This window comes from Amycolatopsis sp. NPDC043889, from assembly GCF_056435645.1.
In genome coordinates this window covers 225615-281048 of the sequence record NZ_JBWKEC010000005.1, presented here as the reverse complement: position 1 = coordinate 281048, position 55434 = coordinate 225615, and the positions used below count along the sequence as shown (strand labels likewise).

Genomic DNA, 55434 nt, shown 5'->3' with positions numbered 1-55434 from the left:
ACCCCGGCACCGTGGGGGACAACGCGTTGGACGAGATGCTCGCCGAACTCGACGCGATGATCGGCCTTCCCGGGGTCAAGGAAGAGGTCCGCTCGCTGGTCGACGAGTTGCAGGTCAACGAATGGCGCCGCCGGGCCGGGCTGCCCGTCGGCGCGGCCGGGCACCATCTGATCTTCGCGGGCGCGCCCGGCACCGGGAAGACGACGGTCGCGCGGATCTACGGCAAACTCTTGAAGGCGCTGGGAGTCCTGCCGGTCGGCCAGTTCCGGGAGGTGTCCCGCCGGGATCTCGTCGGGCAGTACATCGGGCACACCGCGGAGAAGACCGCGACGGTGTTCGAGGAGGCCAAGGGCGGCGTCCTGTTCATCGACGAGGCGTACACGCTGACGCGGCTCGCCGGCTCCGGCGGCGATTTCGGCCAGGAGGCGATCGACACCCTGGTCCCGTTGATGGAGGAACATCGCGACGAAGTGGCCGTGATCGTGGCCGGATACACCGGCGAGATGGTCGACTTCCTCGCCGCCAACCCCGGTCTCGCGTCCCGTTTCGGCAAGACGATCGAGTTCGAGAACTACAGTCCCGACGAACTGCTCGCCATCTTCGGGCGGATGGCGTCCGCCGGCGACTACGAAGTCGATCCCGCCGCCGGCCCGGTGCTCACCGGCCACTTCCGCCGCGTCTCCGGCGACGTCAACTTCGGCAACGCCCGGGACGCACGCCTGCTGTTCGAGAAGGCGCGTACGGCTCAGTCACAACGGTTGCGGCTGCTGGGCCGGATGCCCGCGATCGAAGAACTGCGCGGGTTGCACGTGGCCGACGTGGAGGCCGCGATCACGCGATAACGTTCTCGTGTGCGGGTGCTGGTGACCGAGGACGACGAGAACTTGCGGGTGGCGCTGGAATTCGCGCTGCGCGGGGACGGGTTCGCGGTGGACACCGCCGCCGACCTGCCCGGCGCGGACGAGGCGCTGATGGTGAACGCCTACGACTGCGCGGTGTTCGACCGGATGCTGCCTTCGGGCGACGCGCTGGCCTATGTGCGCAACCGGCGCGGCGCCGGATGGCCGATGCCCGTGCTGTTCCTGACCGCGCGCGACAGCGTCGCCGACCGGATCGACGGGTTGCGCGTCGGCGGCGGTGACTACCTGGTCAAACCCTTCGCGATGCCGGAACTGATCGCGCGGGTGCGCAGCCTGTGCCGCCGCGACATGGCCGGGCAGGCGGTGGTCCTGCGGTGCGCCGACGTCGAACTCGACACCGGCAGGCATCAGATCTCCCGTGCGGGCGTGCTGCTCACCGTGACGCGCAAGGAGTATCTCGTCATGGAGCGGCTGATGGCCGCGACCGGGCGGCCGGTCTCGCGGCGGGAACTGATCCGGTACGCGTGGGACGAGATGGCGGATCCGGCGTCCAACGTGCTGGACGTCGTGATCGCGCGGCTGCGGCGGAAGCTCAAGGACCCGCCGCTGATCCACACCGTGCGGGGGTCTGGTTACCGGATGGCGCCGCTTTAGCCCCTCTCGGGGATGAACCGCCCCAGAACGAGACCATCGACACTCCGTCCGTCCCGGATGTGCCATGCTCGACAGCGCACGAGGCGGCGAAACCGAGAGGTGACGAGGGTGTCCATCTGGGCAGGCGTGATCAATTTCGTCCGGGCGCGGTACGAGGTGCTCGAAGAGCGGGACGACTGGCTCCGGTTCCGGGTCGACATCGGCGACGGCCGCGGCCAGCAGGTGTCCTTGCACCACTTGCCCGACCACGACGGCGCGGAGTGGGTGGAGATCTCGTCTCCGGTCGGCTGGGCCGACAAGATCGATCTGCGGCGCCTGCTCGAACTGGCAGGCGGGGATTCGGTCGGCGGCGCGGCGGTGGTGGACGGTGTCGCGCTGCTCAAGCACACGATCCCGCTGGTCGACCTGAACCTGGTCAACGAGTTCGAACACCCGCTGAAGGCTCTCGTCACGCGTGCCGACACCTTCGAACACGAGCTCACCAAGGCCGACGAGTTCTGATCCGGCCCTTCCTTTCGGGACGGGAACAGTGAAGGCCCCCTGCGCCGCAGGGGGCCTTCACTCGTCTTGAGCTCAGAGACGCTCCTGCAGCGCGTCCGCGGCGGCGAGGAGGTCCGCGGCCCAGCGCGCCCCCGGTTTACGCCCTATACGTTCGATGGGCCCGGAAACCGACACCGCGGCGACGACGGTGCCCGTCGAATCCCGTACGGGCGCCGAGACGCTCGCCACACCGGGTTCCCGTTCCGCCACGCTCTGGGCCCAGCCGCGGCGGCGGACTTCGAGCAGGGTGCGCTCGCCGTACACCGCCTCGGTGAGGATCGTGCGCTGTGTGTGCGGATCCGACCACGCGGCGAGCACCTTCGCGCCGGAGCCCGCGGTCATCGGCAGCCGTGAACCGATCGGCACCGTGTCACGGAGTCCGCTCGGCGGTTCCGCGGTCGAGACGCAGACGCGCTGGACGCCGTCGCGGCGGTACAGCTGAACGCTTTCGCCGGTGATGTCGCGCAATTTCGGCAGCACCGAACTCGCCGCGTCGAGCAGCGGGTCGGTCGAACCGCCCGCCAGTTCCGCGAGCGCGGTACCCGGACGCCAGCGCCCGTCGGGGCCGCGGCGCAACAGGCGATGCACTTCGAGGCCGACCGCGAGCCGATGCGCCGTCGCGCGCGGCAAACCGGTCCGCGTGCACAGTTCCGCCAGGCCACAAGGATCTTCGGCCACGGCCTGAAGCACGGCCACGGCCTTGTCGAGTACTCCGATACCGCTATGCTGTCCCACAAGCCGATACTATCTTCCCGAAGTTTGAGATGTCCAGATGGTGGGAAGTACCGATTTCACCGCATGTGAGGAGCCGGAAATGCCCCGGACACTGGCCGAGAAAGTGTGGGAGTCGCACCTGGTGCGGCGAGGCGAGGGGGCCGAGCCCGACCTGCTCTACATCGATCTCCACCTGCTGCACGAGGTCACCAGCCCGCAGGCGTTCGACGGACTCCGTCTGGCGGGCCGGAAACTGCGCCGCCCCGACCTCACCATCGCGACCGAGGACCACAACGTCCCGACGATCGACATCGAGCTGCCGATCGCGGATCCCGTGTCCCGCACCCAGGTCGACACCCTTCGTGCCAACTGCAAGGAGTTCGGCGTCCGGCTGCACCCGATGGGCGACGCCGAGCAGGGCATCGTGCACGTCATCGGCCCGCAGCTGGGCCTGACGCAGCCCGGGATGACCGTGGTGTGCGGCGACAGTCACACCTCGACGCACGGTGCCTTCGGCGCCATGGCGTTCGGCATCGGCACCTCCGAGGTCGAACACGTGATGGCGACCCAGACCCTGCCGCTCCGTCCATTCAAGACGATGGCGATCACGGTCGACGGGGCCCTGCGCCCCGGTGTCACGGCGAAGGACATCATCCTCGCGGTGATCGCGAAGATCGGCACCGGCGGCGGGCAGGGCTACGTCCTCGAGTACCGCGGCGAGGCCATCGAAAAGCTGTCGATGGAAGCCCGGATGACGGTGTGCAACATGTCCATCGAAGCGGGCGCGCGCGCCGGGCTCATCGCGCCGGACGAGACGACGTTCGCGTATCTGAAGGGCCGTCCGCACGCGCCGCGGGGCGCCGATTGGGACGCCGCCGTCGAAAACTGGCGCGAACTGCGCACGGACGAGGACGCCGTCTTCGACGCCGAGGTGCGCCTGAACGCCGACGAGCTCACGCCTTTCGTGACCTGGGGCACGAACCCTGGCCAGGGGCTCCCGCTGGGCGCCGAGGTGCCCGACCCGGAGCGGATCGGCGACGAGAACGAGCGCATCGCCGCTGAAAAGGCCCTGTCCTATATGGACCTGAAGCCGGGCACGCCGCTGCGCGAGATCGCGGTGGACACCGTCTTCCTCGGCTCGTGCACGAACGGCCGGATCGAGGATCTGAGGGCCGCCGCGGACGTCCTGCGCGGGCACAAGGTCGCCGATTCGGTCCGGATGCTCGTCGTCCCCGGCTCGATGCGCGTCCGCCAGGCGGCGGAAGCCGAAGGGCTGGACCGGGTCTTCACCGAAGCGGGCGCGGAATGGCGGCAGGCCGGCTGCTCGATGTGCCTCGGCATGAACCCGGATCAGCTCAAGCCGGGCGAGCGGAGCGCGTCGACCTCGAACCGCAACTTCGAAGGCAGGCAGGGCAAGGGCGGCCGGACGCACCTGGTCTCGCCGCTCGTGGCGGCCGCCACGGCCGTGCGGGGCACGCTGTCCAGCCCCGAAGACCTGCAGCCCGCCGCCGCCCGCTGACGGCGCTGACGGCACTGACATCGCTGACATCCGCGAAGGAGTTCCCAACATGGACGCGTTCACCCACCACACCGGCGTCGGGGTCCCGCTGCGCAGGTCCAACGTGGACACTGACCAGATCATCCCGGCGGTCTACCTCAAGCGCGTGAGCCGCACCGGCTTCGAGGACGGGCTCTTCGCCGCCTGGCGTTCCGACGAGTCGTTCATCCTCAACCAAGAGCCCTTCAAGAACGGGTCGGTCCTGGTCGCGGGCCCGGACTTCGGCACCGGTTCCTCCCGCGAGCACGCGGTGTGGGCCTTGATGGACTACGGATTCCGGGTCGTGATCTCCTCCCGGTTCGCGGACATCTTCCGCGGCAACTCGGGCAAGCAGGGCCTTGTCGCCGCTCAGGTCGAGCAGGCGGACGTCGAACTGCTGTGGAAGCTGCTCGAAAACGAGCCCGGGACGGAGGTCACGGTGGACCTCGAGTCGAAGACGGTACGAGCCAAGGACTTCACCGCGCCCTTCCAGATCGACGACTACACCCGCTGGCGGCTCCTCGAAGGGCTCGACGACATCGCCCTGACACTCCGCCACGCGGAGGAGATCGACACTTTCGAGACCCGGCGCCCCTCCTGGAAGCCGGTGACCCTCCCGGCGGCCTCCTCCTAAGGCGGTCCGAAGGGGGCGGATTCCCTTGCTGAGCAGGGAATCCGCACCCCGGCCGGGGTCCTCCACGTCAGCCCCGAAACCACACCGAACGGCACCTCGAGAGGCCCTGAAGGGGTCCCTCGGGAGGCGGAACAGCCCCCGAGACAAGGGAAATTTCCGCGCGTCGTTTGGAATTTGTGCTGCATTGGTAATACCGTGTGCGCTAAGTCGGCCGACGGGGCCGTGTACAAGTAGTTCTTCTTGGAGGACTGGAATGGCCAACAAGGCCCAGCTGATCGAGGCGCTGTCGGAGCGCCTGGGCGACAAGAAGGTCGCGTCGGAGGCCGTCGATGGCCTTGTCGACATCATCATCCGGACGGTCAACAAGGGCGAGAAGGTGAACATCACCGGCTTCGGTGTGTTCGAGAAGCGCGCCCGCGCCGCCCGCACCGCGCGGAACCCGCGCACCGGTGAGACCGTTCGCGTCAAGAAGACCAACGTGCCCGCGTTCCGCGCCGGCACGACCTTCAAGGACGTCATCAGTGGTTCGAAGAAGCTGCCGAAGGCCACCGCTGTGAAGCGCGCGACCGCCGGCACCTCCACTCGCGCCACCGCCACCCGCGCGACGACGACCCGGACGGCCGCCAGCCGCCCGGCCGCGACGCGTTCCACGACCACGCGGACCCGCGCCGCCGCCACGACGACGCGTGCCGCCGCGAAGCCGGCCGCCAAGGCGACCGCGACCAAGGCGGCGGCCAAGACGACCGCCACCAAGGCCGCGCCGAAGACCGCCGCCAAGGCCACGACTCGCGCCACCACGGCCAAGAAGGCGACCGCCACCAAGGCCGCCGCGAAGCCGGCCGCCAAGGCGACCGCCGCCAAGGCTCCCGCGAAGAAGGCTCCGGCCAAGCGGACTTCGGCTGCCGCGAAGAAGAAGTAAGCTCTCTCCTCACGAGTGAGCCAACGGCAGGGCCCCGCGCACGGCGCGGGGCCCTGCCGCATTTCCGGCCGGTATGCCGTGCGACCGCCTGGTTTCCCCCGACGCGCTCGCGCAGGACGTCTTGGGGAATCATGTCCCGGAACGGATCCGCGGTGGCCCAGCGGCGGATGTGACGCGATTCTCGTGCCGTGGGCGAGTCGCGGAAAAGAATCCGCTTCGCCCGGTCACTCCGATGGACGCATCACCGCGGTTTCCCGGCGCCGCCCTCCACAGTGGAGCGACGATCGACATCGCGCGAGACACAGCCGGAGTAGGGCACGTCACCCACGTGGGGGAGCGTGCGCAAAGACGAAACTCGCGTGATCAGGGACGTAACTCGCGTGATCGGAAGCCGAACTCGCGAGTTACGGCTCCAGACACGCGAGTTACGGCTCCAGACACGCGAGTTACGGCTCCAAACACGCGAGTTCGGCGATAAGCGCTGGCGAAACGTCAGGGATGTGCGGGAGCGGGCGTGGGCAAAGGCGACGCGAAGTAGTCCGCCGCCACCAGCATCGGTCCGTCCTGTTCGGTCGGGGGCCGGAACGACAGCACCCAGAACGAACCCTTCTTCGACGGGACCACACCGCCACGAGCGGCGGTCAGGTCGACGCCGTCGCGGTCGGCCAGCGCGCTGACGACGTCCGGGATCACCCCGCCCTGACTGGAGATCACCGGCGTCCCGCCGTCACCGGCGATGGCCAGCAGCCGCGCGACACCGAGCACCGGGTCCGGCCAGTAGCCCTCTTCCGACAGCAGCGGCTCGTGCCGGATCTCGACTCCGAGGTCTTCGGCGAGCCCGTTCACCGTCTGGACACAGCGAAGCCGCGGCGCCGAGAGCACTCTGCCGGGCGCGTAGAGCCGCAGCAGCGACCGCAGCGCTTCGGCCTGGCGCTGGCCCGCGTCCGACAGCGGCCGCAGGTCGTCGTCGCCGTTCCACTCGTCGCGTTTACCCGCTTTGGCGTGCCGCACCAGGATCACCGTGGTGAGTTCGGGCGGCAGCGCGGAGAACTCGCGCAGCACCCTGACGTCCTCGTGCCGCGTCAGCAGTTTCTCCGCCGCCTCCGCGTCGAGCCAGCGCAGCTCGTCGACTTCCTCGTTCGGCGCGAAAGCGCCGGAAACGGCGTGCGCGGAGAAGTAGTCGACCGTTTTCGGCACTCCCGCGACGGTGTATTCGGTCCGGACCAGATAGCGGCCGAGGACCGCCTCGAATCCGGTCTCCTCTTCGATCTCCCGGACCGCCGCGCCCGCGATGGTCTCGCCCGGATCCAGCTTTCCCTTCGGCAGCGACCAATCGTCGTAGCGCGGCCGGTGGACCAGCGCGACCTCGATCCGGTCCCCGTCACGCCGCCAGAGAACGGCTCCTGCCGCTCGGATGACCCCGCTCATCCCGCCGCCCCGTGTCGCTTCGCCAGCTCGACCTGGTGGTCGCGGACGTCGTCACCGGAGGCGGGGAACGGGCTCCACTCGCCGGTCGAGTTCAGCACCCAGCACCGGGTCGAGGGATGCAACGCGGATTCGAAGATGTAGTCCAGTTGCGCCGTCAGCTTCGGATCCTTGACCCGCACCAGCGCCTCGATCCGGCGGTCCAGGTTGCGGTGCATCATGTCCGCGCTGCCGATCCACCGCGTGCCGCCCGCGAGGAAGGTGAAGACGCGCGAGTGTTCCAGGAAGCGGCCGAGGATGGACCGCACGTGGATGTTCTCGCTCAGTCCCTCCACACCCGGTTTCAGCGAGCAGATCCCGCGCACCACGATGTCGACCGGCACCCCGGCCTGTGAGGCGTGGTACAGCGCGTCGATCACCTGCTCGTCGACGAGCGAGTTGCACTTGATCCGGATCCCGGCGGTCTGGCCGGCGCGGGCGAGTTCGATCTCCTCGCCGATCGCGCGCACGATGCCGCGGCGGATCCCGTGCGGCGACGTGAGGATGTTGCGGTAGGTGTCCTGGCGGGAGTACCCGGTCAGCACGTTGAACAGATCCGTCAGATCCGCGCCGATCGTCGGGTCGGCGGTCAGGATGCCGAGGTCCTCGTACAGGCGCGCGGTCTTCGGGTTGTAGTTACCGGTGCCGATATGGCAGTAGCGGCGGATGGTCGAACCCTCCTGGCGCACCACCATCGACACCTTGCAGTGCGTCTTCAGCCCGACGAGCCCGTAGACCACGTGCACGCCCGCGCGTTCCAGTGTGCGGGCCCAGGTGATGTTGGCCTGTTCGTCGAACCGTGCCTTGATCTCGACCAGCGCGACGACCTGTTTGCCGGCCTCGGCGGCGTCGATCAGCGCGTCGACGATCGGGGAGTCGCCGGAGGTTCGGTACAGCGTCTGCTTGATCGCCAGCACCTTGTCGTCCGCGGCGGCCTGTTCGATGAACCGCTGGACGCTGGTGGAGAACGAGTCGTACGGGTGGTGCACTAGGACGTCGCCCTCGCGCAACGTCGCGAACACCGACTTCGGCGTCTCGCGCTCACCGAACGCCGGATGCGTGGCGGGAACGAAAGGGCGGTCCTTGAGTTCCTTCCGGTCGACACCGGACAACTGGTGCAGACAGGTGAGATCCAGCAGACCGGGGACCTCGACGACGTCGCGCGGGTCGACCTCCAGTTCGCGCAGCAGCAGTTCGAGCATGTGCTCGCTCATGTCCTGCGCCACTTCGAGCCGCACCGGCGGGCCGAACCGGCGCTGGGCCAGTTCGCGTTCCAGCGCCTGGAGAAGATCCTCGTCCCGGTCCTCTTCGACCTCGAAGTCCGCGTTGCGGGTGACCCGGAACGCGTGGTGCTCGGTGACCTCCATCCCGGTGAACAGCTCGCCGAGATGGGCGGCGATCAGTTCCTCCAGCGGAAGGAACGTCGCGGTGCGGCTCTCCCGCGGCTGCTGCTCGATCCGCATGAGGCGCGGCACGTTGCTCGGCACCTTGACCCGCGCGAACCGCTCCGTGCCGGCTTCGGGGTCCCGGACGGTGATGGCCAGGTTGAGCGAAAGGCCGGAGATGTAGGGGAACGGGTGCGCGGGATCCACGGCCAGCGGTGTGAGCACCGGGAAGATCTGCTCGCTGAAGTAGTTGGACAGCCGGAGCTGATCGGCGCCGGCCAGGTCGTTCCAGCCGACGATGCGGATGTCTTCGGCCGCCAGTTGCGGCCGCAGATGCAGTTCGAAGGCGTTCGTGTGCCGCTCGACCAGGTCCTGGTTGCGTTTGGCGATGTAGGCCAGCTGCTCGCGCGGGGTGAGCCCGTCCGCGCTGCGGACCGGCAGCCCGGTCTCGTCGCGGCGCTTCAGCCCGGCGACCCGCACCATGTAGAACTCGTCCAAATTGGACGCGAAGATCGCCAGGAACTTGGCGCGTTCGAGCAGCGGCTGCGACTCGTCCTCGGCCAGCGCGAGCACGCGCGCGTTGAAGTCCTGCCATGACAGCTCACGGTTGAAGTACCGGTCGTCGGGCAGGGTTTCGACCGCGGTGGGCGCCGACGTCACCGCGGGAGGCGCGGCGGGCAGCGCGCGGAACTCCTGGGCGGGACGGCTCGCCGAACCACCACGCGTCGCGCGCGGGGAGGTCTTCGCGGCGGGAGAGGCCTTCCTCGCCCTGGCGGGTTTCGCCGTGCCGTTGTCCGGTTCCGGTTTCGCGGCGGAGGTCTTCCGCTTCCTTGCCGAGTTCGGGGTGCCGCCGTCATTTGTGCTCACGGGCTTCATTGTTCACCACTCGGGGCGATTATGTGCGCCGCGCGCGGGTCGCCAGGGTGAACTCTCGTCACATCACCACGCAGGGTATTCCCAACAGCGTTGAAGTGCGCTTTCCGACACCCAGGGTGCGAACGTGAGCGAGATCATCCGCGGTGTCCACGTCCGCCCTGAGCGATTCCGCGGCGATCGTGAGCGGGGTCGCACCGGACGCGGTGTGCGCCCGCGCGGAACCCGCGCCGAACCGGGGTGCCAGCGCGCGGCCCGCCCCCGCGAGCAACAGGGTCGTACCCGTTCCCTGCCGGTCCGCGACGAACGCTCGTTGCCCGGCGGCTTCGGCGAGGGCGGCGGTGAGGTCTTCGGTCCGCAGCGCGGGCAGGTCGGCCTGCAGCGCGCCGACGAGACCGGACGGCGAGTCCCGGCGGAGCAGCTCTTCGCCGTGGCGCAGGGCCGCGTTCAATCCGCCGCGCGACGGTTCGGTGACGATCTCGACGCCCAGCTCGGTGAGATCCGCCACCGACGCCGGGTCGGCGGCGACCACCAGCACCCGCCGGACCCCGTCCGCCGAGGTCGCCGCGGACAGCGTGTCGTAGGCCAGCGCCAGCACCAGTTCGGGGTGCCACTCGGGCACGACCGCGCCGCGAAGCCGGGACTTGCCCTCGGCGGGGCGTTTCATCGGCACTATCAGGTCAAAGCCCACACAGTCCACATCTCACTTCTTACCCGACCCTCCCTGGACCGCGCTCGGATGCGCGCGGCAGGATCAGTGGCCTGGGACGACACGTGTGACTTCGAGGAGGACGAATTGGCCCGGCGTGAGAAGGGCGGCATCTGGGTGGGCATCGCCGCCGCACTGTTCTACCCGGCGACGGCCATCGGCAAGCGGGTCTACCGCAACGCCGAGCGGATCCCCCGCGAAGGCGGCGCGCTGCTCCTGCTCAACCACGTGTCCCACATGGACCCGGCGGTGGACGCGGTGTTCGTGCACCGCCAGAAGCGGGTGCCGCGGTTCCTCGGCAAGGAGAGCCTGACCAGGGCGCCGGTCTTCGGCAAGATCTTCGTCGGCGCCGGGCAGATCCCGGTCTCCCGCGGTTCGGCCGCCGCCGGCGACAGCCTCAAGGCCGCCCACCAGGCGTTGCGTGACGGCAAGGTCGTCGTGATCTACCCGGAGGGGACGATCACCAAGGATCCGGACGGCTGGCCGAAGAAGCCGTTCACCGGGGCCGCGCGGCTCGCGCTGGAGACCGACGTGCCGGTGATCCCGATCGCCCGCTGGGGCACGAACCACATCTTCAACGGCTACACGAAGAAGTTCACGCCTTTCCCGCGCAAGAAGATCACGCACCTGGTCGGCGAGCCGATGGATCTTTCCGCCTACAAGAACGGTTCGACCCGCAGCGCGTCCAAGCTGCGCGAGGTCACCGAGCTGATGATGACCGAGATCACCGCGCTGCTCGCGGAGATCCGCCAGGAGGAACCGCCCGCGAAGAAGCCGGAGGACGACGCCTGATGGCCGAGGTCCAGCGGGTGACCGTGCTCGGCGCCGGATCGTGGGGGACGGCGTTCGCGAAGGTGCTCGGCGACGCCGGACGGGACGTGACCATCTGGGCCCGTCGGCCCGAGGTCGCGACCGACATCCGGGAACGGCACCGCAATTCGTCCTATTTACCCGATATCGAACTGCCGGAGCGGATCACCGCGACGGCGGATCCGGTCGAGGCCCTCGCCGGGGCGCAGGCCGTGGTGCTCGCGGTGCCGAGCCAGACGTTGCGGACCAATCTGTCGGAGTGGTCCGGTCTGCTGCCGTCCGACGCGATCCTGGTGAGCCTCGCGAAGGGCGTCGAACTGGGCACGCTCAAGCGGATGAGCGAGGTCATCGCCGAGATCGCCCGCGTCGACGCCGGGCAGATCGTGGTCGTGTCCGGGCCGAACCTGGCGAAGGAGATCGCGCTGGGGCAGCCGGCGGCGGCGGTGCTGGCCTGCACCGACCACGACAACGCCAAGGCGATCCAGCGGGCGAGCTTCAACCAGTACTTCCGTCCGTACACCAACACCGACGTCGTCGGCTGCGAGCTGGGCGGGGCGTGCAAGAACGTCATCGCGCTCAGTTGCGGGATGGCGGCCGGGCTCGGGCTCGGCGCGAACACCGTGGCCACCCTGATCACCCGCGGGCTGGCCGAGATGGCCCGGCTCGGCGCGAAACTGGGTGCCGACCCGCTGACCTTCGCCGGGCTCGCCGGCGTCGGCGACCTGGTGGCGACCTGCTCGTCGCCGTTGTCGCGCAACCGGACCTTCGGCGAGCGGCTCGGCCGGGGCGAGACGCTGGAGCAGGCGCTCGCGGCCACCGGCGGTCAGGTCGCCGAGGGCGTCAAATCGTGCACGTCGATCCGGGAACTCGCGATGGGGCTCGGTGTCGACATGCCGATCACCGACGCGATGCACCGCGTGTGCCATGAAGGGGTCGACCCGCGGCGCGCGGGAGCCGAGCTGCTCGGACGGTCGCAGAAGCACGAGTGGTCCTGAGGCGCGGTCCACGGAGTGGGATCGGTTGACCGGCGGGCTCCGCGCTGGTTCGCTGAGCGCATGTTCGCACGTGGGATGACTGTGTCGCGGGACCGCTCGGGTCTTGGCGTGGTCGCGTGTCGCTGTTGTCGGTGAACCCCGCCCCGGCCCAGCTCGACTCCTTCTTCCTTCTGCGAGGACCTCTCCATGTTCGCCGTCCCGGACAACACGCTCGTCGTTCCCGAAAACCCCGCCCTGCGCCACCCGGTGCGCGTCGCGCTCGAATTCGCCGCGGACCGTGACCGCTGGCGGCACCTGCTGCGTTACGACCCCGAGGAGCGTTTTTCCGCGCTCGTCGACGCGGACGAACTGCAGGAGATCTGGCTGATGAGCTGGCTGCCCGGCCAGCGCACCGACCTGCACGACCACGAATTCGCCGCGGGCGCGTTCACCGTGGTCAGCGGCAAGCTGAGCGAGACCGTCGCCCGGCGCGCCGTCGACGGGCGGGCCGTCACCGAGCTGCACTCGCTGTCGGAAGGCCAGTCTCGCGTCTTCGGTCCCGGCTACGTCCACGAAGTGCGCAACGACGGCCCGGATCCCGCCGTCAGCGTGCACGTCTACCGGCACCGGCCCCGCGCCATGCGGCCGTACCACCTGGACCCCGTCTCCGGCCCGGTCCGGGACTGACACCTCCCGCATTTAGTCCTCTGAATGCGTTCCTTGCGCGTGCAACTACCGCATTCAGAGGACGAAATGCCGGGTCAGGCGAGGTCGCCCCGGAGCCGGAATTCGGCCTCGACGCGGTCTCGTGAAGCGCCGGTGGCGAGCAGGGTGTGCAGCAGGAGCCGGGATTTGCGCGGGTCCAGCCAGCCGGCCATGGTCACGCCCATCGCGATCAGATCCGATTCGGAACCGCGGAAGCCGTAGGTGCCGCGGAACGTCGGCCCGGCGCCGGTGCGGCCGGCGACCACGATCGGCACCTCGGGCAGGACCCGCTCGATCACGTCGGCGGACCCCGCCGAAACGTGCCCGGCGCCGTTCGCGGCGAGCACCACGCCCTTCACTCCGGCCTTGACCAGCGTTTCCAGGAGTTCGCCGGTGTCCTCGACACCGCTCTCGACGATCGGCACCAGCCCGGAGAAGTCCGCGTTCTCCAGCGGCAACGCCGCCGGGCGGGCGGCGACCGGATGGAAGTAGTGCACCAAGCCCTCGCTGAGCAGCGCGAGCGGCCCGGCGGGATTCGAGGAGAACGCCTCGACATGGCTCGAATGCGCCTTGCGCACCCAGCGCGCGGCGTGGACGTCGTCGTTGAACGCGACCAGCGAGCCGCGGCCCCGGCTGCGGGGATCGGCGGCGACGGTCAACGCGGCAAGCAGGTTCCCCGCGCCGTCGGCGCTGGGCAGGCTGGGGTTGCGCATCGCGCCGGTGATCACGATCGGCGCCTCGGAAGCCCATGTCAGTTCGAAGAAGTACGCGGTCTCTTCGAGCGTGTCCGTGCCCTGAACCACGACGACACCTTCGGCGCCCTCGTCGACGGCCTTGGCCGCCCAGTCCCTTGTCCTGAGCAGGGTCGCGAAATCCATCGACGCGCTGGAAATCCCCGCGAGCGTCTCCGCGCGGACGTCTATCTCGAGGTTCTCGCCCAGGTCGCCGAGCAGGTCGGCGGCGGTGAGCCGGGGGACGGCGTGGTCCTCGCCGTCGCCGGGGACCATCGAGATGGTGCCGCCCAGGGCGGCGACGGCGACCAGGGGCCGTTTCTCAGGGGAGACGCTCATGAGGACATTCTTCCAAAGTCTCGTGAGTGGTAAGGACGGTTCTAACCGTCCTTACCACTCACGACCCCAATGCTCACCGCCGCCCCTTCACTGCTTCGATCGTGAAACTGGCCGCCAGCCGCCGCGGATCCTCGGTCAGCCGCCATTCCTCGGTCGCCTCGTTCAGGGTCATGAACCCGGGCAGCGCGTTCCACGGCACGCTGTCGTGTTCCACCAGCCGCGTCAGGGTCAGCCCCGCGTCGAGCAGCGAAGTGACGATCTCGCCGAGCCCGTGGTTCCATTCGTGCGTCCGGTTGTGCTGGAACGAGACGTCGGTGTCCACATAGGTCCCCGGTTCGTCGAACACCAGCGGTTCGGCCTGCTCGAAGTACGGGTAGCGCGGCGTGATGAGCGGTTGTGTCTCGTCGAGGGTGCCCAGCATCGGGTGCATGTCGCGGATGAACAGCCGCCCGCCCGGCCGCAGCAACGCGCCGACGACCTGTCCCCAGCGGGCGATGTCCGGCAGCCAGCAGAGCGCGCCGATCCCCGTGTAGACGAGGTCGAACTCCCCGGCGCCCAGCACATCGGCGGCACTGTACACATCGGATTCGTGGTAGTCGATCCCGGCGCCGGTCTCGGCGGCAAGGCGTCGCGCGATCTCCAGCGCGGGCGCGGAAAAGTCGAGGCCGGTCATCCGTGCGCCGAGGCGGGAAAGGGAAAGCGTGTCCGTGCCGATATGGCACTGCAGGTGCACTCCCCGGGCGCCGGAGACGTCGCCGAGCAGCGGCCGGTCGAAGGTGACCACGCCGCTGAGATGCGTGGGGTCCGCGACGAACTTCTCGTAGCCGTAGTCCGCCGAAGCGGCGTGCGCCGGAGCGCGTTCGTCCCAGTTCGCCCGGTTGACGGTCAGATAGTCCGTCACGAGGTGGCGGCCTTTTCGGCGGCGCTGCGCAGGACGCAGAATTCGTTGCCCTCGGGGTCGGCGAGGACGGCCCAGCCCGTGCCGTCCGGGTTGCGGCGGTCGTGGAGGAGGGTCGCGCCGAGTTTCAGCAGGCGCTCCACCTCCTCGTCGCGCGGGATGTCCGGCTGGAGGCAGAGGTGGATCCGGTTCTTCACCGTCTTCGGCTCCGGGACCTGCCCGAAGAACAGGGTGACACCGTTGTCCATCTCGATGATCGCTTCGGGATCGCCCGGCACGTCGTCGTCGGCCATCGGTTTGCCGACGACGCCGCTCCAGAAGCGGCCCAGTTCGTAGGCGTCGGCGCAGTCGAAGAAGAAGTTCTGTACGACAGAGGTCATGACGCCGCAGTCTGCCTGAGCCCCCGAAGCCCGGCCAACGGTTTAAACCGGCGGTGAGCCGACACGCCGTTCAAGCGAGCCGAAGCCCCGGCGACCGGTGCACCTGCCGCTCCGCGTCTATGACCAGCACCTGGCACCCCGGTTGCGAGGCGACCCAGGCGATCCCCTCGGTCCCCATCGCGAAAGCGGCCGTGGCGAGGGAATCCGCGGTGACGAGGTCGTCGGCCGCGACCGTGACGCTCAGCAGGCCGACGGGCGGGCGCCCGGTCCTGCCGTCCAGGATGTGCGCGCCGCGTTCGTATTCCGCCGAGGTCGCGACCGCGCCACCGGACGATTCGACCACGGCACAGACCGCGCCGGGCCGTTCGGGATGCCGGATGCCGACCCGCCAGGCGCGGCCGGGTTCCGGTTCGCCGGCGGTGACCACGTCCCCGCCCGCGTTGATACAGAACACGTGCAGGCCCTCGGCCAGTAACAGGGACGCCGCCCGCTGCACCGCCCAGCCCTTCACCACCGCGTTCGGATCGAGCCGCCGCCCGGGGAGCCGGGCGGTGAACGCCCCGCCGGACAACCGTTCGTAGTGATCGCACAGCGACAGGACTTCCAGGAAGTCGTCGCTCAGTTCCGAAGGCGCGAGTTCGCCGCGGTCGTAGCGGCAGACCTCGCTGTCGGCTTTGAACGGACTGAACCGGGCGTCGACCTCCCGCAGCCAGCCGAAAACTCCGTCGATCGCGTGGTCGACGAGGTCACCGCCCGCCCGGACGTCGACCGAGACCGGCAGCCCCATCACCTGTTCGACGTGGTTCATCTGGCGTCCAGCGCCGCCTGCAGCGATTTGACGTACGACTCGCTCGTCGACGTGGCCCCGGAGACGGTGTCGATGTCGGCGCTCTGCGCGGTCAGCGTCTCCTCCTGCAGGATCGGGATCGCGGCGACCCCGCGGCCGCTGGTCGGCCGTTGCAGCAGGCGGACTTCGGAGATCCTGTCCTCGGCCGAGATCACCAGCCGCACCTGGACGGTGCCGTACCGGTTGCTCTCCACCGAACCGTCGACGGTGCGCTCGGCACCTTCGGACGCCCCACCGTCCGAAGTAGACATAGCGGACGGCACGGGCGCGGCGACGGCCACGGTCTCCGAGCCGAGCGGACCGGGTTCGTACAGCCAGACACCGAGGAAGCCGGCGGCCGAAAGGGCGACCGTGGCGGCGACGATGGTCTTCTTCATGATCGGGACTCCCTGACTCAGGCGGCGAGGCTGAAGCGTTCGGCGTGGACCTGCTGGGACGGCACCCGCAGCTGCCGCAGGCTGCGCAGCGTCGCCGAGGTCATTCCGGGCGGGCCACAGACGAAGACGTCCCGGTCGGTGATGTCCGGGACCATCCGCCGCAGGTTGGGTGCACCGAGGACCGGACCGGCCTGATCGGACGGTCCACTGAGGACCCGGACGACCGCGCCGCGCGCCCGCGCCAGCCCGATCAGCTCGGGCAGGAGGACGGCGTCGCGTTCGTCGCGGACGCGGTAGAGCACCACGACGTGTCCGGAGATCTCCTCCAGCAGCGCGCGGATCGGGGTGATCCCGACGCCGCCCGCGACGAGCAACGCGTCCGGTTTCTGTTGGTGCATCGTGGTGAACGCGCCGTACGGCCCTTCGGCGAACACCCGGGTGCCGACCTTCAGCGACCGCAGGGACGCGCTGCCGTCACCGGCGGCTTTCGCGGTCAGCCGCAGGGTACGGCCGTCCGGCGCGGCCGAGAGCGAGAACGGATTCGCCTGCCACCAGCGATCCCGGGTCATGAAGCGCCACAGGAAGAACTGGCCCGCCCGCGCGGGCATCTTGTCGAGGTGCTTGCCGGAGATGTACACCGAGACGACGTCGCGCGATTCGGGGACGACGGCGACGACCTTCAACCGGTGACGCAGGTTACGCGCCAGCGGCAGCACCACCCGGCCGGCGACGACGGAACCGAGCGCGACGCCCCACACCGCCCACCAGTAGGCCTGAGCCCCCGGCGACGACGCGAACGATCCGCCCAGCGCGATCTGATGGCTGAACGCCAGCACGACCGCGGCGTAGGTGTAGAGGTGAAGGAAATGCCAGGTCTCGTACGCCAGACGGCGGCGGGCGAACCGGGCGGAAATGGCGCCGACGAGGAGGATCAGCGCGAACGCGACGACCGCGCGCAGAATCCCCTCCAGTTTGGTCACCATCGTGACGAACTCGTCGGCCACGCCGTTGTCCTCCACCTGCGCGTAGCCGAAGACGATGAAGACGAAGTGGGCGAGCAGCGTCCACAACAGGCTGAACCCGGTCCAGCGGTGCCAGCCGGTGAGCCGGTCCATGCCGAGACGGCGGTCGAGCCACGGCAGCCGGGCGACCAGCAGCAGCTGGAACGCCATCGCCAGCGCCCCGTACAGCCCGGCGAGCCTGCCGATGCTGATCAGCACGTTGTCCGACGGCCCGGCGGCGAAGAAGAGCATGGTCACGGTGGCCACGTTGGCCCCGAGGAAGAGGAAGAGCCCGGCGCGTGCGGCGATCCTGGGACGGATCGCCGGGCGCGGTCTCACGGCGGTCTGCGTCATGATGGTCACACGTGGTTCCTTCCGGTCCGGTTCAAGTGCAGAGCCTGCTGTGCCAACCTGTGACCTTTCTTGGCGGAACCTGTCGGCTTCCTGTCGTGTGCGCTCCCGCCTCGCCCTCGCGCGCGCGTTCACGGAGGATGGCCTTGTGAACACCGAGAACCCCGTCCGCCTGCTGGTGGTGGACGACGAGCCGCATATCGCCGACCTGGTGGCCACCGTCGCCCGCTACGAGGGCTGGCAGGCCGTCACCGCCGGATCGGGGGAGGCCGCGCTCGAGCGTGCCGCCGAATTCGGGCCCGACATCGTCGTACTCGACCTGATGCTGCCCGGGATCGACGGGTTCACCGTGCTGGACAAGCTCCGCGAGTCCGGGACGGCGGTGCCCGTGGTCTTCCTCACCGCGAAGGACGCGACCGCGGACCGGGTCGCCGGGCTCACCCGCGGCGGCGACGACTACCTCGTGAAGCCGTTCTCCGTCGAGGAACTGATGGCACGGCTGCGCGCCGTTCTGCGGCGGAGCACCAACCAGGCCAAGGCCGCGATGCTGCGGGTCGGTGACCTGACCCTGAACGAGGACACCCGCGAGGTCGCCCGCGGCGGCAAACCCGCCGAGCTGACCCCGACCGAGTACGAACTGCTGCGCTACCTCATGCGGCGTTCGCCTTCGGTGCTGACCAAGGCGCAGATCCTCGACCACGTCTGGGAATACGATTTCGGCGGCCGGTCCAATGTGGTCGAACTCGTCATCTCGCATCTGCGCCGCAAACTCGACGCGGGGAACGAGCCGTTGATCCACACCGTGCGCGGTGTCGGCTACGTCGTCCGGCAGGCGGCGAGATGAAAATACTGCGCCGGTGGTTCGACGCCTGGCGCCGGTCGAGGCTCGGCACGCGGCTGGCGCTCGGGCTCGGCGCGCTGGCGCTGGTCGTGTTCGCCGTCGTCGGGACCGTGATGGTCGGCATCATGAAGGGCTACCTGAACGACCGGCTCGACGAACAGCTCGCCAAGACCCAGATCAGCCAGGTGCCGTCGCTGCGCACCACGCACGGCGGGAAACCGCAGCAGACCTACGGCTGGTTCTCCGCTGTTTTCGCCGTGCGGGACGGTGACGCGCTGCCGCAGGCGGGCGGCTCCCTGCCGCCGGACACGAAGGCGCTCGAAAAGGTCGCCGAGGACGCGACGCGGACCGAGGTCCTGCGCACCGTCTACATCGAGGACAAGGGCACCTACCGCGTCCGGGCCTGCCCGATCGAACCGGCGCAGAACATCGTGCTGGTCAGCGCCGCGCCGCAGGCCGATCTGGACCGGACGGTCAGCCAGCTGATCATGGTCGAGGTCGTCGCGTTCCTGCTGGCGCTGGCGGTGCTGGTGATCGCGGGACGGCTGGTGCTGCGGCGGGGGCTGCGGCCGCTGAGCGACATGGCCGGGACCGCGCACGACATCGCTTCGCACGACCTCACCACGAACGCCGATCTCCCGGTGCGCGCGCAGGCGAGCGGCGGCGGTGCCGAGGTCGAGGAACTGCGGACGGCGTTCAACGTGATGCTGGCGCACCTCGATTCCTCACTGGTAGCGCGCCGGGAGGCGAACGAGCGGCTCCGGCGGTTCATCGCCGACGCCTCCCACGAACTGCGCACGCCGCTGACGTCGATCCGGGGCTACGCCGAGCTTTTCCGCTACGCCGCGGCGAACGAACCCGCCGAACGCGACGCACACCTGTCGAAGATCCGGGAGGAGACGCAGCGGATGAGCGTGCTCGTCGACGACCTTCTGCTCCTCGCGCGCCTCGACGCGCCGGAGACGGAGGCGCCGCTGCGGCTGGTCGACGTCGACGTCGCCGAGCTGATCACCGACGCGGGGGAGGCCTTCGCCGCCGGCCGCCCGGAACATCCGCTGAGCGTGGGTGCGCTCCCGGAAGGTGTTGTCCTGCAAGCGGATCCGGTGCGGCTACGGCAGGTGCTGGACAATCTGCTCGCCAACGCCGCGGTGCACACGCCGCCAGGGACGCCGGTGACGCTGTCGGCTTCGGCTTCGGCTTCGGACTCGGAGGTCGTCCTGCGGGTGAGCGACGCCGGGCCCGGGATCCCGCCGGAGGCGCGGGAGCGGATCTTCGACCGGTTCTACCGGGTCGACACCGCCCGCACGCGCGGCAACGGCGGGACCGGGCTCGGGCTTTCGGTGGTGCTGTCGCTGGTTTCGGCGCACGGCGGGACGATCGAGGTCGAGAGCGTGCCGGGGGCGACGACGTTCACCGTGCGGCTGCCGCGCCACCGCTCGTGACCCCCTCTCGCGCGTGCAATGAAGGACGCTTTCCTTGCGAAATCTGCCATGAAAGCGTCCTTCATTGCAGGCTGGCGGCGGCTACCCGACCCGCCGCTTCACGTGGTCCGGCACCGTCCAGTCACTGACGAGATCCGCCGACGGCTCCGGTGCCCCGAACACGGTCCGCACCGGCAGTACCCCCGCCCACGAGAGATCGGCCGCGACCTCGTCCTCGGGATCGTCGGGCCCCTCGCCGCGCATCTTCACCGAAGCCTCGGTGAGGTCCAGCTCCAGCACCGAAACGGACGCGAACTCCTTCGCGTTGATGTCCCTCGCGTGCTCCCACGAACCGGGCGCGAGGTGGTCGGTCAGCACGTGGAGGCCGTGCATCTTGCGTTCGCGATCGGTCACCGCGGCCGCCTTGCCCAGGATGACCGCGCTGCGGTAGTTCATCGAGTGGTTGTTGACCGAGCGCGCGTAGACGATGCCGTCGAGCAGGGTCACCGTGACACACACCTCGACGCCGTCGGAGTCGCGCATGCTCCTCGCGCCGGTCGATCCGTGCAGGTAGAGCGTGTCGCCGTCGCGTCCGTAGCCGGTCGGGATGACCAGCGGGACGCCGTCGCGCACCACGCCGAGGTGGCAGATCAGGGCTTCGTCGAGCACCGAGTACAGCGCCGAGCGGTCGGTGAGGGCGCGGTTCTTCTTGCGGCCGAGGGTGGTCCGGTCGGTAGGTGAGAGCGGGGTGGACATGCGAGTAGTCTCACCCCGAGAGTGGCCTGTAATAATGTCCAATTCTCCTATACTTGTGAAGGCCACTTCGGGAAAGTGTGGAGAACACCATGTCCGACACCGCTCTGCCGGTCAGTCTCGACCGCGATTCGCTCGTCCCGCTCGCGGTCCAGCTGGCCGACGCGTTGCGCGCGGCCGCGGGCGACGGACATCTGCGCGGCGGCGACAGGCTGCCCTCGACCAGGGCGCTCGCGAGCCGTCTCGGCGTCAGCCGCACGGTGACGTCGGCGGCGTACGAACAGCTTCACGCGGAGGGCTGGATCGCCGGCCGCCACGGCTCCGGCACGTACGTCACCACCACACCGCCCGCGGACAGGCCGTCGAAAGGGCCGGCGCCGGGCGCACCGGCCGCGCCCCCGACGCTGGTCGACCTCACCCCGGGCGTCCCCTGGGCCGACGGCATCGAGAAAGCCGCCTGGCGCCGCGCGTGGCGGGCCGCCGCCGACCCCCGCCCGACCTATCGCGAGGACAGGGCAGGTCTGCCCGCGTACCGGGACGCCGTGTCCGAGCATCTGCTGCGGCACCGCGGCCTCGCGGCCGGAACGGTGCTCGCGACCGGTGGGACGACGGCCGCGGTGATCGAACTCGCGGGCGCGGTGCTCTCGCGCGGCGACCGGGTCGCGATCGAGGAGCCGGCTTACCAGCGCGCGGTGCAGGCGTTCCGGCGGGCGGGGATGGCGGTCGTGCCCGTCCCGGTCGACGAGGAGGGGCTGCGCCCGGACGCCGTTCCCGCCGACGTTCGCGCGGTGTACTGCTCGCCCGCGCACCAGTATCCGCTCGGCAGCCGGATGAGCGCGTCCCGCCGCGTCGACCTGGTCGAACTCGCGCGCGACAACGGCATGCTGGTGATCGAGGACGACTACGACGGCGAGCTGCGGTTCGACGTCGCGCCGCTGCCGCTGCTGGCCGCGCTCGCGCCCGACGTCGTCGCGCATCTCGGGACCACGAGCAAGATCCTCACACCGGCGCTGGGCGCGGGCTGGATGGTCGCGCCGTCCCAGGTCGCGGCCGCGGTGCTGGAGTACCGCGAAGCGACCGGGACGCGTCCTTCGCCCGCGGGACAGCGGGTGCTCGCCGAACTGGCGCGGCACGGCGATCTGGGGCGGCATCTGCGGAAGCTCCGGCGGGAGCTGTCGGAGCGCCGGTCCCTGGTTTCGGCCGCGCTGACGTCGGCGGGGATCCCGGTGCTCGGCGACGACGCGGGCGCGCATCTGGTCGTCCCGTGCGGATCGGCGGCCGACGAGGCGGCGCGGATGGCGGCGGCGGAACGCGCCGGGATCCGGCTCGACGGGCTGGCCCGGCATTTCGCCGGGACGCCGACGGTGTTCGGGAATCTCATCGGCTACGCGGGCTGCTCGCGCGAGGCGCTGCGATCCGCGCTCAAACCGCTGATCCCCGTCCTCGCTTGACCTCCAGCGAACTGGAGGTCATAGCTTGCGATCATGCGTGAGATCAGAGTGTCCCGGTTCGGCGATCCCGGAGTCCTGGAGCAGGTCGAAGTGCCGACCCCCGAACCGGCGGAGGGTGAGCTTCGCGTCGCGGTGACGGCGGCAGGCGTCGGCTGGCTCGACGCCCTCATCCGGCGAGGCGACGGTCCCGACGTGTTCGCGGTCGAGCCGCCGTACGTGCCGGGCGGGTCGGTGGCGGGCACCGTCGACGCGGTGGGAGCCGGAGTCGACGAAACCTGGCTGGGAAAGCAGGTCCTCACCCACGCGCCCGGCGGGTACGGCGGGGGATACGCGGACACGGTCGTCGCGCTGCCGGACGACACGTTCCCGATTCCGGACGGGCTGGATCCCCGGCACGCGGTGGCCCTGTTCGACGACGGCAGTACCGCACTGGCGTTGCTGGAGAAGACCCCGGTCACCGCCGGGGAGCGGATCCTGGTGGCGCCCGGCGTCGGCGGGCTCGGCAGCGTGCTGGTGCAGCTCGCCCGCGCGACGGGCGCGACCGTCTTCGCGGCGGTCCGCGGCGACGAAAAGGCGGCGATCGCGCGGAAACTGGGGGCCGAGCCGGTCGACTACTCGGTGGCGGACTGGACGGAAGAGGTCCTCGCCCTCACCGGCGGCCACCGTCTGGACGTGGTCTTCGACGGCGTCGGCGGCGAACTCGGCGCGGCCTCCCTGGCGTTGCTGAGGAACGGCGGCCGCTTCTCCGGCTACGGCATGTCCAGTGGCGCGGAGACCGTGATCGGCGACGCCGACCGCGCCCGGCTGTCCGTTGTGGACATGTCGCAGCTGGTCGGGTTCTGGCCCGACAACCCGCGCCGGGTCCGGGAAGTGCTGCGGCAGGCGGCCGACGGGAAGCTCACGCCGATCATCGGCCGGACGTACCCGCTGGCGGAGGCGGCCGCCGCGCATTCGGACATCGAAGCGCGGCGGTACACCGGCAAGAGCCTGCTCCTGCCCTGAGCGCTCAGAACCGCAGCGGCACCGCGGGGAGATTGGCGGCGACGACCTCGGAAACGGTCTGGAGCGGCCCGGTCCCCGCGGTGTCCGGCACGGTGAGCGCCGTGTAGACGGGACGATCCACCACGAACCACGTCGCGGTGCCCTCACCCTCGACCTGCAGCCACTGGACGCCGTTGATCGTCCGCAGCTGCGAGGTCCGGGTGAGTTCCGGCGGCTTGCCGAGACCGCACCGCAGGACGACCGGGTCGCCGGTGCCCCAGCCGATCGTCGCCTCGGGGGCGGGATCGGCCGGCTTCCGCCGGACCAGCGTGTTCCCGGACGACGTGAGCTCGTGCGGGAGCGCGCCGATGAGTTTCGCGCATTCGGGTGACCCCGACTGCGGTGCCGGGACCGGGACGAGCGGGAGCGGACCGTCGGCGGCCGGGGCGTCGGATTCCGCGCCGCGGGTCAGCCCGAAGACGGCCACACCCGCGACGAGCAGGATCGCCAGGCAGGCGGCCGCGATCAGCAGGGGTTTCGGCGGTGCGCCGGTGTCCGTGTCAGCCACCGGACAACTACACCACTTCGGAATTCCGGTGGTGAACCCGCGTCCGCGATCGACGTCGGCAGGACGCTGCCCGGTCGTTCACGTCGCCGATGCGGAGACGGCGTCCTGCCACCGCGATAGCGGGGCCTCCGGCCAGGGCGGGTTCACGCGTATGGGCACTTTCGGAGTGCATCCTCGGCTCCGCCGACAGGCACTCAGAGATGCACGACCGGGCAGGTCAGCGTCCGCGTGATGCCCTCCACGTTCTGCACCTTGGCGACCACGAGCTGGCCCAGCTGATCGACGGTGTCGGCCGCGGCCTTGACGATGACGTCGTACGGGCCGGTGACATCCTCCGAACTGGTGACACCGGGGATGGTGGAGATCTCCGCGGCGACCGCGGCCGCTTTGCCGACCTCGGTCTGGATGAGGATGTATGCGTGGACCACGGCGCGCCCCTTCGTAAAAGTCGGCTCAAGGTAGGAACGTTGTAGCAACGTATCGCCAGCCCCGGGAAAAACCTAGGGCTTCCGACTATCGGTGATCGATATTTGTCCGGACAAGGGAAAGTGGAGGTGACGGGTGTCACCGAACGACGGCACGGTCGCCGGGACCGGTGAATTCCGGTTGATCGAGGCGGTGACCGCCGGCCGGAAACAGCCGGAGACGACACTGCTCGGACCGGGGGACGACGCGGCCGTCGTGGCCACCTCGGACGGGCGGACGGTGGCGTCCACCGACGTCCTCGTGCAGGGCGTCCACTTCCGGCTCGACTGGTCTAGCGCCGAGCAGGTGGGGCGCAAGGCGGTCGCGGTGAACCTCACCGACATCGCCGCCATGGGCGCGCGCCCGACGTCCGTCCTCATGGGATTCGCGTGCCCCTCGGACACGCCGACGTCACTCGTCACCGAACTCACCCAGGGCATGTGGCTCGAAGCCGACCGCGCGGGGATCGGGATCGTCGGCGGTGACATGGTGCGCGCCGACCAGATCGTGATCAGTGTCACCGCGCTCGGCGACCTCGGCGGCCGGGAACCCGTGACCCGGTCCGGCGCGCGTCCCGGCGACGTCGTCGCGGTCTGCGGGCGGCTCGGCTGGGCGGCCGCCGGGCTCGCCGTGCTCGGGCGGGGGTTCCGCTCACCGGTCAGCGTGGTCAACGCGCAGCGCTGCCCCGAGCCGGACTACGAGGCGGGGATCCGCGCGGCCGACGGCGGCGCGACGTCGATGATCGACGTGTCCGACGGCCTCCTGTCCGATCTCGGTCACATCGCCGAGGCCTCCGGCGTCGGGATCGACGTCCGGACGGCGGACCTCGACGTGTCGAGCAGGCTGACCGAGGTCGGCACCGCGCTCGGCGCCGACCCGCTGAAATGGGTGCTCACCGGCGGCGAGGACCACGCGTTCGCGGCGACCTTCCCTTCCTTCGCCGAACTGCCGGAAGGCTGGACCGAGATCGGCGTCGTCACCATGCCGGATTCGGGGGTGACGGTGGACGGGAAGCGGTACGGGCACGAGAGCGGCTGGCAGCACTGGCGCTAGGAGCGTGAGGCCCACCAGGTCGACTCCGCGGCGGCGGTGAAGCCGAGCGATTCGTACAGCGGCTTGCCCAGCCGGGACGCGGTGAGGGTGACCGGCAGCCCCGCCAGCGGGGCGAGGGAGCCGAGCATCACGGCTCGTCCCACGCCCCGCGAGCGGAAGGCGTCCGGCGTGCCGACCCAGTAGTGGCTGCCGAATCCGTTGCCGGCGACGGTGACGCACGCCCCGGCGACCTCGCCGTCGAGCCGCGCGATGAACACCTCGACGCCCGGCTGGTCGAGGATGGCCGTGGGGAACATCTCACCCGGCCGGAAGCGCGCGAGTTCGAAGGCTTCGATCACCACGCGTTCGGCCGCCCTCAGGTCCGCGTCCTCGCGTACCCGGACCACCTCCATCGCGGGTTCGGCGACCGGTGCGGGTGGGCGCAGCATGACGGGCATCCGCCAGCTGCGCATATCCCCGAGATGGTTCAGATCGGTGGCGCTGAAGGGATCCTCGGCCTCCACCGGCCCCGTCGCCCGTGCGGCGAGCTCGGTGATTTCCACCAGCTCGCCGTCAATGAGGCCGGGCTCCTGGATCAGGACGCGCAGCCCCGCGCGCTCGTCGCCGTCGACGGCGAGAAAGCCGCGACGGCGGATCACTTCGTGGCCGCGGGACCGGCCGGTCGCGGCCCAGAACGCGGCGGAGTTGCGTGCCTGGCGCAGTGGAGCCTCGGCGAGTCCGGTGATGGACGTCTCGATCGACATGAACGCAATCTACTTTGGGGAATGGCAAGTCTTCTCGCTAATGTCGCGCCCATGGACCTTCGCGTGCTGGCCTACGACCACCCCGACGCGGTGAAGCTGCTGGCCGAAGCGCAGCTCGAGCTGGCCGCCCGGTACGGCAGCGAAGACGAGACACCGATGGACGCGGCGCAGTTCGCCCCGCCGAAAGGGCTGTTCATGGCCGCCTACCTCGACGACGTCCCGGTCGCGTGCGGTGCCTGGCGGGCGCACGACGGGCCGGAACCCTTGCTGCCGGGCGATGCCGAGATCAAGCGCATGTTCGTGATGGCTTCGGCGCGGGGCCGCGGGTTCGCGAGGGCGATCCTCGCCGACCTGGAGCGGACGGCCGCCGAGGCCGGACGGCGGCGCATGGTGCTCGAGACCGGCGACAAGCAGCCGGAGGCCATCGCGCTGTACGAGTCGGCCGGTTACCGGGAGATACCGGGTTTCGGGTACTACAAGGACGAGCCGGAAAGCATCTGCTACGGCAAGCCGCTGGGCTAGGAGAACGCATGCCGATCTACGCACTGGGCGGCCTCGAACCCTCGATCCACCCGGACGCCTACGTCCACCCCGACGCGACGGTGATCGGCGACGTCCGGATCGCGGCGTTCGCGTCGGTGTGGCCGCAGACCGTGCTGCGCGGCGACCACGGATACATCGAGATCGGCGAGCGGTCCAACGTCCAGGACGGCTGCGTGCTGCACTGCACTCGCAAGGAGCCGACGATCATCGGTAAGTCCTCCGCCGTCGGGCATTCGGTGCACATCGAGGGCGCGCGGATCGGCGAGGGCTGCCTGATCGCGTCGGGATCGGTGGTGCTGAACGGAACCGTCGTCGAGGACGGCGGGATGGTCGGCGCCGGCGCGGTTCTCTCTTATGGGTCCTATGTGGACAGTGGGCACATCGCGCTCGGCGTCCCGGCGAAGACGCGGCCGAACACTTCGTTCGGGCCGGACAAGATCAAGCTCGTCGTCGACGGTTATGTCGAGCGTGCGGCCCTTTTTCGTAGAGAACTCCGTCGGGTCGAACTCCGGCGGCTCGACGGACGTGAGTAAGCTCGCACGCCGTGACCGCACGACCGCTGCAGGACATCGTCGAAGCAGGCTGGGCGCAGGCCCTCGAACCGGTGGCGCCGCAGGTCGCCGCGATGGGGGAATTCCTCCGCGCGGAGATCGCCGCGGGCCGGACCTATCTCCCGGCGGGTGAACACGTGCTGCGGGCGTTCCAGCAGCCGTTCCACGACGTGCGGGTGCTGATCGTCGGCCAGGACCCGTACCCGACGCCCGGGCACGCCGTCGGGCTGAGCTTTTCGGTGGCGCCGGACGTCCGGCCGATCCCGAAGAGCCTGATCAACATCTACAAGGAGTACTGCGAGGACCTCGGGCACCCGTTGCCGTCGAACGGCGACCTGACGCCGTGGGCAGACCAGGGTGTCCTGCTGCTCAACAGGTCGCTGACGGTGCAGCCCGGGAAGTCGAACTCGCACCAGGGCAAGGGCTGGGAAGCCGTCACCGAGCAGGCCATCAAGGCCCTCGCCGCCCGGGACGAGCCGATGGTGGCGATCCTGTGGGGCCGCAACGCGCGGAACCTGAAGCCGATGCTGGGGAAGGTGCCGTGCATCGAGTCGGCGCACCCGAGCCCGCTTTCGGCGCACGCCGGTTTCTTCGGCTCGCGACCCTTCAGCCGGGCGAACCAGCTGCTGGAGCAGCAGGGCGCCGGTCCCGTGGACTGGAAGCTCCCCTGACTCTCTTGTGGCAGCGGTGACCGATGTGACTCCTGAGGTGAAGCCGCCGTCCGTGAAGGCCTCCTTCACTACCTTCAGGGTAGGGAAGGAGGCCTTCACGACATCTTGGCTCGGCAAGGCGGCCTTTCGCGGAAGGCGGCCCCACTGGCCGGCCCGGCCCCGGTCCCGCGAAGAACCCACCCCACACAAAAAATGGCGGGTGCTCCGAAGAGCACCCGCCATTCCCCAAAAAACCGGCTCAGCCGCGAACGACCTTGCCCGCCTTGATGCACGAGGTGCAGGCGTTCAGGCGCTTGCGCTGGGACAGACCGATCTTGGCGTGAACGGTCTGGATGTTCGGGTTCCACCGGCGGTTGGTACGCCGGTGGGAGTGCGAGACCGACTTGCCAAAGCCCGGTCCCTTGCCACAGACGTCGCACACGGCAGCCACGTCGAACTCCTCTGGATCTGGGACAAAGAATGATGCGCCCAGCATGCTGGGCAACTCGACCATAGTAACCAGTGGCTCAGAGCCCTCCGGCACCGGGTCGATACCCTCGCTGGAACAGCTAGGAGGTTACGCGGTGCGGGTGCTGGACGTGGCGGCGGTGTCGGCTTGGTCGGCGGCCTGTGTGCACAGCTTGGCGGTGCTCCGGCCGGCGATCGACGGCATCAACGTCTACCCGGTCGCCGACTCCGACACCGGCTCCAACCTGCTGTTCACCATGACCGCGGCCCGTGACGCGCTGGCCGAGGCCGAGCCCGCGACGGCCGCCGAGGCGCTGTCGGTGTTCGCCAAGGGCGCGGTCGCGGCGGCCAAGGGCAACTCGGGCGTGATCATGTCGCAGGTCGTGCGCGGGATCGCCGAGTCGGCGGCCGTGAGGGAACTCGACGGGCCGGGGCTCGCGGAGGCGCTCGGCTGCGCGGACAGGGCCGCCACGGGAGCGGTGAGCCGTCCGGTGGCCGGGACCATCTTGACCGTCCTCCACACTGTCGCCGCCGCCGTCCGTGACGTGACAGGGTCACTCGAAGAGGTGGCCGCCGCGGCGGCGAGCATCGCCGCCGAAGCTCTCGAAGAGACCCCGAAGCAGCTGCCAGTCCTGGCGGTGGCCGGTGTGGTCGACGCGGGCGCCCGCGGCCTCGTCGCGGTCCTCGATGCTCTTTCCGGCGTGATCTCCGGCGGCCTCACCGAGCCGGAGCACCCGCTCGAGGCGCATCACCATCACACGATCGAGGCGCCGACGGCCTGGGAGGTCATGTACCTGCTCGACGGCGTCGACGAAACCAGTCTCCCCGGGCTTCGCAAGACCCTCAGCGGCCTCGGCGACAGCGTCACGGTCGCCGGGGACGGCGCCGGCGCGTATGCCGTCCACGTCCATTGCGCGGACATCGGCGCGGCACTGGAGGCCGGGATCGAGCTCGGCCGCCCCCGCCGGGTCCGGGTCGAGCCGCTGATCACGCCCACCCCGGTCGAGGTCGGCGGCGGGATCGACCGTTCGGTGGTCGCCGTGGTCCACGGTGGGCCGCTGGCCGAACTCCTCCGCGCGGAGGGGGTCGCGGTGCTTTCGGTCCCGCACGGGGTCCAGCCGACGGTCGAGGAGATGCTGGGCCTGATCAACGAGGCCGCCGGGCATCACGTCACCCTCCTTCCCGGCGGTCAGGAGCTGACCGCGGCGGCCGACGCGGCGGCGGGTCACGCGATGGCCGCGGATCGCGACGTCGTCGTCATCCCGTGCGTGTCACCTGTCCAGGTGCTCGCCGCGCTGGCCGTCCACGACCAGGACCGCCGCACCAACGACGATGTGGTCGCGATGGCCGAAGCGGCCGCCGCCACCAGGCGTGGCGAACTGAGGATCGCGCAAGAGGAGTCGCTAACCTGGGTGGGCCGGGCGCAGGCCGGTGACGTCGTCGGTCTCGTCGACGGCGAGGTCGTGCTGATCGAGCCCGCGCCCGCCTCGGAGACGAGCCTGGTCGCGGCGGCGGTCGGCGTGCTGAACCGGATGCTGGCCCTCGGCGGCGAGCTGGTCACCGTGCTGACCGGGCTCGACGCGCCGGTCCGGCTGCCCGGTGAGCTGGCCGATCAGCTGCGCCTGGAGCATCCCGAGGTCGAAGTGACGAGTTACGCGGGCGGCCAAACCGACGCCGTGCTGCTGATGGGGGTGGAGTGACCGCATGACCAACCTGCGCGCGGACCTCAAGCTGGTCGTCGGCGCGGCGACGGCGAAGGCCCTCGCCAAGGGCCTCAAGATCGAGACGGTCAGCGACCTCCTGCGTCACTACCCGCGTCGTTACGCCGAGCGCGGCCAGCTCACCGACATCGCCGGGCTCGAACTCGGCGAGCACGCCACCGTGATGGCGCGCATCGAGCGCGTCAACAAGCGCCGGATGAAGGCGCGCAGCGGCACCCTGCTCGAAATGGTGATCACCGACGGCAAACGCCGCCTGCAGTGCACCTTCTTCAACCAGGCCTGGCGCGAAAAGGAACTCATGCCCGGCAAGAACGGGCTCTTCGCGGGCAAGGTCACCGCCTTCCGCGACGTCCTGCAGCTGGCGAACCCCGAGTACGAGCTGTTCGACGCCGATCGTCAGGCCGAGGCGATGGACGACTTCCTCGCCGAGATCATCCCGGTGTACCCGGCGGCGCAGGGGATCCCGACCTGGGTGATCGCCAAGGCCGTCCGGCAGGTGCTGGACGTGCTGGAGGTCGACGAGGACCCGATGCCGATCGAGCTGCTCGCCCGATACGGCCTGCCCAGCCTGGAGAGCGCGCTGCGCGGTATCCACCGCCCGTCGAGCTGGCAGGTGCTGAACTCCGCGCGTGACCGGCTCAAATGGGACGAAGCCATGGCGGTGCAGCTGATTTTCGCGCAGCGCAGGCATTCCCTGGTCTCGCGGCCCGCGAAGGCCTGCCCGCACAAGGACGACGGCATCCTCGACGCCTTCGACAAACGGCTCCCGTTCGCGCTGACGTCGGGCCAGCAGGAGATCGGCGATGAGATCGCCAGGGATCTGTCCACCGAGCATCCGATGAACCGGTTGCTGCAGGGAGAGGTCGGTTCCGGCAAGACCGTGGTCGCGTTGCGCGCCATGCTGCAGGTCGTCGATTCCGGGCGGCAGGCGGCGATGCTCGCGCCGACGGAGGTCCTCGCCGCTCAGCACGCCCGATCGCTGCGCGAGATGCTCGGCGACCTCGGGCAGGCGGGCGAGCTCGGCGGCGCGGAGAACGCGACGCGCGTGACCCTGCTGACCGGTTCGATGGGCGCCAAGGAACGCAAGAAGGCGTTGCTGGAGACGGTCAGCGGTGAGGCCGGGATCATCGTCGGCACGCACGCGCTCATCCAGGACACGGTGTCGTTCGCGGATCTCGGCCTGGCCGTGGTCGACGAGCAGCACCGCTTCGGGGTGGAGCAGCGAGACGCGCTGCGCTCCCGCGGCTCCGACGAGACCAGCCCGCACGTGCTCGTCATGACCGCGACGCCCATCCCGCGCACGGTCGCGATGACCGTCTACGGCGATCTGGAGATCTCCGCGCTGCGCGAGATGCCGGTCGGCCGGTCGCCGATCAAGACGTCGGTGGTGCCGGTCGCGGAGCGGCCGGCCTGGCTGGACAGGGCGTGGCAGCGGGTCCGCGAGGAATGCGGCAAGGGCCACCAGGCGTACATCGTCTGCCCGCGTATCGGCGACGAACCGGCGTCGGACAAGGGTGACAAGCGGCCCGCGCTGGCGGTCCTCGACGTGGCGCCCGAGCTGGCCGAAGGACCGTTGAAGGGCTTGAAGATCGGGGTCCTGCACGGCCGGATGCCCGCCGACGACAAGGACGCCGTGATGCAGGCGTTCTCCAGGGGTGACCTGGACGTGCTCGTCGCCACCACCGTGATCGAGGTCGGCGTGAACGTGCCGAACGCGACCGCGATGGTGATCATGGACGCCGACCGGTTCGGCATCAGCCAGCTGCACCAGCTGCGCGGCCGGGTCGGCCGGGGCAGTGTGCCGGGGCTTTGCCTGCTGGTCACCGAAACCCTGGACGGGACGACCACCCGCGAGCGGCTGGCCGCCGTCGAGTCCACGACGGACGGTTTCGAACTGTCCAGAATGGACCTGGAACTGCGCCGCGAGGGCGACATCCTCGGTGCCGCGCAGTCGGGGAAGAAGTCGACCCTGAAGCTGCTGTCGCTGCTGCGCGACGAGGACGTCATCGCCGAGGCGAGGGCCCGCGCGTTGGAAATCGTCGAGAAGGATCCGGCCTTGGGTAATTACTTGGGGCTGGCGCATATGATCGCCGACGTCGTCGACGAAGATCGCGTGGAATACCTGGAAAAAAGCTGACGTGAACATCTCTGCCCGATCGGACCTTGCCGCCGGGCGGGCCGCGGGGTTTCCTCGTTCCGTACGGGCGAGGGAGGCCGGGGATGACAGCAGCGGTGCGGGTCCGGTTCGGTGAGGACGGGGCCGACGCGGAACGGGTCGACCAGCTCACCGGGTACCTCCGAAGCGAACTGATCGATCGCGGGGTCGCCGAGGTCAAGGCGCTGCCCGCCGGTCCGGCGCCGCCCGGCTCGCGGGGATTCGACGTCGCGACGGTGGGCGGACTGCTGGTCACGCTGGGACAGTCCGCCGAGGGACTGCGTTCGGTCGTCGCGGCCGTGCGGGAGTGGCTTTCGCGCGGCGGACGGGTGAAGCGCACGGTGCGGCTGGAGATCGACGGCGACGTGCTGGAGCTGTCCGAAGCGACGCTCACCGATCAGGACAAGCTCGTCGATCTCTTCGTGAGCAGGCATTCGTCGTCATGACCGGCGAGCGGCGTGCCTTGATCATCGCCACCGGGGAGTACGACAACCCCGGGCTGAGCGCGCTGCGGTCCCTCCCGCATTCAGAGGACTAAATGCGGTCGTTGGCACCCCGAACTACCGCATTTAGTCCTCTGAATGCGGGAGGGGGACGAAGGCGCCGGACACGGCAGCGGCGGCCACGGCCCGTGCGATGACCCGCGCCTCCGCCACCGTGACGCTTTCCCGCGACAGGAAAAGCCGGTAGAAGATCGGTCCGCACACCGCCCGCACCAGCTCGTCGCCGTCCGTGCCGGAAGGGATCTCGCCCCGCGCGACGGCCCGCTCCGCGATCGGCGCCATGCGCAGGTGCCGGTCGGCGTAGAAGTCGTGCAGTGCCTCGGCCGCTTGCGGCGACTGGAACGCCGCCAGCACCGACGCCGTGGGCAGTTCCTTCAGCGCGGGCTCGGTGAAGTACCGCACGACCTCGGCGGCCACTTCGTACAGATCGTCTTCGAGCGAACCGGTGTCGGGCGCCGTCCAGTCGTCCTCCGCGCCCATCTGCAGCGCGGCGGCGACGAGGCCGTCCGGCGAGGACCATCGCCGGTACACCGTGGTCTTGTGCACCCCGGACCGCTCGGCGACCGCGTCCACGGTCAGTTCGCCGAACCCGCGTTCGGCCAGCAGGTCGAGGGTGGCGTGCAGCACGGCCTGGCGGGTGCGTTCGGTCCGGCCGCCGGGCCGCTGGGTACCGGAGGTTGCCAATTGCTACTCCTGTTGCGTTAGTGTGAGCAGTATGTCAGACCCAGCGAAGATCGCCGAACTCATCGGTGACGCGACGATCGTCGCCATCGGTGAGAACAACCACCACATCCACGAGTTCGGCGACCTGCGCAATCGTTTGCTCCGGCACCTCGTCGAGCAGCACGGTTTCCGGGTCGTGGCCTTCGAATCCGGCTTTGCCGAGGGCAAGCTCGTCGAAGACTGGCTGAACGGCGCCCCGGGCGACGTCGCCGACATCGGCCGCGACGGCTTCACCTTCTCGCTCGGGGAATCGCCTGAGGCCCACGAAATGCTCACGTGGCTCCGCGAACGGGGCGACGTCCGGTACTACGGCCTCGATGTGCCGAGTTCCGCGGGCTCGCCGGTGCCGTCGCTCGACGCGGCCCGCGCCTATCTGTCCACTGTGGATGACGCCGCGACGAGCCTGGTCGACGCGGCGATCGAGGCGACCAAGGGGTACGCGTCGGTCAGCAGCGCGGAGGCGCCCGCCAAGTACGCCGCACTCGACGACGCCGCCAAGGACAAGGCGACCGCGGCGCTCACCCGGCTCAAGACGCACCTGACCTCGTTGCGTCCCGTCTACGGGGACACCGCCGTCGCGGAGCACCACGTCGAAGGCGCACTGCGCGTCGACGCGTACCTCGCCGAGGTCGCCGCGATGATGTCCGGCGACGCGCCCGCCCTGCAGAGCGGTTCGCGCGACGCGTACATGGCGGAGACCGTCCGGTTGATCCGGCGGCTGCACGGCGCCGGCACGAAGATCGTCGTGATGCTCCACAACGGACACCTCCAGCGCGTCCCGTTCTCGCCGTTCCCCGGGCTCACCTCACCTTCGGCGGGCACGCATCTGGCCGCCGAGTTCGGCGACGACTACTTCGCGCTCGGGCTCACCGCCGTCGAGGGCGAGACCACCGGGCTCAAGCCCGATCCGGCCGCGCGGCTCGGTTTCACCGTGTACCGCCAAGAACTGGACGCACCGGCCGAAGGCAGCGTCGAAGCCGAAGGCCCCGGGCTCGTGGACCTCCGCGCACGACGGGGAACCGCGGGACCCCAGAGCATCCGGCACGCGCATCTGTTCAACCCCGTCGACGTCGCCGACGCCTTCGACGCGCTGGTCTGCTTCCCGAAGTCGACGGTCAGCGGCCATATCGGGCAAGACCAGTCGAATGGGTGACACTCCGGGGTTGCCGCCCCCGGTGGACAGGCGTAGAGCCAAGGCATGATCATTCGACTGGTACGGGTCATGGCCGCGCTGGCGCTCCTGGTGCTGGTGGCGCCGCCAGCCTCCGCGACGGAAGTCCAGCAGAACCCGCCGAACTGGGGGCTGGACCGGATCGACCAGCGAACGGGTCTCGACCAGCTCTACCACTACGAGACCGACGCGAAGGACGTCACGGTCTACGTGATCGACAGCGGGGTCGACGCGGCGCATCCGGACTTCGGCGGCCGGGTGAAGCCCGGTAAGGACTTCCTCAACGGCGGCACGGACACCACCGACACCAATGGTCACGGCACGTACCTGGCCGGTGTCGCCGCGTCGAGGACCTTCGGGGTCGCGAAGGGCGCGCAGATCGTCCCGGTCCGGGTGATCGACGCACAGGGCGGCGGCGCGACGGACAAGATCATCGCGGGTATCGACTGGGTGACGCGGAACGCGCAGCAGCCCGCCGTCGCCGTCCTCGGTATCGGCGGCACGGCCAACGACCAGCTCGACGCCGCCGTCCGGGCGCTCGCGGCGGTCGTCCCGGTCGCCCTCCCGGCGGGCGGCGAGGCCACCGACGCGGGCAAGTTCTCCCCCGGACGGGTCACCGAAGCGCTCACCGTCGGCTCGACCGACGCGAGCGACCAGGTCGGGTCGACGTCGAACCACGGCGAGGTCGTCGACCTCTTCGCGCCCGGCGTGGACGTGCCGGGACCCAACGCCGGTGGCAGCGGCGGAAGGGTGCTCAGCGGCACGTCGTCGGCCGCCGCGCACGTCGCCGGGGTGGCCGCACTGTACCGATCGCAGCATCCCGCGGTCTCCGCGCCGGACGTCGTGAAAGCACTGGTGGACCTCGCCGCCGTCGACGTGCTGACCGGCGTCCACGAGGGCACCGCGAACAGGTTGCTGCAGAGTCCCGGAGCGCAACTCAGCCAGGGATGATGTCCATCACCTGGGCAACAACTCCCGCCCTGCGGGACCGAACAGGTAACGTGCCTCACCTACCGATCCGATGATGGGAAGGACCGGCATGTTCCGCAAGGTACTGGTCGCCAACCGGGGTGAGATCGCCATCCGCGCGTTCCGCGCCGGATTCGAGCTCGGCGCGGGCACGGTGGCTGTGTTCCCGCACGAAGACCGCAATTCGCTCCACCGGCTGAAGGCCGACGAGGCCTACGAGATCGGCGAACCCGGTCACCCGGTGCGGGCCTATCTGTCGGTCGAGGAGATCGTCGCGGCCGCCAAGAAGGCGGGCGCGGACGCCGTTTACCCCGGCTACGGCTTCCTCTCCGAGAACCCGGACCTCGCGCGCGCGTGCGAGGACGAAGGCATCACCTTCGTCGGACCGAGCGCGGACATCCTCGAACTGACCGGCAACAAGGCCCGCGCGGTCAAGGCCGCGCGCGAGGCCGGGGTGCCGGTGCTGGGTTCTTCCGAACCCTCCTCCGACGTCGACGCGCTGATCGCCGCCGCCGAGGAGATCGGCTTCCCGGTCTTCGTGAAGGCCGTCGCCGGTGGTGGCGGACGCGGTATGCGTCGCGTCCAGGAGCCCGCGCAGCTGCGCGAGTCCATCGAGGCCGCCGCGCGTGAGGCCGAGTCGGCCTTCGGCGACCCGACGGTGTTCATCGAGAAGGCCGTCGTCGAGCCGCGCCACATCGAGGTCCAGATCCTCGCCGACGGCGCGGGCAACGTGATCCACCTCTTCGAGCGCGACTGCTCGGTCCAGCGGCGGCACCAGAAGGTCGTCGAGCTGGCCCCCGCGCCGAACCTGCCGTCCGAACTGCGGGACCGGATCTGCTCCGACGCGGTGAAGTTCGCCCGCCAGATCGGTTATCGCAACGCCGGCACCGTCGAGTTCCTGCTCGACCGGGACGGCAACCACGTCTTCATCGAGATGAACCCGCGCATCCAGGTCGAGCACACGGTGACCGAAGAGGTCACCGACGTCGACCTCGTCCAGTCGCAGCTGCGCATCGCCTCCGGCGAGACGCTCGACGACCTGGGGCTGTCGCAGGACAAGGTGTACCTGCGCGGCGCCGCCCTGCAGTGCCGCATCACCACCGAGGATCCCGCCAACGGCTTCCGCCCGGACACCGGGATGATCAGCGCGTACCGCTCGCCCGGTGGCTCCGGTATCCGTCTCGACGGCGGGACGGCGTTCTCCGGCACCGAGATCAGCGCGCACTTCGACTCGCTGCTGGTGAAGCTCACCTGCCGCGGCCGCGACTTCAAGACCGCCGTCGGCCGCGCCCGCCGCGCCGTCGCCGAGTTCCGGATCCGCGGTGTGGCCACGAACATCCCGTTCCTGCAGGCCGTGCTCGACGACCCGGACTTCCGCGAAGGCCGCGTCACGACGTCGTTCATCGAGGAGCGCCCGCATCTGCTCACCGCGCGCCATTCGGCCGACCGCGGGACCAGGCTGCTGACCTACCTCGCCGACAAGACGGTCAACAAACCGCACGGCGAGCGTCCGCGCACCCTCGATCCGCAGGTCAAGCTGCCGAAGCTGCCCAAGGGGCTCGAACCGGCGCCCGGCTCGAAGCAGAAGCTCACCGAACTGGGCCCGGACGGTTTCGCCCGCTGGCTGCGGGAGTCGCCGACCATCGGCGTCACCGACACCACCTTCCGTGACGCGCACCAGTCGCTGCTCGCCACCCGGGTGCGGACGAAGGACCTCCTCGCGGTCGCGCCGGTGGTCGCTCGGACCACGCCGCAGCTGCTTTCGCTGGAATGCTGGGGCGGCGCGACCTACGACGTCGCGCTGAGGTTCCTGGCGGAGGACCCGTGGGAGCGGCTGGCGAAGCTGCGGGAAGCGGTGCCGAACATCTGCCTGCAGATGCTGCTGCGGGGCCGCAACACCGTCGGGTACACGCCGTACCCCACCGAGGTGACCAACGCCTTCGTCGAGGAGGCGACGGCGACCGGCATCGACATCTTCCGGATCTTCGACGCGCTCAACGACGTCGAGCAGATGCGCCCGGCGATCGAAGCCGTCCGCGAGACCGGCACCGCCGTCGCCGAGGTGGCGCTCTGCTACACCTCGGACCTGTCGGACCCGGCGGAGAAGCTGTACACGCTGGACTACTACCTCAAGCTGGCGGAGCAGATCGTCGGCGCGGGGGCGCACGTCCTGGCCATCAAGGACATGGCGGGCCTGCTGCGGGCGCCGGCGGCGGCGCGGCTGGTTTCCGCGCTGCGCAAGGAGTTCGACCTCCCCGTGCACATCCACACGCACGACACCGCGGGTGGCCAGCTGGCGACGTACCTGGCCGCGATCCAGGCCGGGGCGGACGCCGTCGACGGTGCCGTCGCGTCCATGGCGGGCACGACGTCGCAGCCGTCGCTTTCCGCGCTCGTCGCGGCCACCGACCACTCGGACCGGCCGACCGGGCTCGACCTGCAGGCGATCGGTGACCTGGAGCCGTACTGGGAGAGCGTGCGCAAGATCTACGCGCCGTTCGAGGCGGGGCTCTCCTCGCCGACCGGGCGGGTGTACCACCACGAGATCCCGGGCGGTCAGCTGTCGAACCTGCGCACCCAGGCGATTTCGCTCGGTCTCGGGGAGCGGTTCGAGGACATCGAGGCGATGTACGCGGCCGCGGACAAGATCCTCGGCCACCTGGTCAAGGTCACGCCTTCGTCCAAAGTGGTCGGTGACCTCGCGCTGCACCTCGTCGGCGCGGGTGTCTCGCCGTCCGACTTCGAGGCGGAGCCGAACAAGTTCGACATCCCCGACTCGGTGATCGGCTTCCTGCGCGGCGAACTGGGCGACCCGCCCGGGGGCTGGCCGGAGCCGTTCCGCACGAAGGCACTCGAAGGCCGCGCGCGGCCGAAGCCGGTGCAGGAACTGTCCGAAGAGGACCGCAAGGGGCTGGCCGAGAACCGGCGCGCGACGCTGAACCGGCTGCTGTTCCCCGGGCCCACGAAGGACTTCGAGGCGCACCGCGAGCAGTACGGTGACACCTCCGTCCTGCCGTCCAAGGACTTCTTCTACGGCCTGCGGCCGGGCGAGGAGTACTCGGTCGACCTCGAACAGGGTGTCCGGCTGCTGATCGAGCTTGAGGCCATCGGCGAGGCGGACGAGCGCGGGCTGCGCACGGTGATGTCCACGCTCAACGGCCAGCTGCGCCCGATCCAGGTCCGCGACACCTCGATCGCGTCGGACATCCCGGCGACGGAGAAGGCCGACAAGGGCGACCCGAAGCAGATCGCCGCGCCGTTCGCGGGCGTGGTCACGTTGCAGGTGTCCGAGGGCGACGAGGTCGAGGCCGGTGCGACGGTCGCGACCATCGAGGCGATGAAGATGGAGGCGTCGATCACCGCGGCGAGCGGCGGCAAGGTGTCGCGGCGCGCGATCAACGCCGTCCAGCAGGTGGAAGGCGGGGACCTGCTCCTCGTCCTGGAGTGACCTAATCCGGAGTGCCGTGAAGGCCTCCTTCCCTACCTTCAGGGTAGGGAAGGAGGCCTTCACGGACTTGCGGCCGCCGCTAGCCTGGACCGGGTGCTGATCAACGCCGTACCCCAGTTCCAGGGCGCTCTGACCGAACGCGCGCCGGAGTTGCCCGAAGGTTGCGTCGCGCTCGCCGAGCTCGCGGGCCACGTGCTGGGCGTGCCGGTGCACCACATCCGGCAGACCCGCGAGACGTCGCCCGCGGTCGACGGCATCGCCAACCGCGCGGTGCTCACCGGCGCGAACCGCGCCGCACAGCTCGCCGCCCTCGAAGCACCGGGCGGCCCGGTGCTCACCATCGGCGGGGACTGCGGCGTCGAGCTGATCCCGATCGGGGTCGCGCGCTACCGCTTCGGGCCGGGGCTCGGCGTCGCCTGGTTCGACGCGCATTCCGACCTCAACACCGCGGAGACGTCGCCGTCCGGCGCGTTCCACGGCATGGTGCTGCGGTCGCTGCTCGGCGAGGGCGACCCGGAGTTCGCCGCGAACCCGCCGGTCGAACCCGGACGCGTCGTCCTCGCGGGGACGAGGGCCTTCGACGACGCCGAGCGGGCCGTGGTCGACCGCGGGCTCGTCGTCGAGACGGCCGACGTCGCCGCCGGGCTGGCCGGCGCGGACAAGGTCTACGTCCATCTCGATCTCGACGTGCTCGACCCGGCGGAGTTCGACGGGCTGAACTATCCGGAGCCCGGTGGCTTGACGATCGAGCGCCTGGTGGCGATGCTTCGCGGGCTGAGCGGGTTCGAGGTCGTGGGCGCGGGGATCACCGAATGCGCCGGCACCGAGGTCCGCGTGCTGGAGCCCGTGCTCGAAGTACTCGGGGAATTGCTCACCGGAAAGCAGTGACGCTCCGTATTCATCGGCCGTTCGTACGTACCGCGCGAGGCGTTTGCCGGGCACTTGTCATCAAAATTCAGGGATGACCCGTGATTTTGTCACGATGGTGACAAGAAATCGGTTTCTTCTGCGAAAGGTGACACATTCACGAGCGACTCCGCGATGTGTTCGTTGTCACCTCACGACGATCGTGGGATGTCGGGACGCTGGGCGGAGCAAAGGAGCTGCGATGTCGGTGGAGCGCGGAATCGAACACGCTGCGCAGCCCCCTGCGGCACTTCCCCGTAAGCTCGCCGACATTTTGCGACCGGAACTGGGCAGTCTCGCCAACGAGATCGTCGACGAGATCCGGGCGACCATCCCCGCGTACGCGCGCCCGCTCGACGGGCCGTACGGGAAGTCGATCCGCGCGGGCGTCGAGTACGCGATCACGTTGTTCGTCGCCCAGATCGCGGATCCGAGCGTCTCCAAGGAACAGTCGCACGAGGTCCACCACCGCCTCGGGCAGAACGAGATGCGGGAGGGCCGGAGCCTCGACACCCTCCAGTCGGCGTACCGGGTCGGCGCCAGGGTTTCATGGCGGCGCATCATGCGGGTCGGCCGCCGCAGCGGTCTCTCGTCCGCGGTCATGTCGCAACTGGCCGACGCGATGCTCGCGTTCATGGACGAACTCGCGTCCGTCGCGCTGGACGGATACCTCGAAGCGAAGGCGCGCACCGCGGGGGCGCTGGACACCTGGCGCCGCAAACTGCTGCACCTGGTGCTGGAAACCCCGCCCGCGCCGTCGAAGGCGATCGCGGAACTCGCGCAGCTGACCGGCTGGACGGTGCCCGAGCGCGCGACGCCGGTGGTGCTGCACCCGATCGGCGAAACCGTCAGACCCCGGCGGCACAACGCCGTGGATTCGGACGTGCTCGCCGAACTCGACTGCGCTGAGCCGCGTGTGCTCGTCCCCGGCGAGATCTCCGTCGCCCGCCTGGCCACTCTGCAGGCCGCGCTGCCGGACTACCGGCTCTCGATCGGCCCGTGCCGCCCGCTGGACTCCGTCGCCGATTCCCTCCGCTGGGCGCGCGAGGCCCTGCACCTGTCCGAACGCGGCATCATCCAGGCCCGCCGGGTGATCCGCGCCGAAGAACACCTCGCCACCCTGCTCGTGAACGCGGACGCCGCGCTGACCTGCCAGTTGCGCGACCGCCTGTTCGCCCCGCTCGCGGAGATGACCGGGAAACAGCGGGAACGGCTGCTCGAAACCCTGCGAGCCTGGCTCGACAGCCAGGGCAACGTCGTCGACATCGCCGAGCGTCTCCAGGTCCACCCGCAGACCGTGCGCTACCGCATGCGGCAGTTGCAGGCGACGTTCGGCGAGCACCTGCGGGACCCGGGGGCACGGTTCGAGATGGAGCTCGCGCTGCGGGCCGGGGTCAGCCCTTCGGCGTCGGCGGGGTTCGCGCTGCCTGAGGTGCTTCCGGCGCCGCGGAAGAGTCCACAGTGGACGCCGAGTGGCTCGTAGCGACCTGGTTGCCGCCGGGGTGACCCCGGTGAGCCGCGCGCAGCTTCTCCGATTCGGAGGAGACCGGCGGCGTGACCGGCTGTCCCGCCGTCACCGGTGCGGCCTCGGCGATCCGGGCCGGGACCGTCAGGACGGCGGCCACGCTGAGGGCCGCGACGACGAAGGCCGTCCGTGCGCCGACGGGTCTCCGGATCCGGGCTCTCACAGCGTTTTCCATTGCTCGTAGCGCTCCTTTTCCGCGGAAGGGGGCAAGAGGTGGTCGATCCGCCTGAGCTGGCTGAGCAGGCTCAACCGTCCGACGATCGCGCGGGCTTCAGGTCCTGGCGACGGACCCGCCAGGAGTTCGCGTGCCGTTTCGACCGGCGGCGAGTCGTGCAGGAACTCGTGGAGGAGTCGCATCGGGTCGAGGAGAGCGATGTCCGTCCTGGGGCCGACGGCGAGGATCAGCGCAGCAGTCAGATGGAACCTGTTCGCCGTCGCGGATTGCCTGCTGTATCCGCCGTAGGGCATCAGCCAGGAAAAGAACGTCTCGGCGATCTCGGCGCAGTGCCGCAACCGATCGTCGGTGAGTTCCCGGCAGTGCTTGATGAACCCGCCCCGGAAGTCCTCGTCGATCAACGCCCAGGGCGTCTCCTCCAGCAGGTCGATCGGATTCGCCTTCGCCAGCCGCGTGGGGTCGACGGCCGCCAGCCTGTCGGTCAGCTCCTCGAAGGTCATCCACCTGACCTCCGAGAACGTGGGCATAGCCGTCTGGTTTTCCTTCATGAGATGAAGTACCCCTTCGCTTCGAAGGCGTTCTTGCCGATCTGGTAGTAGCCGCGCTAACGCGAATCGCTCGGCGCCTCGACACTGCCCTCGTTGGTGCGGCGGCCGGGGCCGGCCATTCGCGACTTCGACGAACCCGGCTTCGCGGCGGCCTCCCTGGACGGCGCCGTCCGGGAGGGCGGCGTCGCTCGGCCGAGACACGTGGCACACTGGCCGAAGTGAACGGGCGGACGGCGCGCGTTCGCCGGATCGGTGGCCTCGCCGATCCTCAGCGGCGCGCCACAGGCGGATCCACATTGGGGCACTTGCGCTCCAGATCCCAGGGCAACCCGACCTGGTTGACTCCGACACAAGCCTGGTTCCCCGGCCCCGACGCCATCCCGCTCATCAGCGAGTCGAGATCCTCCTTCACACCGCAGCCCGAAAACGGGGGCAACGTGAAGTCCCGATAGGCGGGATCCGTCCACTTCGGATCGGTGCGCACGACGCCACCGGTGAACATCCCGTACTTCTCCCCGCGGAGATTGATCTTGATCGGCTCGGCGGTGAGGCAGTTGTCGCCGACGTCGAGGCCGACCCCGTTGATGGTGACCCCGCTCAGTTTCCCGTAGACCTTGAGCGGGGTGAGGACGGTCGAGCTGCCCTCCGGTTCCGGGATCGAAACGCCGTCGACGTCGATGATGTGATTGCCGGTCGCGTAGTCCTCCGGCAACAGCTCCATGGTCGCGGTGATCGGGACGAAGCCGAAACCGAGGAAGGTGATCGTGCTCGGCGGCATCATGACGGAGCCGGTGATCTTGCCGGGGCCTTCGGTGTTCTCCAGGTCGACGTGCCACACCGCGTTGACCATGAACGCGGGCTTCAGCCGGGCGAAGGCGCCGAGTTTCGTGATCGACGACGTGCCCTGCAGTTCGAACGGCTGCAACGCGATGGGGTAGAGGGCGTTGGCGTGGACGTCATCAGCGGCTCGCGCGTCGGCACCGGGCTTCTTCTGCTCACCGGGCTTGCCGGACTCCGGCTTGGGCTTCCCGAGCGGCAGGAGCGCGACACTGCCGAGCAGCGTGTTCTGGTCCGGCGCCTGGGTGCAGGTGATCGGTTTCAGCGGTGTCTCGGCGGCGGTCAGCGCGAGCGACGGCGCGCCCGTGCTCAGCCGCAGTTCGGACGGCACCTTCAGCAGGATGTCGGGGACGGTGCCCGTCGCGACCAGCTTCAGTTCGCCGGTGGCGGGCACCTTCGTCGCCGGGATCGTCAGGGAGACCGGGACCGGGGTCTTCTTGTCCCCGTTCGCGGCCGTGAGCTCGACGGTCGCACCGCCCGCGACCTCGGCGACGGCTCCGAGTGACCCTTCGCCGATGGTGAAGGTCAGCGAGAAGTCCTTGACCTGAACGGGTTTTCCGGTCTGGACGACCTTCGGCAGCGTCGCCTGGACGTCCATGGTGACCGGCCGTTCCCCGACTGGATCCGGGAAGACACAGGTGTTCGCGAGACTCTGGTGCGCGGACGTGGCGCCTTGCAGCGGTGCCGGCGGTGGTGTGGCCGGGTCGGTCGCGGCCGAAGAGGACAGTGCGCCGCTCACCCCCACGAGCAGGATGACGCCCGCCAGAACGGGAAACCTCCCGAGTGCCCGGCGAACCTGCTGCGTCATGGGTGTTCCTCTCGTGCCTTGCGCGGATGGAGACCGTGCGGGGCGGGCGTCCCCGCCCCGCACGGGTGGTTCATCAGGTGATCGGGATCGCCGGGCTGAACGCGCGGTTCTGTGCCGGGTTGGTGTTCTTCACGGTGCAGTTGAAGTTCCACGTCGTCCAGGTGCCGTCCTTCTTGTGGAAGTCCAGCGGAGCGTTGATCGTGGTGCCGAGCGAGGCGGTCGCCGAACCGGGAGCGCCGGCGGTGAACGTCGGGACACCGGTGCCCGCGCCCTGGACGATGTTGAACGACCGGGGGCCGGGCACGTACGGGTTGATCTGGGTCGGGACGTCCAGGTTCGTCACCGTCGCCGAAGTGGGCGTGGCGTTGGTGATGGTGATCGGCATGTTGGCCTTGCCGCGGACGCCGTCGTAGTTGGCGGCGTTGAGCAGCGCGTTGATGGTGGCGTTGATCGTCGCGGTCCCCGAGATGTTCGTCGGGGTGGCGGTGCCGCCCGAGGCGATCGACGTCGGGCCGTCGAACTGGGCCTTCACGTCCAGCTGCTGCTGGCCGATGCCGGGGAAGTTGCACATGTAGGCGACGGTGCCGGTGGCGTAGGTGGTCGCGGCGGCGGCCGTGCCGGCGGTGAGCACGGCGACCGCGCCCATCGCGACGGCGGTGGTGGCGACGCCGGCTGACAACTTGCCAAGTCTACGGGACATACCTGTCATCTCCTTTGATCCAGTTTACGTCTCGGGCGGCTTTCCCCATGCGCCTTTCGGCGGATTTTTCTGATCAAATATGCTCGACTCGAGCGGCTTTCTCGGTGGTGGGGTAAACCGAGGTTACCCGCGAGTTATGTACGTAACAAGGATTCATGTCGACATGTTTCGAAGTGGGCGATGGGCCCGTTCTTTCTTGTCAGCGCGCGCTGAATTCGATTATGAAGTTTGTCCGGGGATGACAAAGAGGCGGCCGATCGGTGGAACCGGGTTAACATTCCGCGCATGTCTTCCGAGAATCGACGATCGGGATCACGACGGGTAGCGGGCGTCGCGATTACCGTAATGATCGCAACGGTTTCCCTTTCCGGTACGGCAAGCGCCGCGCCGACCGGCGAAGCGCGGCCATGGGGGAGCAACGACTACGGACAGGGGACCATACCGGCCGCGGCGCTCGGCGCCAGTGCGGTCTCCGCGGGCGCGATCACCCACCTCGCGCTCAAGGGCGGCGGGGTGATCGCCTGGGGGAACGACAGCTACGGCCAGCTGGCCGTCCCGTCCGCGGCCACGTCCGGGGTCTCGGCGATCGCCGCCGGCTGGGCGCACGAACTCGCGCTGAAGAACGGCGGTGTTATCGCCTGGGGCAACGGTTTCTACGGTCAGAACGTGGTACCGGCGGCCGCGACGTCGGGGGTCACGGCGATCTCCACCAGCGCGTACTTCAATCTGGCGCTCAAAACGAACGGCAGCGTGCTGAGCTGGGGTTCGAGGACGGCCGTGCCCACGACGGTTTCGTCGGGGGTCACCGCGATCTCGGCGGGCGGCGATCACGGGCTGGCGCTCAAGAACGGCGGCGTCGTCGCCTGGGGGAGCAACGGGAAAGGCCAGATCACCGTGCCCGCGGCGGCCACGTCCGGGGTCTCGGCGGTCTCCGCCGGGTTCCGGCACAGCATCGCGCTGAAGAACGGCGGCGTCATCGCGTGGGGCGACAACTTCTACGGCCAGGCCACGGTTCCGCCGGAGGCGCAGTCCGGCGTCGTCGCCATCGACGCGGGGTTCAACCACAATGTCGCGCTGAAAGCCGACGGGAGCGTCTTCGCCTGGGGCAGCAACGTGAAGTCGGAAAGCCGTGACACCAGCACGGAACCGCCGACGGACTTCTGGAAGTTCTCCGGGGTCTGCGCTCCGGTCTACGCCGTTTCCGCAGGTGACAGCACCGGGGTCGCGCTGGTCGACCCGACGGCGCCGTATTTCTGCTGACGGTCCGTGAAGGCCTCCTTGCCTACCCTGAAGGTAGGGAAGGAGGCCTTCACGGACTGCAGGCCCCGACGGGTGTCAGGACAGGTTGGACTTCATGCTCAGGTCGATCGTGTTGCCGGGACCGGAGATCAACGCCCCCAGCGCGAGGTCGTTGATGAAGCAGTCCTTGAACTCGGGGATGGTGAACGTCCCCGAAGACGGGATGGTCGGCGCGAACAGGTCGACGTTCTTCGACACCAGGGTCAGGTCGAGCGGTTTGACGGTCTTGCAGGCGTTCGGCACCGTCGGGAGCGGGATGACCGGCCAGAACAGGCCGACCACGATGTTGTCGATCAGCATGTTCGCCTGAGAGTGGGTGGTCAGGTCGCCGTTGGCGAGCGTGCCGGTGACCGGGCCGGTCGGCTCGATCCGCACACGGGCCTTGATCTTGAAGACACCCGAGACCAGCGAGATGTTCGCCGTCGAGGGCGGCAGGGAAAGGTTTCCGCGGATGCCGACGTTGTCACCGTCGATGACCAGGGCGCCGTCGAGCTGGCCGGGGCCGAGATCGAGGGTGCCGCCGGTCTTCTTCACCGTGGTCTTCCCGGTGACGGTGTAGGACACCGGGATCTCCACCGGATCGTCCGCGAGGGCGGGGGTCGCGGCGAGGCTGCCCGCCACGGCGAGCGCGGACGTGAGCGCGACGACCGTGCCGAGACGGCGACGGGCTGATTTAGGGCGCGTTCGACCGAACATGGGATTCTCCTCGTTTTCTCTCCTGGTTTACAAAGCGGACGAATGAGGGATCACCGGGGGACGAGATCGGTGATGACCCAGTTGTCGCCTTCACGTTCCGCGGTTATCGAAAGCTGCGCCGCGGCCGCTGTCGAAGAATTGTTGTCGGCCCGGGTGGCCGCTTGATCGAGGAATACCAGCAACTTCGCTTTACCGTCGCCGAGTTCCTGGACGGCGGATGAGGAGACGCGGGTGGTGAGAACGAGTTTCTGCGCCGGAGCCTTTTCCCTGACCTGGGCGAACAACTGGTTGTAGGACTCCAGCGCCTTGCCTCTGAGCACCGACGCGGCCGCCTTTTCGGTGGCGTCGGTCCGGTCGTAGGAATAGGAGAAGATCTTGTCGAGCGCCACGGTCACCGCGGAGTTCACCTCGGCGGTCGCGCCGACGTCGGTGAGCGCGGTGTTGGCCGCCGACGGCGCCGCCGAGATCGACTTCGCCTCCAGCGTGAACCACACCCCGGCCGCGACCAGCACGGCCGCCGCCACCAGCAGGATCAGCGGCAGCTTCGACCGGCGTGATGGCGTCTCGGTGACCTCTTCTTCGACGACCTCGGTTTCGGTGTCGGCCGTGGCGGTCATCGCGCACCCACCGGCAGCTGGTCGAGCGCGCTGAGCTTCCAGCCCTCGTCCGTCCTGGTCAGCCCGGCGGCGAACCGGTTGCGCTTCGTCGTCGGCGCCGCGCCCTCCTTCGCCATCGTGATCTCCACCGACGCCAGCATCTTGGCCGTTCCCGCGTGGTCGTCCAGTTCGCTGATCGCCGCGTCGAGCACCTTGCCCGTCGAGACGGTCGCGTCCTGGGTGAGCGTCCGTTTCGTCGCGTCGTCGGCCTTGCCCAGCTGCTCGCGCAGCGGGCCGGTGGACGCGGCGAGCCAGTCGGCGATGCCCTGGTCGACGCGGTGGTGGTCGAGGCTCGTGAGCCGGGCGACGAGTTCACGCCCGGACTTCAGCGCTTCGTCGCGCGAGTTGCCGTAGGACACGGCCTCGGAACCCGTCGCGGTGAACCAGGTGTACCCGGCCCATCCCGCGAACGCGCAGGCCGCGGCGAACACGGCGATCGCGATCTTCAGTTGCGCAGCCACAACATCTCCTCGAGGCTGGTGGACGTCGGCTGGCCGTCGGCGCCGAAGCCGCCGGGGATCGCGGCGGGCGGGACGCCGCCCTTCGGCGCGTTCTGCGAGCCTCGGACCGAACTCGCGTTGCCCTTTTCGAGCGTGCACGCGGCACCGGTGTTGAACGGCAGCGCCGAGAGTTCCGCGCTGCTGCGGACCTTCGTGCCCCCGTAGCCCTTGGCGCACGGCATCGGGTCGAAGAACGTCAGGACCAGCCCGATCTTCCCGGACTGCTCGTCGACGGCGGCGTCGACCGCGGACACCGCCTTCGGGGTGTTGATCAGGAGCTGCCGGAGGCCGTCGGTGCGGGCGGAGAACACGTGCGAGGTGGTGAGCAGGTTCGCCAGCAGGATCGGCAGGCCCGGTTCGTTGTCCCGCAGCAGCCCGGAGAGCTGGGTCGCCGCGTCGGGCGCCGTCGCGATCAGCCGCCGCAGGTCACCGTCCGAACGGGACAGTTGCTCGGCGAACTGCTTGGCGTTGCCGCTGAACTGCCGCCACGCCTGCGACGAGTCGACTTGCGTCTTCAGCACGGTCGAGCCGTCGGTGATCAGCTTCTCCGTCTGCGGCAGGTGGTTCGCGGCCTGTTTGGTGAAGTCGGTGGTGGAGTCCAGCAGCACCTGCAGGTTCGCGCCGGAACCGCGCAGGGCGTTGTCGAGTTCGTCGACCACGGTTCGCAGGTCCTCGGTCGGCACGGACGCGGTCAGCGAGTCGAGGTCGGTCAGCAGATGCTGCACCGGCAGTGGAACGGCCGTCGCCTCACGCGGGATGACCGAACCTTCGGCGAGGTACGGCCCGTCGCCGGTCCGCGGCTGGAGGTCGACGAACTGCTCGCCCACCGCGGACCGGTTCGCCACGACCGCCCGCGAGTTCGCGGGGATCGGGGGCGCGTCGTCGTCGATCACCAGGTCCGCTTCCATGCCACCGTCGGTGAGCCGCAGTTCGCCGACCCGGCCGACGGCGACGCCCCGATAGGTCACCTCGCCGTTGGTGAACACGCCCCCGCCGTCGGTCAGCGAAAGCTTCACGGTGTACCCGCCCGCCCCGAAGAGCCGGCCGAGGCCCGCGTAACTGGCCCCGACGAACGCCGTCGTCGCCAGCGCGAGGATGACGAACGCGATCACCTGGATCCGGACACGGGTGGTGAGCATCAGCTACCTCCGGAGGACGGCAGCGGCAAGGTCGGGAGCCCCGGCGGAACCCCTTCGCCAGGGGGCGGGAGTTCGACACCCGGCGCGGGGATCACCGAGGCGTACACGTTCAGGTAATCGCCCTTGATGCCGTCGCGGACGGCGTCGGTGAACGGGAACGTCGGCAGGATCTCCAGCGACTTGGGCAGGCTCTCGCCAGCGTCGGCCAGCCGCTTGAGGATCGGCGCGAGCGCGGTGAGGTCCGCGACGAGATCTGCCCGGCTCTTCTTGATCACGTCGACACCGACGCCGGAGAGCCGGTCCAGTGACTGCAGCATCGAGACGAGCTGGGTGCGCTGGTCGGAAAGGCTCTGGAGGCCGGGGGTGAGATCGGTGAGCGCGCCCTCGACCTGCTTCTTCCGGTTCGCCAGCGTCGTGGAGAGCCGGTTGAGCCCGTCGAGCGCGGAGGTGATGTCGGAGCGGTGCGTGTCCAGGTTGGACACCAGCTGTTCCACAGTGGACAAGAACGAGCGGATCTCCTCCTCGTTGCCGTCCATCACCTTCGACAACTCCCGGTTGATGGTCTGCAACTGGCCGATCCCGCCGCCGTTGAGCAGCAGCGACAGCGCGCCGAAGATCTCCTCGAACTCCGGGTTGCGGTTCGTGCTCGCGACCGGGATCACCGCGCCCTCGCCCAGCCTGCCCTCGGCCTTCGCCGCGCTCGGGGCCAGTTCGATGAACTTCTCGCCGAGCAGGCTGGACTGGCGCAGCCGCGCGATGGCGTTGGCGGGCAGGTGGACGTCGCCGTTGACCGCAAGGACGGTCTCGGCCGTCCAGCCGTCTTCACCGAGCTTGATGGTCTCGACCCGGCCGACCGGGACGTCGCCGACCTTCACCGCGGCCTGGGGGACCAGGTCGAGGACGTCGGCGAACTGCACGGTCACCCGGTACGGATGGTCGCCGATGTCCGCGCCGCCGGGGAGCGGCAGGTCGTAGACGCCCTTGAAATCCGAGGAACAGGCGGTGAGCGCGACACAGCACGCGGCGAGCGCGGCGATCTTCCGTTTCGCGGCCATCAGCGCCCCCCGGTGTAGGTGTCGCCGGTGACCGGCAGCGGGAGCGGGAGGTATTCGAGCATGTTGCCGCGGCTCTGCAGCTTGCCGGTCTTCGGGTCGACGGCTTCGAGCACGTTCGTCACCGCAAGCGGGATCGTGTCGAGGGTTTCGGCCAGCGCGGCGCGCTTGTCGACCAGTGTCCCGGTTGTCACCGCGAGCTTGTCCACATTGGACTTGATCAGCGCGCGGTTGTCCTTGATGAACTGCTGGATCTCCGCCAGCGCGCCGCCGAGACCGTTGAGCGCGCGGGCGAGCTCGTCCTTGTTCCGGGCGAGCGTGCCGGTCACCGAGGCGAGCTGCTTGTTGACCTCGCTGACGTTCCGGTCGTTGGTGGCCAGCATCGAGGTGAACCGCTGCAGTTCGTCGACGGTGGCGAACAGGTTCTGCGAGTTCCCGGAGAGGGTCCTGGCGAGGTCGGCGAAGTTGCGCACCGACTCGTTGAACGGCTTGCCGTTGCCCTGGAGGTTCTTCGCGCCGGTGCGCAGGAGTTCCGAAAGCGCGCCGTCGGCGTTCGCGCCGTTGGGGCCGAGGGCCTTGGCGAGGGTGTCGAGGCTGGAGTAGAGCTGGTCGAGTTCCACCGGCGTTCCGGTGCGCTCGACCGGGATCACCGCGCCGTCGTCCAGCCGGTTCCCGGCGCGGGTGAGCTTGGTGAACTGGACGTAGCGGTCGGCCACCACGCTCGGCGCCACGACCAGGACGTTCGTATCGGCGGCGATCGGGGTCGACCCGTCGACGGTCAGGACGACCTTCACCCGTTCCCCTTCCGGGTCCACCGATTCGACCTGGCCGACGCGGACGCCGAGCACCCGCACGTCCGATCCGCTGTAGACGCCGACGGCGCGCGAGAAGTACACGGTGACGCGGTCGAGCCCGGTGCCGGAGAAGATCCACCAGAGCCCGCCGACGACGGCCAGCGCGAGCACGAGCGCGAGGGTGACGAATCTGCTGATCACCGGCCACCTCCCGGAATCGGCGGGGTGCAGGGATCCCGGTTCTCCGGGATGAGCCCGCACAGGTAGCCGTCCACCCAGCGTCCGTTGCCGAGCGAGTTGTTCACCACGCGGAAGTACGGCGCGGCGAGTTCGAGGCTCTTGGCGAGATTGTCGTTCTGCCGCTGCAGGATGTCGGTCACCTCTCCGAGCTGGCTGAGCGCTCCGCCGAGCTGGTCCTTGTTGTCCTTCACCAGTCCCGAAAGCTGGACGGCGAGGTCCTGCGAACCGGTCAGCAGGTCGTGGATCGCCTGCCGCCGGTTGTCCAGTTCGGTCAGCAGCAGGTTGCCGTCCGAAAGGAGTTTGGCGAAGTCGTCGTTCGAGTTCGCGAGCATGGTGGTGAGGCCGTGCGCGTTGGACAGCAGGCTGGCGAGCTCGTTGTCCCTGGAGGACACGGTCTTCGACAGCGATGTCAGCCCTTCGAGCGCCTTCTTGATGTGCGCGGGCGAGTTCTTGAACGTGTCGCTGAGTGTCGTGAAGCTCTCCGCGAGCTGATCGGTGTCGATGGCGCCCGCGGTGTCGGCCAGCCCGTTGAACGCCTCGGTGACGTCGTACGGTGTCACGGTCCTGGTGCGCGGGATGACCTGCTTCGGGTTCTGCACCGACTCGCCGGTCGGGCGCAGGGCGAGGAACTTCCTGCCCAGCAGGGTCTTGATCTTGATCTCGGCGGCGGTCCTGTCGCCGATCCAGGCGTCCTTGACCCGGAAGCTGACCACGACGTGATCTTCGGCGAGCCGGACGTCGCTCACCTCGCCGACCTTGATCCCGGCGATGCGGACTTCGTCGTCCGCCTGCAACCCGGCGGCTTCGGAGAATTCGGCCTGATAGGTGGTTCCGGAGCCGATGATCGGGAGGTTCTCGTAGTTGAGCGTCGCGGTCAGCAGCGCGGCCGCGACGGCGCTGCCGACGAGACCGATGACGATCGGGTTCCGCTCCTTGAAGGGTTTCACGACGTGCACCTCTCCGCCGTCGCCGGGACCCCGCGCGGAGGCTTGGTCTGCAGGACGGCCGAGCACAGGTAGAAGTTCATCCAGGATCCGTAGGAGCCGATCCGCCCCAGGTCGTTCAGCTTCCCCGGGAGGACGGTGAGGAAGCGGTCGACCTCGGCCTTGCCGGTCTCCGTCGTCAGCTGACCGGCGAGCAGGCCCAGCCCTTCGATGCTGTCCTTGAGCGGTTTCCTGCCCTGTTCGAGCAGGCCGGCCGTGGCGGTGGTGAGATCCGCCAGCCCGGAGACGGCCTCCCCGATCTCGGTGCGGTCACCGGCGAGCCCCGCCACCAGCTCCTTCAGCGTGGAGACCAAAGTGGACAGTGCGTCGCCCTTGCCGTTGATGCTCTTCAGCACCGTGTCCAGGTTCGTGATCACGTCGCCGATCACCTTGTCGCGGCCGGCGAGCGTGGTGGTCAGCGAACCGGTGTGCGCCAGCAGGCTTTCCACCGTGCCGCCTTCACCCTGCAGCACCTGGACGATCTCGCCGGAGAGCTGGTTGACGTCCTTGGGCGACAAGGCCTGGAACAGCGGTTTGAAGCCGTTGAACAGCTCCGTGAGATCCAGCGCGGGCGTCGTGCGCTCCAGGGGGATCTCCGCACCGGGCTCCAGTAGCTCGCGCGTGCCCTTGCCGCGTTCGAGCGCGATGTAGCGCTGGCCGACCATGTTGCGGTACTTGATCACCGCGGTCACGTCGGCGGGCAGCGTGCGCTGGGAGTCGAGGGAGAACCGGACGCGGGCCAGGCTGTGGTCGGCGATCTCGAGTTCCTCGATCTGGCCGACGCGGACCCCGGAGATCCGGACGTCGTCGCCGACGTTCAGTGACGTCGCGTCGAGGAACTTGGCGCTGTAGGTCTTCGTGTCACCGAGGCCGGTGTTCGTGATGGACACGGCCAGCAGCACCGTGGCCAGCGTCGTGACGACGACGAAGATCAGCCCCTTGATCAGCGGGCTCACGAAGTTCCTCATCGCAGGGTCACCTCCGTGCCCCGGTAGAGCGGGCCGACGAGCACGCTGCCCCAGGCGGGGACCTGGTTGGCCGGGACGCCGATCGAGGGGGCGACCAGCGTGGAGATCAGTTCCCGTTCCTGCGGCGAGTTCGCCAGGCCGAGGTCGCCCTGCGCGCCGAGCGTCGGAACGGTGTCGATCGCTTCGATCCCTTGGCTCATCAGGCCGTTCGACGGGTAGCAGCGCGGTTCACCGGTGGCGTCGTAGACCGGATCGTCCTTGCCGGGAACGTATTTGGCCCGGGGCTGGCTGACGGTGATCTCCGCGTGCAGGCCGGGTTCGTCGGTGCCGGCGCCCAGCACCTTGTCCATCTGCGGCTTCAGTTTGGCGAGTGCGTCCAGCGTGCAGGCGAAACTGGGCGAGTACTTCGCGGCGACCTCCAGTGGTGCGCGGCTGTCGGCGGCGAGCGCGATGATGTTGGCGCGGTTGTTGGCGAGGAACGTCGTGACCCGCTGGGAGGACGACGTCACCTGCTGGTACACCGACGCCAGTTCGGCACGTTTCTCCTCGACCGTGTCGAGCGTGACGGCCGAGGCGCTCAGCGCGTCGAGCAGATCCGGCGCGATGTCGCCGTACAGCTTGGAAACTTCCGCGAGGTCACGGATGTTGTCGTTCAGCTTCGGCAGGTTCGGGTTGAAGTCCTTCAGGTAGGCGGCCGCGGTGGCGAGCGTGTCGCCGATCTGGTCGCCGCGGCCTTCCAGCGCGGTGGCGACGGTGGTCAGCGTGGTCGCGAGCTTCTGCGGCTGGACCGCCTTGAGCAGGGGCAGCAGATTGTCGAAGACCCGCTCCAGCTCGATCGCGTTGGCCGAACGGTCCTGGCTGATCACGTCGCCGGAGGCGAGCGGTCCCGCCGTCGAACCGTCCGGAATGGACAGTTGCACGTACCGCTCACCGAACAGCGTCTTCGGCACGAGCAGCGCGGACACGTTCTTGGGCAGTTTCGAGACCTTGCCGGGTTCCATGGCCAGGTCGATCTCCGCGCCGCCCGGCGTCGCGCGGACGTCACGGATCTCGCCGACCACCACGCCGCGGGCCTTGACCTGCCCGCCCGTGCGCAACTGGTTGCCGACGCGGTCCGCCTGCAGCGTCACCGGCACGGATTCGACGAAATCCTTCCGGTAGATCTTGATCGACAGCAGCACGAGGGCGGACATCACCACGAGGAACAGCACCCCGGCCGTCCTGACCCCGGCTTTGCGCAGCCCGCGCCGGCTCATCCGGCCACCTGCACCGTCGTGGTCGCGCCCCAGATCGCGAGGCTGAGGAAGAAGTCCAGCACGCTGACCGCCACGATCGCCGTCCGCACGCCGCGGCCGACGGCGACGCCGACGCCCGCCGGCCCGCCACTCGCGCGGAAGCCGTAGTAACAGTGGGCGAGCACGATCACGACGCTGAACACCAGTACCTTGCCGAACGACCAGAGCACGTCACCCGGTGGCAGGAACAGCAGGAAGTAGTGGTCGTAGGTGCCCGCGGACTGGCCGTAGAACCAGACGGTGATCTGGCGTGACGCGAGATACGAGGTCAGCAGGCCGATCGCGTACAACGGGATGACCGCGAGGAAACCCGCGATGATCCGGGTGGTCACCAGGTACGGGACGCTGGGGATGCCCATCACTTCCAGCGCGTCGATCTCCTCGGAGATCCGCATGGCGCCCAGTTGCGCGGTGAAACCGCAGCCGACGGTGGCCGACAACGCCAGTCCGGCCACGAGCGGCGCGATCTCGCGGGTGTTGAAGTACGCGGAGACGAACCCGGCGAACGCCGACGTGCCGACCTGGTTGAGCGCCGAGTAACCCTGGAGCCCGACGACCGTGCCGGTGAACACGGTCATCCCGATCATCACGCCGATCGTGCCGCCGATGACCGCGAGCGCGCCGCTGCCGAAGCTGACTTCGGCCAGCAGGCGGGTGATCTCGCGGAGGTAGCGGCGCACCGCGCGTGGCACCCAGGCGAGTGCCTTGAGGAAAAAGAGGATCTGGTCGCCGAGCGTGTCCAGGAACCCGAACCGGCGATCGACCGCCTCGCGGACCCGCGTCGCGCGGGTGGGTGTCGTCGTGACCATCAGCTGCCCTTCGCCGGGACGAGCTGCAGGTAAAGCGTCGTCAGCACGAGGTTCAACAGGAACAGGAGCAGGAACGTGATGACCACGGATTGGTTCACCGCGTCACCGACGCCTTTCGGGCCGCCTTTCGGATTGAGTCCGCGATAAGAGGCGACGATCGCCGCGACGAAACCGAAGATGACCGCCTTGATCTCGCTGATCCAGAGGTCCGGAAGCTGCGCGAGAGCGGAGAAACTGGCCAGATACGCACCCGGTGTCCCGTTCTGCATGATGACGTTGAAGAAATAGCCGCCGAGGACGCCGACCACGCTGACCATTCCGTTGAGGAATGCGGCGACCCCCATCGCGGCGAGCACCCGCGGCACGATCAGGCGCTGGATGGGGGAGACCCCGAGCACCTCCATCGCGTCGATCTCCTCGCGGATCGTGCGGGAGCCGAGGTCCGCGCACATCGCCGAGCCGCCGGCACCCGCGATCAGCAACGCGGTCACGATCGGGCTGGCCTGCTGGATGATCGCCAGCACACTGGCCGCGCCGGTGAAGGACTGCGCGCCGATCTGCGCGGTCAGCGAACCGATGTGCAGCGCGATCACCGCGCCGAACGGGATCGCGACCAGCGCCGTC

Annotated in this window: 56 protein-coding genes (2 of these 56 running past the window's edge); 26 read left to right on the top strand and 30 right to left on the bottom strand. The window is 69.3% G+C overall.

Annotated elements, in window-relative coordinates:
- The 3 genes from AC0685_RS13545 to AC0685_RS13535 form a co-directional block, all read left to right on the top strand.
- Positions 1 to 842 carry the 3' portion of a right-handed parallel beta-helix repeat-containing protein gene (locus AC0685_RS13545; protein ID WP_478225775.1) on the top strand. 808 nt of this gene lie to the left of the window's left edge, so the window shows 842 of its 1650 coding nt (coding positions 809-1650); its start codon lies off the left edge, out of view; it ends in the stop codon at positions 840 to 842.
- A 9-nt stretch (positions 843 to 851) separates the two neighbouring features.
- Positions 852 to 1514, top strand: coding sequence for a winged helix-turn-helix domain-containing protein (locus tag AC0685_RS13540; protein ID WP_478225774.1), 663 nt, complete (start codon positions 852 to 854; stop codon positions 1512 to 1514).
- 108 nt (positions 1515 to 1622) lie between these two features.
- Positions 1623 to 2015, top strand: coding sequence for a hypothetical protein (locus AC0685_RS13535; protein ID WP_478225773.1), 393 nt, complete (start codon positions 1623 to 1625; stop codon positions 2013 to 2015).
- A gap of 72 nt (positions 2016 to 2087) precedes the next feature.
- Here AC0685_RS13535 and AC0685_RS13530 read toward each other — a convergent pair whose 3' ends face one another.
- On the bottom strand, positions 2088 to 2789 hold the full coding sequence (locus AC0685_RS13530) for an IclR family transcriptional regulator (RefSeq protein WP_007031477.1): 702 nt from the start codon (positions 2787 to 2789) through the stop codon (positions 2088 to 2090).
- Between the two features lie 79 nt (positions 2790 to 2868).
- On the opposite strand from AC0685_RS13530, the gene leuC reads away from it, so the two are divergent.
- The 3 genes from leuC to AC0685_RS13515 all read left to right on the top strand — a co-directional run bounded on the left by leuC (position 2869) and on the right by AC0685_RS13515 (position 5858).
- On the top strand, positions 2869 to 4287 hold the full coding sequence (leuC, locus tag AC0685_RS13525; protein WP_478225772.1) for a 3-isopropylmalate dehydratase large subunit: 1419 nt from the start codon (positions 2869 to 2871) through the stop codon (positions 4285 to 4287).
- Between the two features lie 49 nt (positions 4288 to 4336).
- Positions 4337 to 4939, top strand: coding sequence for a 3-isopropylmalate dehydratase small subunit (leuD, locus tag AC0685_RS13520; protein WP_125673388.1), 603 nt, complete (start codon positions 4337 to 4339; stop codon positions 4937 to 4939).
- Positions 4940 to 5192: 253 nt separating this feature from the next.
- On the top strand, positions 5193 to 5858 hold the full coding sequence (locus AC0685_RS13515) for an HU family DNA-binding protein (protein WP_478225771.1): 666 nt from the start codon (positions 5193 to 5195) through the stop codon (positions 5856 to 5858).
- 492 nt (positions 5859 to 6350) lie between these two features.
- Here the strand turns inward: AC0685_RS13515 and AC0685_RS13510 are convergent, their stop codons facing one another.
- Genes AC0685_RS13510 through cofC form a run of 3 tightly spaced genes read right to left on the bottom strand, consistent with a single transcriptional unit; the run spans position 6351 to position 10247 of the window.
- Positions 6351 to 7286, bottom strand: a complete 936-nt coding sequence (locus tag AC0685_RS13510) for an NUDIX hydrolase (protein ID WP_478225770.1) — start codon at positions 7284 to 7286, stop codon at positions 6351 to 6353.
- Positions 7283 to 9583 carry an RNA degradosome polyphosphate kinase gene (locus AC0685_RS13505; protein ID WP_478225769.1) on the bottom strand — a complete coding sequence of 767 codons (2301 nt, stop codon included), beginning with the start codon at positions 9581 to 9583 and terminating at the stop codon, positions 7283 to 7285. Before AC0685_RS13505 ends, AC0685_RS13510 begins: the two co-directional genes overlap by 4 nt.
- 58 nt (positions 9584 to 9641) lie before the next feature.
- Complete coding sequence (cofC, locus tag AC0685_RS13500) at positions 9642 to 10247, bottom strand: 2-phospho-L-lactate guanylyltransferase (RefSeq protein WP_478225768.1); 606 nt, start codon at positions 10245 to 10247, stop codon at positions 9642 to 9644.
- A gap of 90 nt (positions 10248 to 10337) precedes the next feature.
- On the opposite strand from cofC, the gene AC0685_RS13495 reads away from it, so the two are divergent.
- The 3 genes from AC0685_RS13495 (at position 10338) to AC0685_RS13485 (ending at position 12760) form a co-directional block, all read left to right on the top strand.
- Positions 10338 to 11081, top strand: a complete 744-nt coding sequence (locus AC0685_RS13495) for a lysophospholipid acyltransferase family protein (RefSeq protein WP_340683420.1) — start codon at positions 10338 to 10340, stop codon at positions 11079 to 11081.
- Positions 11081 to 12094, top strand: a complete 1014-nt coding sequence (locus AC0685_RS13490) for an NAD(P)H-dependent glycerol-3-phosphate dehydrogenase (protein ID WP_478225767.1) — start codon at positions 11081 to 11083, stop codon at positions 12092 to 12094. The genes AC0685_RS13495 and AC0685_RS13490 overlap by 1 nt, the downstream gene beginning before the upstream one ends.
- Positions 12095 to 12280: 186 nt before the next feature.
- Positions 12281 to 12760 (top strand): cysteine dioxygenase, encoded by a 480-nt coding sequence (locus AC0685_RS13485; RefSeq protein ID WP_478225766.1) that lies wholly within the window; start codon positions 12281 to 12283, stop codon positions 12758 to 12760.
- 74 nt (positions 12761 to 12834) lie between these two features.
- On the opposite strand, the gene AC0685_RS13480 is transcribed toward AC0685_RS13485, so the two are convergent.
- From AC0685_RS13480 to AC0685_RS13455, 6 genes are all read right to left on the bottom strand, one after another.
- Positions 12835 to 13848, bottom strand: a complete 1014-nt coding sequence (locus tag AC0685_RS13480) for an asparaginase (protein ID WP_478225765.1) — start codon at positions 13846 to 13848, stop codon at positions 12835 to 12837.
- A gap of 73 nt (positions 13849 to 13921) precedes the next feature.
- On the bottom strand, positions 13922 to 14749 hold the full coding sequence (locus AC0685_RS13475; RefSeq protein ID WP_478225764.1) for a class I SAM-dependent methyltransferase: 828 nt from the start codon (positions 14747 to 14749) through the stop codon (positions 13922 to 13924).
- Positions 14746 to 15126, bottom strand: coding sequence for a VOC family protein (locus tag AC0685_RS13470; protein WP_478225763.1), 381 nt, complete (start codon positions 15124 to 15126; stop codon positions 14746 to 14748). The genes AC0685_RS13475 and AC0685_RS13470 overlap by 4 nt, the downstream gene beginning before the upstream one ends.
- A 70-nt stretch (positions 15127 to 15196) precedes the next feature.
- Positions 15197 to 15934: an FAD:protein FMN transferase gene (locus tag AC0685_RS13465; protein WP_478225762.1), complete on the bottom strand. Its 738-nt coding sequence runs from the start codon at positions 15932 to 15934 to the stop codon at positions 15197 to 15199.
- On the bottom strand, positions 15931 to 16350 hold the full coding sequence (locus AC0685_RS13460; protein WP_478225761.1) for an FMN-binding protein: 420 nt from the start codon (positions 16348 to 16350) through the stop codon (positions 15931 to 15933). Before AC0685_RS13460 ends, AC0685_RS13465 begins: the two co-directional genes overlap by 4 nt.
- 17 nt (positions 16351 to 16367) lie before the next feature.
- Positions 16368 to 17714 carry a ferredoxin reductase family protein gene (locus AC0685_RS13455; RefSeq protein WP_478225760.1) on the bottom strand — a complete coding sequence of 449 codons (1347 nt, stop codon included), beginning with the start codon at positions 17712 to 17714 and terminating at the stop codon, positions 16368 to 16370.
- 136 nt (positions 17715 to 17850) lie between these two features.
- Here AC0685_RS13455 and AC0685_RS13450 point away from each other — a divergent pair, with 136 nt between their 5' ends.
- Positions 17851 to 18546 carry a response regulator transcription factor gene (locus tag AC0685_RS13450; RefSeq protein ID WP_478225759.1) on the top strand — a complete coding sequence of 232 codons (696 nt, stop codon included), beginning with the start codon at positions 17851 to 17853 and terminating at the stop codon, positions 18544 to 18546.
- A complete protein-coding gene (locus AC0685_RS13445) occupies positions 18543 to 19985 on the top strand; it encodes a sensor histidine kinase (RefSeq protein ID WP_478225758.1) in 1443 nt (480 codons plus the stop codon). Before AC0685_RS13450 ends, AC0685_RS13445 begins: the two co-directional genes overlap by 4 nt.
- A gap of 81 nt (positions 19986 to 20066) precedes the next feature.
- Here AC0685_RS13445 and AC0685_RS13440 read toward each other — a convergent pair whose 3' ends face one another.
- A complete protein-coding gene (locus AC0685_RS13440) occupies positions 20067 to 20720 on the bottom strand; it encodes a pyridoxamine 5'-phosphate oxidase family protein (RefSeq protein WP_478225757.1) in 654 nt (217 codons plus the stop codon).
- A gap of 89 nt (positions 20721 to 20809) precedes the next feature.
- Between AC0685_RS13440 and pdxR the strand changes: the two genes are divergently transcribed.
- Together pdxR and AC0685_RS13430 are read left to right on the top strand one after the other, a co-directional pair.
- The gene (gene pdxR, locus AC0685_RS13435) at positions 20810 to 22168 is read left to right on the top strand and encodes a MocR-like pyridoxine biosynthesis transcription factor PdxR (protein WP_478225756.1); all 1359 of its coding nucleotides are present in this window, start codon (positions 20810 to 20812) and stop codon (positions 22166 to 22168) included.
- Between the two features lie 33 nt (positions 22169 to 22201).
- Entirely contained in the window at positions 22202 to 23170 is a 969-nt protein-coding gene (locus AC0685_RS13430) for a zinc-binding dehydrogenase (protein ID WP_478225755.1), read from the top strand.
- Between the two features lie 4 nt (positions 23171 to 23174).
- Here the strand turns inward: AC0685_RS13430 and AC0685_RS13425 are convergent, their stop codons facing one another.
- Both AC0685_RS13425 and AC0685_RS13420 read right to left on the bottom strand, forming a co-directional pair.
- On the bottom strand, positions 23175 to 23717 hold the full coding sequence (locus tag AC0685_RS13425) for a DUF3515 domain-containing protein (protein WP_478225754.1): 543 nt from the start codon (positions 23715 to 23717) through the stop codon (positions 23175 to 23177).
- 194 nt (positions 23718 to 23911) lie between these two features.
- Positions 23912 to 24145 (bottom strand): Lrp/AsnC family transcriptional regulator, encoded by a 234-nt coding sequence (locus tag AC0685_RS13420; protein WP_007031456.1) that lies wholly within the window; start codon positions 24143 to 24145, stop codon positions 23912 to 23914.
- Positions 24146 to 24278: 133 nt separating this feature from the next.
- Between AC0685_RS13420 and AC0685_RS13415 the strand changes: the two genes are divergently transcribed.
- A complete protein-coding gene (locus AC0685_RS13415; protein WP_478225753.1) occupies positions 24279 to 25235 on the top strand; it encodes a thiamine-phosphate kinase in 957 nt (318 codons plus the stop codon).
- On the opposite strand, the gene AC0685_RS13410 is transcribed toward AC0685_RS13415, so the two are convergent.
- Complete coding sequence (locus tag AC0685_RS13410; protein WP_478225752.1) at positions 25232 to 25978, bottom strand: GNAT family N-acetyltransferase; 747 nt, start codon at positions 25976 to 25978, stop codon at positions 25232 to 25234. The genes AC0685_RS13415 and AC0685_RS13410 overlap by 4 nt on opposite strands.
- 51 nt (positions 25979 to 26029) lie before the next feature.
- On the opposite strand from AC0685_RS13410, the gene AC0685_RS13405 reads away from it, so the two are divergent.
- From AC0685_RS13405 to AC0685_RS13395, 3 genes are read left to right on the top strand one after another with little or no spacing between them, the layout of a single operon-like run.
- The gene (locus tag AC0685_RS13405) at positions 26030 to 26500 is read left to right on the top strand and encodes a GNAT family N-acetyltransferase (protein WP_478225751.1); all 471 of its coding nucleotides are present in this window, start codon (positions 26030 to 26032) and stop codon (positions 26498 to 26500) included.
- Between the two features lie 8 nt (positions 26501 to 26508).
- Positions 26509 to 27054, top strand: coding sequence for a gamma carbonic anhydrase family protein (locus AC0685_RS13400; protein ID WP_478225750.1), 546 nt, complete (start codon positions 26509 to 26511; stop codon positions 27052 to 27054).
- An 11-nt stretch (positions 27055 to 27065) separates the two neighbouring features.
- Positions 27066 to 27743 (top strand): uracil-DNA glycosylase, encoded by a 678-nt coding sequence (locus AC0685_RS13395; protein WP_034320386.1) that lies wholly within the window; start codon positions 27066 to 27068, stop codon positions 27741 to 27743.
- Between the two features lie 238 nt (positions 27744 to 27981).
- On the opposite strand, the gene rpmB is transcribed toward AC0685_RS13395, so the two are convergent.
- The gene (rpmB, locus tag AC0685_RS13390) at positions 27982 to 28173 is read right to left on the bottom strand and encodes a 50S ribosomal protein L28 (RefSeq protein ID WP_007031450.1); all 192 of its coding nucleotides are present in this window, start codon (positions 28171 to 28173) and stop codon (positions 27982 to 27984) included.
- A gap of 133 nt (positions 28174 to 28306) precedes the next feature.
- Here rpmB and AC0685_RS13385 point away from each other — a divergent pair, with 133 nt between their 5' ends.
- The 3 genes from AC0685_RS13385 to AC0685_RS13375 all read left to right on the top strand — a co-directional run bounded on the left by AC0685_RS13385 (position 28307) and on the right by AC0685_RS13375 (position 32512).
- A complete protein-coding gene (locus tag AC0685_RS13385; RefSeq protein ID WP_478225749.1) occupies positions 28307 to 29890 on the top strand; it encodes a DAK2 domain-containing protein in 1584 nt (527 codons plus the stop codon).
- A gap of 4 nt (positions 29891 to 29894) precedes the next feature.
- The gene (recG, locus tag AC0685_RS13380; RefSeq protein WP_478225748.1) at positions 29895 to 32048 is read left to right on the top strand and encodes an ATP-dependent DNA helicase RecG; all 2154 of its coding nucleotides are present in this window, start codon (positions 29895 to 29897) and stop codon (positions 32046 to 32048) included.
- 83 nt (positions 32049 to 32131) lie between these two features.
- Positions 32132 to 32512, top strand: coding sequence for a hypothetical protein (locus AC0685_RS13375; RefSeq protein WP_478225747.1), 381 nt, complete (start codon positions 32132 to 32134; stop codon positions 32510 to 32512).
- A 123-nt stretch (positions 32513 to 32635) separates the two neighbouring features.
- On the opposite strand, the gene AC0685_RS13370 is transcribed toward AC0685_RS13375, so the two are convergent.
- Positions 32636 to 33253 (bottom strand): TetR/AcrR family transcriptional regulator, encoded by a 618-nt coding sequence (locus AC0685_RS13370; RefSeq protein WP_478225746.1) that lies wholly within the window; start codon positions 33251 to 33253, stop codon positions 32636 to 32638.
- Between the two features lie 31 nt (positions 33254 to 33284).
- Here AC0685_RS13370 and AC0685_RS13365 point away from each other — a divergent pair, with 31 nt between their 5' ends.
- The 5 genes from AC0685_RS13365 (at position 33285) to AC0685_RS13345 (ending at position 41269) form a co-directional block, all read left to right on the top strand.
- Positions 33285 to 34445 carry an erythromycin esterase family protein gene (locus AC0685_RS13365; protein ID WP_478225745.1) on the top strand — a complete coding sequence of 387 codons (1161 nt, stop codon included), beginning with the start codon at positions 33285 to 33287 and terminating at the stop codon, positions 34443 to 34445.
- A 69-nt stretch (positions 34446 to 34514) separates the two neighbouring features.
- Positions 34515 to 35414, top strand: coding sequence for a S8 family peptidase (locus AC0685_RS13360; protein WP_478225859.1), 900 nt, complete (start codon positions 34515 to 34517; stop codon positions 35412 to 35414).
- Positions 35415 to 35502: 88 nt separating this feature from the next.
- The gene (locus AC0685_RS13355) at positions 35503 to 38880 is read left to right on the top strand and encodes a pyruvate carboxylase (protein WP_478225744.1); all 3378 of its coding nucleotides are present in this window, start codon (positions 35503 to 35505) and stop codon (positions 38878 to 38880) included.
- Between the two features lie 93 nt (positions 38881 to 38973).
- Entirely contained in the window at positions 38974 to 39768 is a 795-nt protein-coding gene (locus tag AC0685_RS13350) for an arginase family protein (protein WP_478225743.1), read from the top strand.
- A 220-nt stretch (positions 39769 to 39988) separates the two neighbouring features.
- Positions 39989 to 41269, top strand: a complete 1281-nt coding sequence (locus AC0685_RS13345; RefSeq protein WP_478225742.1) for a PucR family transcriptional regulator — start codon at positions 39989 to 39991, stop codon at positions 41267 to 41269.
- A 201-nt stretch (positions 41270 to 41470) separates the two neighbouring features.
- Here AC0685_RS13345 and AC0685_RS13340 read toward each other — a convergent pair whose 3' ends face one another.
- The 3 genes from AC0685_RS13340 to AC0685_RS13330 form a co-directional block, all read right to left on the bottom strand.
- Positions 41471 to 41986: a hypothetical protein gene (locus AC0685_RS13340; RefSeq protein ID WP_478225741.1), complete on the bottom strand. Its 516-nt coding sequence runs from the start codon at positions 41984 to 41986 to the stop codon at positions 41471 to 41473.
- A gap of 316 nt (positions 41987 to 42302) precedes the next feature.
- A complete protein-coding gene (locus AC0685_RS13335) occupies positions 42303 to 43679 on the bottom strand; it encodes a DUF6801 domain-containing protein (RefSeq protein ID WP_478225740.1) in 1377 nt (458 codons plus the stop codon).
- A gap of 73 nt (positions 43680 to 43752) precedes the next feature.
- Positions 43753 to 44358 carry a DUF6801 domain-containing protein gene (locus tag AC0685_RS13330; RefSeq protein WP_478225739.1) on the bottom strand — a complete coding sequence of 202 codons (606 nt, stop codon included), beginning with the start codon at positions 44356 to 44358 and terminating at the stop codon, positions 43753 to 43755.
- Between the two features lie 366 nt (positions 44359 to 44724).
- Here AC0685_RS13330 and AC0685_RS13325 point away from each other — a divergent pair, with 366 nt between their 5' ends.
- Positions 44725 to 45639: an RCC1 domain-containing protein gene (locus AC0685_RS13325; RefSeq protein WP_340683386.1), complete on the top strand. Its 915-nt coding sequence runs from the start codon at positions 44725 to 44727 to the stop codon at positions 45637 to 45639.
- 75 nt (positions 45640 to 45714) lie between these two features.
- Here AC0685_RS13325 and AC0685_RS13320 read toward each other — a convergent pair whose 3' ends face one another.
- The 11 genes in view from AC0685_RS13320 to AC0685_RS13270 are tightly spaced (at most 50 nt apart) and all read right to left on the bottom strand, a layout consistent with a single transcriptional unit that may run on beyond the window.
- Positions 45715 to 46374 carry a hypothetical protein gene (locus AC0685_RS13320; protein ID WP_478225738.1) on the bottom strand — a complete coding sequence of 220 codons (660 nt, stop codon included), beginning with the start codon at positions 46372 to 46374 and terminating at the stop codon, positions 45715 to 45717.
- 50 nt (positions 46375 to 46424) lie between these two features.
- On the bottom strand, positions 46425 to 46991 hold the full coding sequence (locus AC0685_RS13315) for a hypothetical protein (RefSeq protein ID WP_478225736.1): 567 nt from the start codon (positions 46989 to 46991) through the stop codon (positions 46425 to 46427).
- Entirely contained in the window at positions 46988 to 47491 is a 504-nt protein-coding gene (locus AC0685_RS13310) for a hypothetical protein (RefSeq protein ID WP_340683383.1), read from the bottom strand. The genes AC0685_RS13315 and AC0685_RS13310 overlap by 4 nt, the downstream gene beginning before the upstream one ends.
- Positions 47476 to 48669 carry an MCE family protein gene (locus tag AC0685_RS13305; protein ID WP_478225735.1) on the bottom strand — a complete coding sequence of 398 codons (1194 nt, stop codon included), beginning with the start codon at positions 48667 to 48669 and terminating at the stop codon, positions 47476 to 47478. Before AC0685_RS13305 ends, AC0685_RS13310 begins: the two co-directional genes overlap by 16 nt.
- Positions 48669 to 49724 (bottom strand): MCE family protein, encoded by a 1056-nt coding sequence (locus AC0685_RS13300; RefSeq protein WP_478225734.1) that lies wholly within the window; start codon positions 49722 to 49724, stop codon positions 48669 to 48671. Before AC0685_RS13300 ends, AC0685_RS13305 begins: the two co-directional genes overlap by 1 nt.
- On the bottom strand, positions 49724 to 50716 hold the full coding sequence (locus tag AC0685_RS13295) for an MCE family protein (RefSeq protein WP_478225733.1): 993 nt from the start codon (positions 50714 to 50716) through the stop codon (positions 49724 to 49726). Before AC0685_RS13295 ends, AC0685_RS13300 begins: the two co-directional genes overlap by 1 nt.
- Positions 50713 to 51702 carry an MCE family protein gene (locus AC0685_RS13290; RefSeq protein ID WP_478225732.1) on the bottom strand — a complete coding sequence of 330 codons (990 nt, stop codon included), beginning with the start codon at positions 51700 to 51702 and terminating at the stop codon, positions 50713 to 50715. The genes AC0685_RS13295 and AC0685_RS13290 overlap by 4 nt, the downstream gene beginning before the upstream one ends.
- Positions 51699 to 52706 (bottom strand): MCE family protein, encoded by a 1008-nt coding sequence (locus AC0685_RS13285; protein ID WP_478225731.1) that lies wholly within the window; start codon positions 52704 to 52706, stop codon positions 51699 to 51701. Before AC0685_RS13285 ends, AC0685_RS13290 begins: the two co-directional genes overlap by 4 nt.
- Positions 52703 to 53962: an MCE family protein gene (locus tag AC0685_RS13280; protein WP_478225730.1), complete on the bottom strand. Its 1260-nt coding sequence runs from the start codon at positions 53960 to 53962 to the stop codon at positions 52703 to 52705. The genes AC0685_RS13285 and AC0685_RS13280 overlap by 4 nt, the downstream gene beginning before the upstream one ends.
- Positions 53959 to 54810 (bottom strand): MlaE family ABC transporter permease, encoded by an 852-nt coding sequence (locus AC0685_RS13275; RefSeq protein ID WP_038509575.1) that lies wholly within the window; start codon positions 54808 to 54810, stop codon positions 53959 to 53961. The genes AC0685_RS13280 and AC0685_RS13275 overlap by 4 nt, the downstream gene beginning before the upstream one ends.
- Positions 54810 to 55434, bottom strand: the 3' portion of a protein-coding gene (locus tag AC0685_RS13270) for an MlaE family ABC transporter permease (protein ID WP_020630757.1). 170 nt of this gene lie beyond the right edge of the window; only the last 625 of its 795 coding nucleotides appear in the window; its start codon lies beyond the right edge, outside the window; it ends in the stop codon at positions 54810 to 54812. Before AC0685_RS13270 ends, AC0685_RS13275 begins: the two co-directional genes overlap by 1 nt.

Excerpts from the sequence above, each read along its gene's own strand:
- leuC (WP_478225772.1), top strand. The coding sequence starts at position 2,869 with ATGCCCCGGACACTGGCCGAGAAAGTGTGGGAGTCGCACCTGGTGCGG.
- leuD (WP_125673388.1), top strand. The coding sequence starts at position 4,337 with ATGGACGCGTTCACCCACCACACCGGCGTCGGGGTCCCGCTGCGCAGG.
- AC0685_RS13515 (WP_478225771.1), top strand. The coding sequence starts at position 5,193 with ATGGCCAACAAGGCCCAGCTGATCGAGGCGCTGTCGGAGCGCCTGGGC.
- AC0685_RS13510 (WP_478225770.1), bottom strand. The coding sequence starts at position 7,286 with ATGAGCGGGGTCATCCGAGCGGCAGGAGCCGTTCTCTGGCGGCGTGAC.
- AC0685_RS13505 (WP_478225769.1), bottom strand. The coding sequence starts at position 9,583 with ATGAAGCCCGTGAGCACAAATGACGGCGGCACCCCGAACTCGGCAAGG.
- cofC (WP_478225768.1), bottom strand. The coding sequence starts at position 10,247 with ATGAAACGCCCCGCCGAGGGCAAGTCCCGGCTTCGCGGCGCGGTCGTG.
- AC0685_RS13490 (WP_478225767.1), top strand. The coding sequence starts at position 11,081 with ATGGCCGAGGTCCAGCGGGTGACCGTGCTCGGCGCCGGATCGTGGGGG.
- AC0685_RS13485 (WP_478225766.1), top strand. The coding sequence starts at position 12,281 with ATGTTCGCCGTCCCGGACAACACGCTCGTCGTTCCCGAAAACCCCGCC.
- AC0685_RS13480 (WP_478225765.1), bottom strand. The coding sequence starts at position 13,848 with ATGAGCGTCTCCCCTGAGAAACGGCCCCTGGTCGCCGTCGCCGCCCTG.
- AC0685_RS13470 (WP_478225763.1), bottom strand. The coding sequence starts at position 15,126 with ATGACCTCTGTCGTACAGAACTTCTTCTTCGACTGCGCCGACGCCTAC.
- AC0685_RS13465 (WP_478225762.1), bottom strand. The coding sequence starts at position 15,934 with ATGAACCACGTCGAACAGGTGATGGGGCTGCCGGTCTCGGTCGACGTC.
- AC0685_RS13460 (WP_478225761.1), bottom strand. The coding sequence starts at position 16,350 with ATGAAGAAGACCATCGTCGCCGCCACGGTCGCCCTTTCGGCCGCCGGC.
- AC0685_RS13445 (WP_478225758.1), top strand. The coding sequence starts at position 18,543 with ATGAAAATACTGCGCCGGTGGTTCGACGCCTGGCGCCGGTCGAGGCTC.
- AC0685_RS13440 (WP_478225757.1), bottom strand. The coding sequence starts at position 20,720 with ATGTCCACCCCGCTCTCACCTACCGACCGGACCACCCTCGGCCGCAAG.
- pdxR (WP_478225756.1), top strand. The coding sequence starts at position 20,810 with ATGTCCGACACCGCTCTGCCGGTCAGTCTCGACCGCGATTCGCTCGTC.
- AC0685_RS13430 (WP_478225755.1), top strand. The coding sequence starts at position 22,202 with ATGCGTGAGATCAGAGTGTCCCGGTTCGGCGATCCCGGAGTCCTGGAG.
- AC0685_RS13410 (WP_478225752.1), bottom strand. The coding sequence starts at position 25,978 with ATGTCGATCGAGACGTCCATCACCGGACTCGCCGAGGCTCCACTGCGC.
- AC0685_RS13405 (WP_478225751.1), top strand. The coding sequence starts at position 26,030 with ATGGACCTTCGCGTGCTGGCCTACGACCACCCCGACGCGGTGAAGCTG.
- AC0685_RS13400 (WP_478225750.1), top strand. The coding sequence starts at position 26,509 with ATGCCGATCTACGCACTGGGCGGCCTCGAACCCTCGATCCACCCGGAC.
- recG (WP_478225748.1), top strand. The coding sequence starts at position 29,895 with ATGACCAACCTGCGCGCGGACCTCAAGCTGGTCGTCGGCGCGGCGACG.
- AC0685_RS13375 (WP_478225747.1), top strand. The coding sequence starts at position 32,132 with ATGACAGCAGCGGTGCGGGTCCGGTTCGGTGAGGACGGGGCCGACGCG.
- AC0685_RS13365 (WP_478225745.1), top strand. The coding sequence starts at position 33,285 with ATGTCAGACCCAGCGAAGATCGCCGAACTCATCGGTGACGCGACGATC.
- AC0685_RS13360 (WP_478225859.1), top strand. The coding sequence starts at position 34,515 with ATGGCCGCGCTGGCGCTCCTGGTGCTGGTGGCGCCGCCAGCCTCCGCG.
- AC0685_RS13355 (WP_478225744.1), top strand. The coding sequence starts at position 35,503 with ATGTTCCGCAAGGTACTGGTCGCCAACCGGGGTGAGATCGCCATCCGC.
- AC0685_RS13345 (WP_478225742.1), top strand. The coding sequence starts at position 39,989 with ATGTCGGTGGAGCGCGGAATCGAACACGCTGCGCAGCCCCCTGCGGCA.
- AC0685_RS13340 (WP_478225741.1), bottom strand. The coding sequence starts at position 41,986 with ATGACCTTCGAGGAGCTGACCGACAGGCTGGCGGCCGTCGACCCCACG.
- AC0685_RS13335 (WP_478225740.1), bottom strand. The coding sequence starts at position 43,679 with ATGACGCAGCAGGTTCGCCGGGCACTCGGGAGGTTTCCCGTTCTGGCG.
- AC0685_RS13325 (WP_340683386.1), top strand. The coding sequence starts at position 44,725 with ATGATCGCAACGGTTTCCCTTTCCGGTACGGCAAGCGCCGCGCCGACC.
- AC0685_RS13320 (WP_478225738.1), bottom strand. The coding sequence starts at position 46,374 with ATGTTCGGTCGAACGCGCCCTAAATCAGCCCGTCGCCGTCTCGGCACG.
- AC0685_RS13315 (WP_478225736.1), bottom strand. The coding sequence starts at position 46,991 with ATGACCGCCACGGCCGACACCGAAACCGAGGTCGTCGAAGAAGAGGTC.
- AC0685_RS13305 (WP_478225735.1), bottom strand. The coding sequence starts at position 48,669 with ATGCTCACCACCCGTGTCCGGATCCAGGTGATCGCGTTCGTCATCCTC.
- AC0685_RS13300 (WP_478225734.1), bottom strand. The coding sequence starts at position 49,724 with ATGGCCGCGAAACGGAAGATCGCCGCGCTCGCCGCGTGCTGTGTCGCG.
- AC0685_RS13285 (WP_478225731.1), bottom strand. The coding sequence starts at position 52,706 with ATGAGGAACTTCGTGAGCCCGCTGATCAAGGGGCTGATCTTCGTCGTC.
- AC0685_RS13280 (WP_478225730.1), bottom strand. The coding sequence starts at position 53,962 with ATGAGCCGGCGCGGGCTGCGCAAAGCCGGGGTCAGGACGGCCGGGGTG.
- AC0685_RS13275 (WP_038509575.1), bottom strand. The coding sequence starts at position 54,810 with ATGGTCACGACGACACCCACCCGCGCGACGCGGGTCCGCGAGGCGGTC.